Genomic DNA, 55,949 nt, shown 5'->3' on the forward strand with positions numbered 1-55,949 from the left:
CACCGTAGGTTCGCAGGTCGCCGCCCAGCCTTCCCGTCGCCAGGATATCGAGTTCATCTTCCTCGCTGCCACGCCGCAACAGGCCCAGCAGATCAAGCCGACCCTGAACTTCCAGTACGCCGGCGACGTTCCGGTCTACGCCACGTCGCACGTGTTCAGTGCCAGCGGTGATGCAAACCAGTACAACGACATGAACGGCATCCGCTTCTGCGAAACCCCATGGTTGCTGGACGTTAATGATCCGCTGCGCCAACAAGTCACGGCACAATGGCCGCAAGCCGCCGGTAGCCTGGGCCGCCTGTACGCAATGGGCGTCGACGCCTATCGCCTGGCGCCACGCCTGGGTCAACTCAAGGCGCTGCCGGATAGCCGCATCGAAGGCCAGTCGGGCAGCCTCGGCATGACCCAGAACCAGCGTGTCGTGCGGCAGTTGCCGTGGGCAGAGTTCGTCAACGGCCAGGTTCAACGCCTGCCGAACACCCAACGCTGATGCCTGAGAGGTCACGCCGGCAAAGCGGTCAGGATGCCGAGCGCCATGCGCTCGAGCATCTTCAACAACAAGGTCTGCGCCTGCTGGCGCAGAACTGGTTGTGCAAACGCGGCGAGCTTGATCTGGTCATGCTTGATGGCGATACAGTAGTATTCGTTGAAGTTCGCTACAGAAAAAACACTCAATGGGGTGGCGCGCTCGATAGCATTGATGAGCGCAAACGGCAGAAACTGATTTTTGCCGCGCAGTATTTTCTTCAGCGCGAGTCGCGCTGGGCCAATTCCCCTTGCCGTTTCGACGTGATTGCCATCGACAGCAATCTCGATCAGTTGAACTGGTTGCAGAATGCCTTCGACAGCTGATTGCCTGCACCACGAAGCGGATACAACCCAACATTTTTGCTCTTTGTTTTGCGGGCTGCACTTTCACGTGCCGGACAGCCGCGCTCATTAAGGTCACACAGATGGACATGCAATCCAGAATTCGCCAGCTTTTTCAGGCCAGTATCGACACCAAGCAACAGGCGATGGACGTACTTGCACCGCACATCGAGCAAGCCAGCCAGGTCATGGTCAACGCACTGCTCAACGAAGGCAAAATGCTCTCCTGCGGCAACGGCGGTTCCGCCGGTGATGCCCAGCACTTCTCGTCGGAGCTGCTCAATCGCTTCGAACGCGAACGCCCGAGCCTGCCGGCCATCGCGCTGACCACCGACAGCTCGACGATCACCTCGATCGCCAACGACTATAGCTACAACGAAATCTTCTCCAAGCAGATCCGCGCGCTGGGTCAACCCGGCGACGTATTGCTGGCGATTTCCACCAGCGGCAACTCGGCAAACATAATTCAAGCGATCCAGGCCGCACATGATCGCGAAATGATTGTCGTAGCATTGACCGGTCGCGATGGCGGCGGCATGGCGTCGTTGCTGTTGCCCGAGGACGTGGAGATTCGCGTACCCGCCAACGTCACTGCACGCATTCAAGAAGTCCACCTGCTGGCGATCCATTGCCTTTGCGACTTGATCGACAGCCAACTGTTCGGGAGTGAAGAATGACCCCTAATCGCCTCGGCCTACTGGCCCTGACCCTGTGCCTCGGCATCAGCGGCTGCACCTCGGTGGTTAATGCCAGCCGTGAAGCACCGATTGAAGACGACCGCGGCACCCGCACCTTCGGCAGCAAGATCGATGATTCGCTGATCGACACCAAGGTCGGCGTGAACATCGCCAAGGCTGACCCGGCGCTGGATAACGACTCGCACATCGTTGTGACCAGTTTCAACGGCGTGGTGCTGCTCGCCGGCCAAACCCCGCGAGCCGACCTCAAGGCCAAGGCCGAACAGGCCGCCGCTGCCGTTCAGCGCGTGAAGACCGTTCACAACGAACTGCAAATTCTCCCACCCTCCGGCTTCCTGGCCCGCCAGAACGACACCTGGCTGACCTCCAAGATCAAGACACAAATGCTCACCGACCCGAACATCCCCGGTTCGCGCATCAAGGTCGTCACCGAGAACGGTATCGTTTACCTGCTGGGCTTGCTGACCAAACAGGAAGCCGCCCAGGCAACCAATCTGGTTCAGGGTGTTTCCGGCGTTCAGAAGATTGTGAAGTTGTTCGAGTACATTGACTGATCCTCTCAGCGATGGCGATTTTGACAACGCCATCGCCCCGTAGGAGCCAGCAAGCTGTGCTCCTACAAGTAACAAAAAAGGCGATCCTTCCGGATCGCCTTTTTTGTTATTTCACTACCTTCAAGCTCGGCCGACCGCTGGGTCGCGGCGGCTCGCTGTCCGGTGGCGGAATATCATCATCCGGCTCGATCTCTTCATCCTCGCCCATAGGCGACTCGAGATCGAAGACCATGCCCTGACCATTCTCCCGGGCGTAGATGCCCAGGATCGATGCGATAGGCACGTACAACGTATGCGGCACCCCACCGAAGCGGCCTTCGAAGCTGACTGCTTCGTTGTCCATGTGCAGATGTCGCACGGCTTGTGGCGATACGTTCAGGACAATCTGCCCGTCACTGGCAAAACCTTGCGGCACTTGCACCGAGGGATACTCGGAATTCACCAGCATGTGCGGGGTGCAATCGTTATCAACAATCCACTCGTAGAGCGCGCGGACCAGATAAGGTCGACTGGAGTTCATAGCGGCTCCTTAAGCCTTAGCGCATATCGCGTTCGACGCCAGACAGACTCGCCTGGAAAGCCTCACGCGCAAACTGGCGCTCCATGTAATCAAGCAGCGGCTTGGCTGGCCGCGGCAGTTCTATACCCAGAATCGGCAATCGCCAGAGTATTGGTAATAGGCAGCAATCCACCAGACTTTGTTCCTCACTGAGGAAAAACGGCTTGTCGGCGAATAGCGGCGAAACGCCGGTCAGGCTCTCGCGCAGCTCTTTACGTGCCACGACACGGGCCGCTTCCTTGGTCCGCGAATCCAGAATCAGATCCACCAACCCACACCAGTCCCGCTGGATGCGATGCATCAGCAGGCGGCTGTTGGCGCGCGCCACCGGATAAACCGGCAGGAGCGGCGGATGCGGGTAACGCTCATCCAGATATTCCATTACCACCGTTGACTCCCACAACGCCAGATCACGATCGACCAGGGTGGGCAAGCTGCCATAAGGGTTCACTTCGATCAGTTTAGGCGGCTGACGGCCAGCTTCAACGTAAATGATCTCGGCGCTGACACCCTTCTCTGCCAGTACGATTCGCACTCGGTGGGAATAGTGGTCGGCGGGGTCGGAGTAACAGGCCAACCGATTGGTCACGCCCATGGCGATCCTCCTCGCTTGTAGAAATTATCGGAAGCGGAAAAACGAGCGCGCCCAGAGGGCGCCTCCCGTAACGCCTGGATCACCAGACTCGTTACATTTTCAGAGGCGCCCTTGGGCGCGCGCGATTAACAGCAATAGCTTGAAGCTTTATCAGTGCACATCTTTCCAGTATTCGCGCTTGAGCAAATAGGCGAATACGAAGAAGAACGCGAGGTACAGCAATACATACGTACCGATGCGCTGATGTTGCAGCTTAACCGGGTTAGCCGAGTAAGCCAGGAAGGTTACCAGATTCTTGACCTTCTCATCGAACTGCTCTTCGGTCAAAGCACCGCTTTTCGGCACGATGGTCAGCTGATCGCACGCTTCATGGGTCAGCGCAGTACCGGTCAGCGGATCAAATTGCTTCTTGCCGTCTTCGACGATCTGAACCTGTTTGCAACCGACGACCTGACGACCTTGCAGACCCACCAGAACGTTAGGCATACCGACGTTCGGGAAGACCTTGTTGTTCACACCCCAAGGACGCGACGGATCTTCATAGAACGACTTCAGGTAACCATAGAGCCAGTCGGTGCCGCGAACCCGGGCAACCAGGGTCAGGTCGGGCGGAGCCGCACCAAACCAGGCCTTGGCGTCAGCCGGCTGCATGCCGATGTTCATGTGATCGCCGATCTTGGCGCCGGTGAACACCAGATTCTCCAGCATCAGTTCGTGAGGAATGCCCAAGTCATCGGCAACACGCTCGTAACGCTGGAACTTGGCGCTGTGGCAGCCCATGCAATAGTTGGCGAAAGTGCGTGCGCCGTCCTGCATGGCTGCCTTGTCGGAAACGTCGATGTCGACTTTTTCCAGCTCCGGCCCAGCTTGTCCAGCAGCGAATGCGAACACCGGCAGCGCCGCAAGCATCAATACAGCAAATAGTTTTTTCATCAGCCAGTCACCCTTTCCGGAACCGGTTTGGTCTTCTCGAGCCTGGTGTAGAACGGCATCAGAATGAAGTAGGCGAAGTACAGGAAGGTGCAGACCTGCGACAGCAACGTACGACCTGGCGTCGGAGCCAGCACGCCCAGCACACCCAGGATCACGAACGAGATGCAGAACACGAAAAGCCAGATCTTGCTCAGCCAGCCCTTGTAGCGCATGGACTTGACCGGACTACGGTCGAGCCACGGCAGGACGAACAGCACAGCGATGGCCGCACCCATGGCGATTACACCCAGGAGCTTGTCCGGAACCGCACGCAAGATCGCGTAGAAAGGCGTGAAGTACCAGACCGGCGCAATATGCTCAGGCGTCTTGAACGGGTTGGCCTGTTCGAAGTTCGGCTTCTCGAGGAAATAACCACCCATTTCCGGGAAGAAGAACACGATCGAGCAGAAGATGAACAGGAACACCACCACGCCGACGATATCTTTCACGGTGTAGTACGGGTGGAAGGCGATGCCGTCCAGCGGTACACCGTTTTCGTCTTTGTGCTTCTTGATGTCCACGCCGTCCGGGTTGTTCGAACCCACTTCGTGCAACGCCAGGACGTGCAGCACCACCAAACCCAGAATCACGATCGGCAGGGCGACCACGTGCAAGGCGAAGAAGCGGTTCAGGGTAATGCCGGAAATCAGGTAGTCACCGCGGATCCACTGAGTCAGGTCGTCGCCGATGAGCGGGATCGCACCGAACAGCGAGATGATCACCTGGGCGCCCCAATAGGACATCTGACCCCATGGCAGCAGGTAGCCCATGAAGGCTTCAGCCATCAGCGCCAGGTAGATCAGCATGCCGAAGACCCACACCAGCTCGCGCGGCTTCTGGTAAGAACCGTAGAGCAAGCCACGGAACATATGCAGATAGACCACGATGAAGAACGCCGAAGCGCCAGTGGAGTGCAGCAAACGCAAAATCGAGCCGTACTCGACGTCGCGCATGATGTATTCGACAGAAGCAAATGCCTCTTCTGCCGACGGGGTGTAGCTCATGGTCAGCCAGACACCGGTGACGATCTGGTTGACCAGAACCAGCAGAGCCAGGGAGCCAAAGAAATAGAAGAAGTTGAAGTTCTTCGGGGCGTAGTACTTGCTGAGATGGTCTTCCCACATCTTGGTCGCGGGAAAGCGCGCATCAACCCAATCCATGAACTTGCTCATCACGCTTTCTCCGTATCGATGCCAATGACAATGATGTCATCGGTCTCATAGGAATGCGGGGGAACTGGCAGGTTCAAAGGCGCAGGTTGTGCCTTGTAGACGCGGCCAGCCAGGTCGTAGTGGGAGCCGTGGCAAGGGCAGAAATAGCCACCGACCCAGTCCTTGCCCAGGTCAGCAGGTGCCACTTCGGGACGGAATGTCGGCGAGCAACCCAGGTGGGTGCAGATACCGATCAACAACAGAACTTCAGGTTTGATCGACCGCGTTTCCGGGTCGACATAGGTCGGTTGTGTCGAGTTCTTGGAGGTCGGGTCAGACAACTGGCCCTCGATCTTCTTCAGATTCCCCAGGATTTCCTGTGTACGGCGGACGATGAATACCGGCTGACCGCGCCACTCAGCAATCATCTGCTGGCCTGGCTCGATTTTGCTGACATTCACTTTCACCGGTGCACCTGCGGCTTTCGCCTTGGCACTGGGAAACCATGACCCCACGAACGGGACCGCAGCCCCCACCGCTCCTGCAGCACCCACCACGGATGTGGCTGCTACCAAGAAGCGACGCCGGCCTGCATTCACGCCGTCATTGCTCATTCAGTCCTCTCCCATCAGCTTTGTGGCCTGTTAAATCAGGCATCTACTAAGTAAATCTGTGCACTTATAAAAATTTTGCCGAATGGTAATGAAAAGCCCCAATTCTGACAAGGTAATTACCCCGAGGCACCACTGCCAAGCCTTGTAGTATAGGGGGTCTGCGGATGTGGCAAGTTGTCACAGCGCAATTCTTTGATAAATCTCACGCATAAAAAAACGCCCGGTTCCGTGAGGAATCCGGGCGTTCTTTTTTGAACGTGGAAACGAATTAACGCTTCGAGTACTGCGGACGCTTACGCGCTTTACGCAGACCAACTTTCTTACGTTCAACTTCACGTGCATCGCGGGTTACGAAGCCGGCTTTACGCAGAGCGCTGCGCAGAGTTTCGTCGTAATCCATCAGAGCGCGAGTGATGCCGTGGCGGATTGCGCCAGCCTGACCACTTACACCACCACCGATCACGGTGACGTAGATGTCGAACTTCTCGACAGTCTCAGTCAATTCCAGCGGCTGACGAACTACCATGCGGGCAGTTTCGCGGCCGAAGAAATTATCCAGCGAACGATTGTTGATGGAGATGTTACCAGTACCCGGACGCAGGAAAACGCGTGCGGTTGCGGTCTTGCGACGGCCAGTGCCGTAATTTTGAGTCGCCGACATAATGAACTATTCCGTTAAATCTTCAGTTCTTGGGGCTGCTGAGCAGTATGAGGGTGTGCAGCGCCCGCATAGACTTTCAGCTTACGGTACATGTCGCGACCCAGCGGGTTCTTAGGCAGCATGCCTTTGACCGCGGTCTCGATCACGCGCTCAGGGGCCTTGGCGATCAGCTTTTCAAAGTTGATCGACTTGATGCCGCCCGGGAAACCGGAGTGGGAGTAGTACATTTTGTCAGTGGTTTTAGCACCGGTAACACGGATCTGCTCAGCGTTGATTACGACGATGTAGTCGCCGGTGTCAACGTGAGGAGTGTACTCAGGCTTGTGCTTGCCACGCAGACGGCTCGCGATTTCGGTGGCCAGACGACCCAGGGTCTGACCAGCAGCGTCGACGACAAACCAGTCGCGCTTTACTGTTTCCGGTTTAGCAGTAAAAGTTTTCATTCTTTATAGCCTCAGGGGCCGCCCTGTAAATTAGACGGCGGATCTTACTGAATAGTGCGTACTTTGACAAGTCAAAGGCAGCCGGATACAGACGCTTTCGGGGGCTCGGGTCGGCGCGTCCGTTCAACGGCAAGATTCTTCGGCGGCGGCGCATCACTTCCACTGCAGAAAGAGGTGCGCAATTATGCAGATTGCGAAAAATAATTCAACCTGCTTTTATGATTGTTTTGCCCAAGGAGCACCCGATGGACTATCGCCAGCTAGGCCGGACCAATCTGAATGTGAGTGCCCTCTGCCTCGGAACCATGACCTGGGGCGAGCAAAACAGCGAGGCAGACGCCTTCGCCCAGATCGAACGAGCCAAGGGCGCGGGGATCAACTTCATCGACACCGCCGAAATGTATCCGGTGCCGCCCAAGGCCGAAACCTACGCCACCACCGAACGTTACATCGGCAACTACTTCAAAAGCCGCGGTGATCGTGCCGACTGGATCCTCGCCAGCAAGATCGCCGGTCCCGGCAACACCATCGACTACATCCGCGACAAGAACCTTCGGCACAACCGGCAACACATCACCGAAGCCGTGGAGGCCAGCCTCAAGCGCTTGCAGACCGATTACATCGACCTGTACCAGCTGCATTGGCCGGAGCGCAGCACCAACTTCTTCGGCCAGTTGGGCTACAAACACCAGATCGAAGCCAACCTGACGCCGCTGGAGGACACCCTCGAAGCGCTGGACGAACAGGTCAAGGCCGGCAAGATCCGCCATATCGGCCTGTCCAACGAAACGCCATGGGGCACCATGCGTTTCCTCGCCCTGGCCGAAGCCCGTGGCTGGCCGCGAGCGGTGTCGATCCAGAACCCGTACAACCTGCTCAATCGCAGCTTCGAAATTGGCCTGGCAGAAATTGCCATCCGCGAACAATGCGGCCTGCTCGCCTATTCGCCGCTGGCGTTCGGCTTCCTGTCGGGCAAATACGAAGGTGGCGCGCGTCCGCCGAAAGGTCGCCTGAGCCTCTACAGCCGCTTCAGCCGCTACTTCAACCCGCAATCGGAAGCAGCCTGCAGCCGTTACGTGGCCCTGGCCCGCGAGCACGGTCTGGACCCGGCGCAAATGGCCCTGGCGTTCGTGACGCAGCAGCCATTCGTGACCAGCAACATCATCGGCGCGACCACACTGGAACAACTGGAGAGCAACATTGCCAGTTTTGATCTGAGATTGTCGGAGGAAGTGCTGGAAGGGATTGAAGCGATACACAAGGATCATCCGAATCCTGCGCCTTGATCGAATGATCGCTCCCCACGCTCTGCGTGGGAATGCAGCCCGGGACGCTCCGCATCCCTTTTTGAAGCTGGAACGCGGAGCGTCCCTTTAGGCGTTCCCACGCAGGCGTGGGAACGATCAACACGGCATTACAGTGACCGCGCAATAATCTCCTTCATGATCTCGTTCGTCCCGGCATAGATCCGCTGCACGCGCGCATCCGCCCATGCCCGCGCGATCGGGTACTCCCACATGAATCCGTAGCCGCCATGCAGCTGCACGCACTCGTCGAGTACTTTGCATTGCAGGTCAGTGCCCCAGTACTTGGCCATCGCCGCCGTCGGCACGTCGAGTTTGCCTTGCAGGTGCAGTTCCAGGCAGCGGTCGACGAAGACGCGGCCGATCTGGATTTCGGTTGCCATCTCCGCCAGTTTGAAACGGGTATTCTGGAAATCCGCAATCGATTTGCCGAACGCCTTGCGATCGCGGGTGTAATCCAGGGTCCATTGCAGGGCCGCTTCGGCTGATGCCAAGCCGCCAATGGCCACGGTGAGGCGCTCCTGCGGCAATTCCTGCATCAAGTACGCGAAGCCCATCCCGGCCTGCCCCAGCAGGTTTTCCTTCGGTACGCGAACATCCTGGAAGAACAGCTCCGATGTGTCCTGTGCCTTCATGCCAACCTTTTCCAGACGCTTGCCCTTTTCGAATCCCGGTGTATTGGCTTCGACCAGAAACAGGCTTGTACCTTTCGCCCCGGCCTTCGGATCGGTCTTGGCCACGACTATCACCAGGTCGGCGAGAAAACCGTTAGTGATAAATGTCTTGGAGCCGTTGATCACGTACTCGTCGCCATCGAGCACCGCAGTGGTCTTGACCCCTTGCAGGTCAGAACCCGCCCCAGGCTCCGTCATGGCAATCGCCGTGACCATTTCCCCAGAGACCAGTTTCGGCAGGTATTTGTGTTTCAGCGCTTCACTGCCGTAATGCAGGATGTACGGCGCAACGATGTCCGAATGCAGGGAGAACCCGATTCCGGTCAGCCCCAGTCGCCCCACCTCTTCGATGACTACCGCGCTGTAGAGAAAATCCGCCCCCAGCCCGCCGTATTCTTCCGGCAGATGCGAGCACAGCATCCCCGCCTCCCCTGCCTTGTTCCAGAGCTTGCGATCGATAAAGCCCTGTTTTTCCCATTGACCATGGAACGGCACAGCCTCTTTTTCCAGAAAGGTGCGCACGCTGTCGCGGAAAAGCTCGTGCTCGGAACTGAACAGGGTTCTGGGGATCATGCGGCACCTTTTGGTTATTTTTGGAAGGAGATGACCTTCAGAGACTATGCCTGGCATCCGATACAGGACACTGGACACATCCGACAAAAAATAAGACGATCCAGCCGTCTGGTGACCACTTCCCCCTATAAAAATAAAGTTGAATTATGTCTAACCAAGCCTCCACGCCATTGCGGCGCGTCAGCATCCTGGCGATTGACCGGGTTTTCGCTTCCACCCTCATGCAAGCCAAGGATTTCTTCCATCTCGCCAGCCTTCGCTACGGCAAACAATTGGGCCAAGGCCTGACACCGGCGTTCGAGACTCGCCTGGTCAGTCCCGACGGCAAACCGGTCAATACCTTCAGCGATGTGTTGATACCGGTGGATGGCGGACTGGAAAATGCCGACATCATCGTGCTTCCAGCGTTCTGGGACGATTTCGACAGCCTTTGCAAACGTTACCCGCAAGTCCTGCCCTGGTTGCGCCAGCAACATGCACGCGGCGCGGTCCTGTGCGGCGAGGCGACCGGTGTCTTCTGGCTGGCCGAAGCCGGGCTGCTCAATGGCAAGGAAGCGACCACCTACTGGCGCTTCTTCAATGCCTTTGCCGAACGCTTTCCGCGGGTGCAGCTCAATCAGGACAAACACCTGACCGACGCCGACAACCTGTTCTGCGCCGGCGGCACCACCTCGGCCTGCGACCTTTACATCTACCTGATCGAGCGCTTCTGCGGCGCCAACGTGTCCCAGGCCGTGGCGCGGGACATTCTCTATGAAGTGCAACGCAGCTATTCCCCGGGACGCATCGGGTTCGGCGGGCAAAAACTGCATCAGGACGTGATCATCCTGCAGATCCAGCATTGGCTCGAAGATCACTTCGCCGATAAATTCCGCTTCGAAGACGTGGCGCGCGAGCACGGCATGAGCATCCGCAACTTCATGCGCCGCTTCCAGACGGCCACCGGCGACAAGCCGTTGCATTACCTGCAACGCCTGCGCATCGAAACCGCCAAGGGCCTGCTGTCCGGTAGCCGCAAGAGCATCAAGACCATCAGCTACGAAGTCGGCTATGACGATGCGAGCTTCTTTGCGCGGCTGTTCCGCCAGCACACGGAACTCTCGCCGAACCAGTATCGGCAGCAATTTCAACAAGCGGCATAATCAGTCAAACAAGTACCGCCCTGAAGTCACAGGGCGGTACTTGCTTTAGCTTTAAACGGTACTTGGCTGCATCGTTTAAATTCAACAGACAAACGAATTACTTGCCCTACACAAAAAGCGGAATACAGAGTAGCGAGCAATCCCTTTGTATGCTTGCGTGTCGACGACTGTAAAACCCAACATATTCTTCCCCACCGGACAGTGCGCTCAGGGAAGAACCAGATGACAACAGAAACGAGTTCCCAGCCGACTTCAAACGATGCAACGACCAATACGCCAAGTTCATTGCTGACCCGTAAAAAATGGGCGGCCCGCTTTCCCAATCCGCCGGACCTTTGTTTTGACTATCGAGCGTTGGTTGAACAGGAACATGGCATAGCCCGAGCCACTGATCCTGATCACAAAATATGCGTCATTGGTGCCGGCGTTACCGGACTCACCGCCGCCAGAGAACTGTATCGCTGTGGATTTATCGACATAACACTGATCGAGCAATCGAAACGCATCGGTGGCAGGCATTTGACTGTCCATGGCAACCACCCGCTAGAGGAAAACCATACCCCTTTTGAGATGGGCGCAATGCGCATGCCGTTCTTCAACAGGGAAAACGAGCTGCCGAAAGCAGGTCGGTCACTGATGGCTTACTACGCCGATGAATTTGACCTGGCCATTTCGGACTTTCCCAATCCGGGCAGTCGATGGGTGAATTCGACAGGCATTTATCTGCAAGAAGGCAGCCTGGGCGGGCGCCCGTTACCGCACATGCTGATCTGGACCAATAAGGATGGTTTGACGCCACCACCCGACGAGGCGCTGCAAACCGTGTGCGCCAAGTGGAAAACCTTTGTCGACAGGATGACCCGGCAGATAATGCAGGTGTACGCCACACCCCAATGGGAATCTGTCTGGGCGGCCATCGTTGAGCGGTATGAGGGTGTCTCGTTTCGCGACCTGGTAGGCATGCCGCCTCTGGAAAACTGGAATACGGAACAACCAGGGGATTTTGGCGGGGTGGGAATGACGCCCCACGAATCTACTCTTTTCTATTCGATAGGTATCGGCGATGGAAGCTGGGGGGCTTTTTATGACGTGTGTGCGCTCTATCCACTGCGAACCGCGATTTTCGGCTTCAGCAGCCGATTGCAACTTGTGCATGGTCGAGTCGATGCATGCGGGGTGCCGCTGACGGCCCCTTATTTGCACTGCGAGGCTGTTATCGACACCCAGGGCCTGCGCTTCGACAGCCCACGCTACATCGGGCTTGTGGCACTCGATGAATGCCTGATGTTTTTGCCAACCGACAGCACAGACACATCGTTCTACGAGCATTGCCTTGAAAGCGCTGGCGGTTTTTTCAGTGATTCATCGGTCAGCAAACTGGAGAAACTGGACAATCAAAAAATCCGCGTCCATTACACCTGGCAATTCAGTCAACCACTTCTATCCCGGCAACAGTTCGATGATTTTGATTCAGTGATCATGACCCTGCCCTCATGGCTGATCGAAACTTGTATCAGGCTGGAAAACTTCAATCAGCAAATGTTGCCGTACGAGACGATCAATGCCTACAAAACTGCGCACTGGGAAACCAGTTGCAAAGTGTATGCCCCCTTAAGCAAATCGTTTCTTTCGGGGCCAAGTAAAATCCCCCAGGCCATTGTGACCGACAGTTTCATTCATGACGTATACAGTTATCGCTACAACGACAACTATCAATACGATTGCATATTGCTGAGTTACACCTGGGAGGACGACGCAACCAAACTGGCGCTGTTTACCGACCGTGAACTGGTATCAAAATGCGTGGAGGAACTTGATCGAATATTGATGAACTCTGCCAACATCCAGGAAAAGATCTCTCCGTACATTCTCACCGAGCAAGCCATGGTTCAACGCTGGATGACCGACAGGAATGCCCTGGGCTGTGCAAAGTTATACCGGCCTGGCACTTACTACGACGCAGTCAGCCTGATGAAGTACAACCGGGACTATTCACACCTATCCGGCCTGTATCTTTCCGGCGAATCGTTTTCAGTTGATGCCGGCTGGACAGAACCTTGCCTGCGCGGTGCCGTGGATGCGGTGATTCATATCTGCAACAAGACTCAGGCCGTGTTTAACGGCGATTTCTGCCTGAGCGACTATCCACATTATCGCACTCGGGGCTGAAGCCCGGAGCCATCCGCCAGAACCAACGCACCTCAACCGTTGGTTCTGCCTCGCCTTGACCGCTCTATATCAACACTCTTAGACCTGACAACGCGTTGCCAGCGCCCTGCCCTTCGCGATCTTCGGACATGGACTACAGGCATGCCGGAAGCCGCTGACTACCGCCTCCCTGCCGTTTGAACTCTCATAAACACGCCGTTAAACAAGGCGTGAATAACAATAAAAAGAGGTCATTCGTAATGAGCGAGCCAACAAGTCCTGTTCGTGTAGCAGTCGTGCAATTCGATCCACAAGTCGGCCTGGAGCATCGTGACAGCAACTTCAGCCGTAGCCTGGAGCTGGCGCAGGAAGCGGTCGATGGCGGAGCGAACCTGATCGTCCTGCCCGAGCTTTGCAGTACCGGGTATTTCTTCAGCAATCGACAGGATGCCTTCGACCATTCGGAGGCCGTTCCCGACGGACCCAGCGTCCAGCTGTGGATGGCGTTCGCCCGCAAACACAAGGTGTATCTCGTCGCCGGCCTGGCTGAACGCGACGGTATGCGACTGTTCAACACCGGCGTTCTGCTCGGGCCTGACGGCTTTATCGGCAAGTACCGCAAAGCTCATTTGTGGAACCTCGAGAAGCTCTGGTTCAGCCCTGGCGATCTTGGTTTTCCGGTGTTTGAAACGCCCATCGGCCGTATCGGCCTGTTGATCTGCTGGGACATCTGGTTTCCGGAGGTACCACGAATCCTCAGTCAGCAAGGCGCAGACATTATTTGCAGCCTGAACAACTGGGTGTGGACGCCACCGCCGCTGTTCGATGATGCCGGCAAGTGCATGGCGTCGTACCTGACGATGACAGCGGCCCATGTCAACAATGTGTTTATTGCAGCGGCAAGCCGAATCGGTGAGGAGCGCGGCGCTCGCTATCTCGGTTGCTCGCTGATTGCCGGGACCAACGGCTGGCCGATTGGCACAGTGGCATCGGCAGACCAGCAGGAAATCCTGTTTGCCGATATCGACCTGACCAGCTCCCGCAGCGCACCGATCTGGAACAGCCTGAACGACCTGCATCGCGACCGTCGAGCCGATCTCTACGATCAAATGCTCGGTTACAGCCAACACCCATGTCTCCCACGCTGATACAGGAGACAGACAATGGATATCACCCCGCAAAAAAACCGGCTTGCACACAGATCGCCGGTTGATACCGCGATCATTCTGTTGCTGATTGGCACAGCGTTACTGATTACCTGGCTTTCTTTCACCAACCGCACATTCTGGTCGGCCCACTGGCCAAGCTACAGCGACATGGTGTCTGCCCTTCCCGAGCCAAGCGCCTGGTTACGCTGGGTACTGGGGGACATCAGCGAAGTCGCCTTTTATAAACATGAGTTCGCCTCCATCGGCTTGTTGGCGGGTGCCTATCTCGCTTACTGGGCGAACCGGACGGGGAAAACCTGGCAAGGCTTTGCCATTTGCTATGGCACAGGTCTGTGGCCGTGGCTGGTGACCAGTTCGCTGCTTGGACTGCTGTTGAGTAACCTGCTGTGGGGCTGGACGGTGACCGCCTCGAGTTGGCAACCGACCTTTGCCGCGTTTGTTTCGCTGCCCGCGGCGATGGTGCTGATGTTTGGCGGTGGCTGGAAGGTCACGATCAATGGCGCAATCATGGGTGCGGTACTCGTCACCCCAATGTGCCTGCTGATCGTCAATCACCTGTGCAACCCGTTGGGCTTGCCAGCGGTAGTCGGCAATGTGTTGGGCATGGCGGTCGCCAGTGTGTTTGCCTTTCTGCTCTGTCGTTACCTGCCAAGCCTGGTGAACACTGCACCGCCTGATCTTGCCGAGAAACCCGCCGACGCAAGCCCCGCTAGCACCAGGACACCGGACTACGGTGTCATCTGGACCTTGCGCAGAGTCCTCGCCGACTTTTCCGAAGCGCCATTCTTTGGCAATGAACTGGCCAGCCTCGGATTGATCCTGGGTGCATTGCTGGCCTACACCCTGAATCCCTTGAGCCCGGTCTACGGCTCAGGCTTGTTGCCACAACTGCTGTGCGCCCAGGCGTTGACCTCGGCCATGGGCATCATGATCTGGCGTCGGCAATGGATGTTGCGTGGCTGGTATCCCACCTACATTCCGCTGGTGTCCGTTGTGCCAGCGGCGCTGTTGACCCATGGCGGCAGCTGGCAGGTCATCGCTTCAAGTGCGTTCCTGGGAGCATTGATCGCCCCTCCCCTGGCCTGTGCGATTGCCAAACGGTTGCCGACCGACATGCACGCCTACATCGCCAATGTCCTGTCCATGGCGATCAGCACGTTGCTGATCCTCCCTCTGGTGGGGTGGCTGATCACCCACTGACCGACTGCTCTCGGGCTGTATCGCCGCCTCAAAAGCCGATACAGCCCCGCTTACCACCATCATGTGAGGTATCAAATGGACCTGCCCAAACTGGCCATCGCTGCGCTCGGCGGCACGGTGAGCATGCAAGCCAGCCATTCCGGCGAAGGTGTTATACCGACCGTCAGCGGCGAATCCCTGCTGGCTTCAGTGCCCGAATTGGCGACACTGGCGCGGATCACCGTTGAAACGCTCGGCCTGTTGCCCAGCGCTTCATTGGATTTCGAGGTATTGCTCAGCGTGATGTCCTGGGCGAAATATCAAGTTGAGCAAGGCGCCCATGGCGTGGTTATTACCCAAGGCACCGACACGCTGGAAGAAACTTCAGCGTTTCTTGATTTTCTATGGGATTGTGATCAACCGCTGGTCCTGACCGGCGCCATGCGCTCGGCAAAACAGGCAGGCGCCGATGGCCCGGCCAATCTGCTGGATGCCTGCCGCGTTGCCCTGGCTGCCAGCAGTCGACAACGGGGAGTTCAGGTGGTGATGAACGGGCAGATCCATCAGGCCCACTGTGTTCGCAAAACCGAGTCGCTCGCCCTGCAGGCATTCTCTTCCCCGGTATTCGGAATCGCCGGCCTGGTTGTGGAAAACGCGGTTCGCTATTTCCATCATCCGTCCGAGCGCAAGTGTTTACCCTGGCCGCAACACACCACGCAAAAGGTGGCCCTGCTGGAGGCGTCGCTTGGCGCCGATACCCTGCTATTGGAAAACATCCTGCACCTGGGCTACGACGGGCTGGTGATCGCCGGTTTCGGCGCCGGGCACGTCTCGCAGAAATGGGCTGAGGTGATCGAACACATTGCCGAAAAAATACCGGTGATCATTGCGACCCGCACCGGTTCCGGCTCCACCGCGCAATCCACCTACGGTTTTATTGGCAGTGAAATGGACCTGGTTCGCAAGGGCGCATCCATGGCCGGGTTTCTCTGTCCGCGTAAAGCCAGAGTCCTGCTTTGGTTGCTACTTGGTTGTCAGCGACAGCATGAGTTATCGCGCTATCTCAACCGCAGCGCATAACCCACAAAAAAGGCCTGCAATCGCAGGCCTTTCTAGTTTTCCGACATCCTACGGCTTGTGTGCCCGGGACAGGAATTCGTGGGATTGCATTTCCAGCAGGCGACTGAGCGTGCGCTGGAACTCGAAGTTCAAACGACCGCCGGTGTACAGATCCTTGAGTTCAACTTCAGCAGAAATGATCAGCTTCACGTTGCGGTCGTAGAACTCGTCGACCATGTTGATGAAGCGTCGGGCGATGTCGTCGGTGGTGACGCTCATCTGCTCGACGCCGCTGAGCAGCACGGCGTGGAAGATCTTGCCCAGTTCGATGTAGTCGTTCTGGCTGCGCGGGCCGTCGCACAGTTCGCGGAACTCGAACCACGCCACGTCATCGCAGGTGCGCAAGGCACGGATCTCGCGGTTTTCGATCATCAGAACGTCGTTCTCGATCGCCGCAGTGCATTCCGGCGTCAACGCGCGGAAGCTTTTGCGCAGGCTTTCGTGGGACGCTTCGTCGAGCGGAAAGTGGAACAGCTCAGCTTGCTCGAGGTGACGCAGACGATAATCGACGCCGCTGTCGACGTTGACGATTTCGGTGTTCTGCTTGATCAGCGCGATGGCCGGCAGGAAACGCGCGCGTTGCAGGCCGTCCTTGTACAGTCCGTCCGGCACGATGTTCGAGGTTGCGACCAGGGTTACACCGTTCTTGAACAGTTCTTCCATCAGGGTGCCGAGGATCATGGCGTCGGTAATATCGGAAACGAAGAACTCATCGAAGCAGATGACCCGGGCTTCGGTGGCGAAGCGCTTGGCGATGATGGTCAGCGGGTTTTTCTCGCCGCCCAGGGTCTTCATCTCTTCGTGCACGCGCTTCATGAAGCGGTGGAAGTGGGTGCGGGACTTTTCCTTGAACGGCAGCGCTTCGAAGAAGGTGTCGACCAGGTAAGTCTTGCCGCGACCTACACCGCCCCAGAAGTACAGGCCCTTGACTGGGGTCTGATCTTTTTTGCCAAACAGTTTGCCCAGCAGGCCCGGTTTGTTTTGCTCGGCCGCGACCAGATCGTCGTACAGGCGCTGCAAATGACGCACGGCAGTTTCCTGGGCGGCGTCGTGGAAGAATTCCGGGCGTTTCAGATCAGCTTGATATCGTTCTAGGGGCGTCATAATTCGTTAGCAAGGCAACAAAAACGGGCCGTCACTGTAGCGATGGCCCGCAGGAATGGCAATCGGCCCTTGGTCGGACCGCGCCGCTGTTTATTCCTGAACCGGGGTCAGGGCAATCCGCAATGCTTCGATGGCTGCGTCGCGGGCAGAGCTGTCGGCGAAGGCCGGGCTGTCGCCAACGCACTGGCCTTCCAGCCAGACGCTGAAGCCCAGGTCTTGATTGCGCACATCCAGCGCCTGGCCCGATTGCAGCTGCTTGGTCACTTGCCCTGCGATTTTACCGTCGGCAAAGTTGCGCGAGAGCAACAGTTGTTCGCCATCGGCCGCCAGCAGCCGGAAGCGGAAACTGCCGTCGTCTTCGCGGAAGCTGACAAAACGCGCCGCTTTCGCGGCCTTTTTCTTGGTGGTCGCCGCCACTTGGGTCTGGGCAACGAAGGAGCGCAGGCCCACCGCTTCACGCAACTCGTTGAGGAACGGGGTCGCCACCGCTCGGGCTTTTTGTGCGCCGTGCTGCAGGATGTCTTCCAGATCCGCCGGACGTTCGATCAATTGGTGATAACGCTCGCGCGACTCGCCCAACTCGCTGTCCAGCAACTGGAAAAGACGGTTTTTCGCTTCGCCCCAGCCCAGGCCCTGCAACAGTTCGCTGCGGAACTCGTCGGCTTGCGCTGGCGTGGCGAATGCCTGGAACAGGGTGAACAGGTGCGAGTTGTCCGGATCTTTCGCTTCGCCCGGCGCTCGGGAGTCGGTGACGATCCGCGAAATCGCGTCTTTCATTTCCTTGGCGCTGCTGAACAACGGAATGGTGTTGTCGTAGCTTTTCGACATTTTGCGGCCGTCGAGACCCGGCAGTGTGGCGACGCTTTCTTCGATCAGCGCCTCAGGCATGGTGAAGAACTCCTTGCCTTTGCCGAACAGGTGGTTGAAGCGCTGGCCGATGTCCCGGGCCATTTCCACGTGTTGGATCTGATCGCGACCGACCGGGACCTTATGCGCGTTGAACATCAAAATGTCGGCGGCCATCAGTACCGGATAGCTGTACAGGCCCATGGTGATACCGGCATCCGGGTCTTCGCCGGTCTCGACGTTCTTGTCCACCGAAGCCTTGTAGGCGTGAGCGCGATTGAGCAGGCCCTTGGCGGCGACGCAGGTCAGCAGCCAGGTCAGCTCGGGGATTTCCGGAATGTCGGACTGGCGATAGAAGGTCACGCGGTCCACGTCCAGGCCACCGGCCAGCCAGGTCGCGGCGATTTCCAGACGCGAGCGCTGGATGCGCAGCGGGTCATCGCACTTGATCAGGGCGTGGTAGTCCGCCAAAAAGTAGAACGAGTCGGCATTGCTGTCACGGCTGGCAAGGATCGCCGGGCGGATGGCACCGGCGTAGTTGCCCAGGTGCGGCGTGCCGGTGGTGGTGATGCCGGTGAGGATACGGGTACGAGTCGTCATGGGTAATCGCTTGTCAGACTGCAATCAATTCGAGAGACGCGGCAGGATCAGATCCTTGAGATCGGTCAGCTTGCCATGAAAAAAGTGTCCGCATTCTGCCACTTTCAGCAGCTCATGGGGACGTTCGAGCTTGTCGGACCACTCGTAAACGACTTGAGGATCGATCACTTCGTCGGTTTCCGGCTGGATCAGGGTCAGCTCGCCGTGCCGTGGCAGTTGATCCTGGGCGCCCAGGCGCATGACGGCCGGCGCGACCATGAACAGGTGTTTGATCTGTTCGCCCTGCGCTTCCAGGCGTCCGCCGAGACTTGCGGCAACAAATCCGCCGAAGGAGAACCCGAACAGGGTCAGCGGCAGATCCGGGTGTTTGTTGCGCAACCATTGAGCCACTGCCTGGGCATCGTCGACTTCACCGGTGCCCATGTCGTGGCTGCCTTCGCTGGCGCCGACGCCACGGTAATTGAAGCGCAGGGTGATCAAACCGGCATCGCGTGCGGTGCGTTGCAGGGTCGAGACCACTTTGTTGAGCATGGTGCCGCCCTGCACCGGGTTTGGATGGCAGATCAGCGCCAGGCCGCGCGGCTGTTCGTTGTCCAGGTAAAGAGACTCGAGCTGGCCGACCGGGCCATCAATCACTACAGGGGTTTCACGCATCAGCAAGGAAAGAACTCCGTGACCTCGAAACGGGTCGACTCGTCTAGCAAATTGTCTGCAACTGTCTATTGCGAGCGAATCGCGGTATACAGCGCAGGTTCGAGCCGTTAACGTAAAGCAAAGCCGTTTATAGAGGAAGGACTCGTGGAACACTCGCTCTTAGTTTGGTTGTTGCCGACTCTTGCCCTGGTTGTGGGTGTCGCCATTGGTTTCCTGATCGCTCGCCTGGCGCCGAATGCCGCGCCCAGCAGCACACAACGTCAGCTGGACGATATTCAGGAACGTTTCGACAGTTATCAGAACGAGGTGGTGACCCACTTCAACAGCACTGCGACACTGGTCAAGAAACTGACTCAGAGCTATCAGGAAGTGCAGGATCATCTCGCCGAGGGTGCCAACCGTCTGGCCCTGGATGAACAAACCCGCCAACGCTTGCTGGCCTCGCTGCACGCCGACGCGGCGCAGACTCCGCGCGAGCGCCTGACGCCGCCGCGCAATCAGGAACCGCCACGCGACTACGCACCCAAAGCCCCGAACGCCCCGGGCATGCTCGATGAGCATTACGGCCTGAAGAAGTAATCAGGTTTCACGCGACAAAAAGCCCCCGGACAAGTGGTTGTCCGAGGGCTTTTTTATTTCTGATCCAGCATCTCGGCTGGATGTCCCGCCCTCATCGCGGACTTGCCCGCGAGGAGGCCAGTACAGACCACACAACAGGGTCAGATAATCAGCCCAACACCTCCCCCGCCACCTGATCGATCGCATCCTTGGTGATACCCACGATCAAGTCCGCCTCGGCCTCGGTCAGGACCAACGGCGGTGCAAAGCCGAGGATGTCACCATGGGGCATCGCCCGGGCAATCATCCCGCGCTCCAGGCAAGCCGCCGAGACTTTCGGACCGACCTTCAAGGCGGCGTCGAATGGCGTGCGCTGTTCACGATCCGCCATGAACTCGACCGCCGCGAGCATGCCGTCACCGCGCACTTCGCCCACCAGCGGATGGCCTTCGAGGGTTTCGCGCAGCCGCCGATTGAGATAACCGCCCACCTTATCGGCGTTGGCCGTAAGGTTTTCCCGCTCTAGGATATCGAGGTTGGCCAGCGCCGCGGCCGCACAAATGGGGTGCCCGGAATAGGTCCAGCCATGGCCCATGGCGCCTTGGGATTCGGAGGCTTTTTCGATCACGTCCCAAACCTTTTCGCCGACGATCACCGCCGACAATGGCGCATAAGCGCTGGTCAGGCCCTTGGCGGTAGTGATCAGGTCCGGGCGCATGCCGTAACGCTGGCTACCCATTTTCGACCCCAGCCGACCGAAGGCGCAGACCACTTCGTCGGCGATCAACAGCACATCGTATTTGTTCAGCACTGCCTGGATCGCTGCCCAATACCCGGCGGGTGGAACAATGATCCCGCCGGTCCCCATCAGCGGCTCGCCAATGAAGGCCGCCACGGTGTCCGGACCTTCGGCGAGGATCATTTTTTCCAGCTCGTCGGCGCAATAGCGCACGAAGGCCGTTTCATCCATGCCGGTCGGCGCCTTGCGATACCAGTGCGGGCACACGGTGTGCTTGATGCCTTCGGCCGGCAGATCGAAATGCTGATGAAAACTCGGCAGACCGGTCAGGCTGCCGGTCATGATGCCCGAACCGTGGTAGCCGCGATCGCGGGAGATGATTTTCTTCTTCTGCGGGCGACCCAGCACGTTGTTGTAGTAACGCACCAGTTTGATCTGGGTTTCGTTGGCGTCAGACCCGGAAAGGCCGTAATAGACCTTCTTCATGCCTTCAGGCGCCCAGTCGATGATACGGCTCGAAAGCTCGATGATCGCTTCGGTCGAATGCCCCATGTAGGTGTGGTAATAGGCCAGTTCCCTGGCTTGCTTGTAGATCGCCTCGGCAACTTCGGTGCGCCCGTAACCGATGTTCACGCAGTACAGGCCGGCGAAGGCGTCGATCAGCTCGCGGCCTTCGTGGTCGCGGATGCGGATACCCGACGCGCCTTTGATGATGCGCCCCTTGAGCGCGCCGCTGGCATGATCATGGGCGTGAGTCGAAGGGTGCATGAAGTGCGCACGGTCTTGCTCGAACAGCGAGTCAAATTCTTGGTTCATGGTGAATCTCCTCAGAACTGGCCTTGATGGTGCAGGCAGAAGTATTTGGTTTCGACAAAGGCTTCGAAGCCCTCGGTGCCGCCTTCCCGGCCCAGCCCCGAGGCTTTCATGCCACCGAACGGGATCGGATGGCCGGTAAACTTGACGCCATTGACCGCGACCATGGCGTGGTCGAGGCGGCGGATCAGCAGGTAAATCAGGTCCAGACGATTGGAACAAATGTAGGCGGCCAGACCGTATTCGGTGTCGTTGGCCATCTCGACCGCCTGATCGAGGGTGTCGAACGGCATCACCCCGGCAATCGGCGCGAAGTTTTCTTCGCGGTAGATGCGCATCTGTGGCGTGACATCGGCCAGCACCGTTGGCTGATAGAACAAACCGCCCAGTGCATGGGCCTCACCGCCCACCAGTCGTTGCGCGCCGTGTTGCAAGGCATCGGCGACCCGTTCGGTGGTGACATCGAAAGCGGCCTGATGCATCAATGGGCCGACATCGACCTGCTGCTCACGGTCGCCGAGCATCGCCGGGCCAACCCGCAACTCACGTACCGCCGCGGTAAACCCCTTGAGAAATTGCGCATAAACAGAGCGATCGACCATGATGCGGTTGGCCGCGCAGCAATCCTGGCCGGAGGTCTGGAATTTGGCGGCCACCGCGACTTTCACCGCCAGCTCAAGGTCGGCGTCGGCGCAGACAATGAACGGCGCGTTGCCGCCCAACTCCAGTGCCACCTTTTTTACGTCCTGGGCTGCGGCTTGCAGCACCAACTTACCGACGCGGGTCGAGCCGGTGAAACTCACCGAACGCACGCGACTGTCCTGCACCAGGGTCTGCATGGCCATCTGCGGTTCGCCCAACACCACATTGAATACGCCGGCAGGGAAACCTGCTTCCTCGGCCAGTTGCGCCAGGGCAAACGCCGAGTACGGTGTTTCATGGGCCGGTTTGATGACCACGGTGCAACCGGCGGCCAGCGCGGCAGCGGCTTTGCGAGTGATCATTGCCGAAGGGAAATTCCATGGCGTCAGCAATGCACAGACGCCGACCGGCTCCTTGACCGTGCCCAGGTGCGCCCCTGGAATGTGGCTGGGAATGTTTTGCCCATACAGGCGCCGCGCCTCTTCGGCAAACCAGGGAATGAAACTGGCGGCATAAGCGATTTCGCCACGGGACTCGGCCAGGGACTTGCCTTGCTCCAGACTGAGAATCCGCGCCAGGTCTTCCTGATGCTCAAGAATCAATGCCGCCCAGCGCCGCAGAATCGCCCCGCGCGCCTCCAGGCTTTGTTCGCGCCAGTCGGCGAACGCACGGTGCGCAGCATCGACGGCGGCGACGATTTGGGACTGGTCGAGCATCGGTACATGGCCGATCAGTTTTTGATCCGCCGGGTTGTGCACCGCGATACTGTGACCGCTGTCGCTGTGCACCCAATGGCCATCGACGTAGCAAAGGGCCTTGAACAACAGTGGATGTTTGTAAGTCATGGCGTTCACTCCAAATCCGTGTGCGTGGAACCATGCTAGGGCAGCCAAGCCTTGGGAATTTGGCGTTTGAACGGGGTTTGGCAGGTGGTTTTTTCTGATTGAGCGGGGCTGAACAGCGTTTTTTGCGGTGTGAACACGACACCTGAATCCACACAAATCGACTGTAGGAGCGAGCCTGCTCGCGATAGCGGTGTGTCAGTTGACATCACGGTTTCTGACTGGCCGCCATCACGAGCAGGCTCGGCTCCCACAGGTTTATTGAGTGTTCAGGATTCTTGCGACAATTCGGCCGGCAAGGCGCCGCCGGTCTTGATGGTTTTGGTGACGATGTAGGTGAAGTAGCGTTCGATTCCCAGATCATCGAGCAGCAACTGGTCGATGAAACGTTGGTAATGGTCAATGTCCGGTGCCTGGATCATTGCCATGTAATCGACACCGCCACCGGTGGCGTAACAGAACGCGACTTCGGGCGCTTCGCTCATGCGTTGCTCGAAACGCCGCATGTCCTGCGCGGTGTGCCGGGCCAGGGTGATTTCCACCAGCACCTGCTGACTTTTGAACACCGCGCCCCAGTCGATGTGTGCCCGGTAGCCCTTGATCAGGCCGAGGGCTTCGAGTTTGCGCACCCGCTCCCAGGCCGGAGTCACCGAGAGATTGATCGCCTCGGCCAGGCTCGACTTGGTGATACGCCCGTCGTCAGCGAGGATTCGCAGGATTTTCAGGTCATAGCGATCGAGCTTGTGCATGGGCATATCCCTCAGGTTAATAAAAAACCTGTGGGAGCTGGCTTGCCAGCGATGGCGGTAGCACATCCAGCATTGACGTGACTGACATACCGCTATCGCTGGCAAACCAGCTCCCACAGGGATGGTTGTCAGGTCACGATATCGGCGATCACTGCGATGGTATCGCCGCACCCCACCAGCCCCGGAAAGTGCCGCGCCGCCAGCAGACCGTTGCGCGCCGCGCGATATTCCACCGGGGCCACGCCGCTGCGGGTGGCGTCGTAGACGCGGGCGATCACTTCGCCCTTGCTTACGTGATCGCCCAGGTCACGGCACATTTCCAGCAGGCCGTCGTGCTCGCTGGCGATGAAGCAATCGCCATCGGGCATGTCGAGCATGATCGATGTCGAAGCCTGCACTTGGCCCTCAACAATCCCCGCATGCACCAGCAGATTGCGTACGCCGCGCTCGGCGATCGCCACACTGCGCGCCGTAGACGAACCGCCGCCGCCCAGCTCCGTGGTGACGAAAATCTTGCCCTGGGACTCGGCAGCGGTGTCGTACATCGCCCCGGCATCGAGTTCGAGCATGCGCATGCTGTACGGCGCATTGAACGCACGCATGCCGGCCTCGCATTGCGCCTGCTGCCGTTTGTCCGGCAACACATGACAGGCGGCGAACGGCAGGAAATCCAGGGTGCGACCGCCGGAGTGAATGTCCAGCACGATGTCGGCCAGGGGCAGCAACGTGCGGGTGAAATAGTCGGCGATCTTCTCGGTCACCGTACCGTCCGGCTTGCCGGGAAAACTGCGATTGAGGTTGCCCTTGTCGATCGGCGACGTACGCCGCCCGGCGTGGAACGCCGGGGTGTTCATGAACGGGACGATGATCACCCGTCCGCTGACGTCGGCGGCCGTCAGGCTTTGCGCCAGTTTGCTCAAAGCCACCGGGCCTTCGTACTCATCACCGTGGTTACCGCCGGTAAGCAGCGCGGTCGGTCCCTGGCCGCGCTGGATCACCGTAAGCGGAATCATCACCGCGCCCCAGGCAGAATCGTCCCGGGAATAGGGCAGCTTGAGAAAACCGTGCTGCACGCCTTCGCGGCTGAAATCCACCGTGGCACTGATCGGGTTGTCAGGCAGTTCACTCATGGCTCAATCCTTCACGAACAATTGGCGAGGCACATTGCACAGCGTCTCGACGCCGGTTTCGGTGATCAGAATGCTCTCGGTGATTTCCAGCCCCCAGTCATCCATCCACAGGCCCGGCATGAAGTGGAAGGTCATGCCCGGTTGCAACACGCTGGTGTCGCCGGGACGCAGGCTCATGGTGCGCTCGCCCCAATCCGGTGGATAGCTGATACCGATCGGGTAGCCGCAACGGCTGTCCTTGTGGATGCCGAACTTCTCCAGCACCTTGAAAAACGCCACGGCAATGTCGCCGGTGGTATTGCCCGGTTTGGCCGCTTCCAGCCCTGCCGCGATGCCTTCGACCACGGCTTTCTCGCCGTCGAGGAAATGTTGCGGCGGTTTGCCCAGATAGATCGTGCGCGACAACGGGCAGTGATAACGCTTGTAGCAGCCGGCGATTTCAAAAAAGGTGCCGGCGCCCTTTTCGAACGGTGAATCGTCCCAGGTCAGGTGCGGCGCACTGGCATCGGCGCCGGTCGGCAACAACGGCACGATGGCCGGATAATCGCCGCCATGACCGTCAGCCCCGAGGATGCCGCTGCTGTAGATTTCGGCCACCAGTTCGTTTTTGCGCATGCCCGGTTCGATGCGCTCCAGGATCCGCCCGTGCATTTTCTCGACAATGCGCGCGGCGATGCGCATGTAGGCGATTTCCTGCGGCGACTTGACCGCCCGCTGCCAGTTCACCAGCCCGACCGCGTCGATCAATCTGGCCTTCGGCAGATTTTTCTGCAGCGACAGATAAGCGGCAGCGCTGAAGTAATAGTTGTCCATTTCCACGCCGATGGTCAGTGCATCCCAACCTCGAGCGCTGATCACTTCGCGCGACAGGTAGTCCATGGGATGACGTTCCCGCGACTGCACGTAAATGTCCGGGTAGCCAACGATGTTCTCTTGCTGCATGAAGACGGTGCGCTTGGCGCCGTTGGCGTCCTGGCCGCGACCGAACCACAGCGGTTCGCCATCGAGCGCCAGCAGCACGCATTGATGAACGTAAAACGACCAACCGTCATAGCCGGTCAGCCAGGCCATGTTCGACGGATCGGTGACCAACAACAACTCGATGCCCTGCGCCTGCATGGCCACTCGCACCTTGGCCAGACGCTGGGCGTATTCCTCCCGTTGAAACGGGAGATTGACGACTATCTGAGACATGCACATGCCCTCTGATAAATGACGCACGGATGAAAAAAGCGCTTTAACTACCGAACTGAAAACCTTTGCCGGCCGCACGCGCACGTTCGAAGGCCAGGTTGGCCATGGCCGTGTCCTGGGCGCCGGTGCCCGTGAGGTCGCACAGGGTGATTTGCGTTGAATCGGTACGACCGGGCCGTTGGCCGGCCAACACCTGCCCCAGTTCTGCGAAGTTCGATTCGTCGCTGACCACACCCGCCGCAAGGGCGTGATGCAGCTCGCCGAGGATGCGCGTCTGGCTCAATCGATCCGCCACGTAGCGGTCGACCTGTGCCAGCGCACGGGGAGAAATTTCGTTCTTGTGTTCGGCATCCGAGCCCATGGCCGTGATGTGCAGGCCGGGATGCAAATGGCGCAAATCGATCAACGGCTCACGGCTTGGTGTGCAGGTGATCGCGATGTCGACCCCGGCCATGGCCTCGTCGATGCTGGCGCACGGCTTGACCGCCAGACCGCTGTCCCGGGCCAGTTCGACGCTGAAGGCTTGGGCCTTGGCGGCGTCCCGCGCCCAGACCCGCACGCTGTCGATCGGCCGCACCAGACGCAGCGCTTGCAACTGCAACGCGGCCTGCTCTCCGGCACCGATCAGCGCCACGCTACGGCTGTCTTGCCGCGACAGCGCCCGCGCCGCCACGGCTCCGGCCGCCGCTGTGCGCACGGCGGTCAGGTAACCGTTATCGAGCAGCAAGGCATCCAGCAAACCGGTGCGCGCAGACAACAACATCATCATGCCGTTGAGGCTGGGCAAGCCCAGTTTCGGGTTGTCGAAAAAACCCGGGCTGACCTTGATCGCAAAGCGTTCAAGCCCCGGCAGGTAAGCGGTTTTCACATCCACTTCGCCGTTTTGTTCGGGAATGTCCAGGCGCAGGATCGGCGGCATCGCCACGGCAGCGGTGGCCAGCAGTACGAAGGCCTGCTCAATGGCTTCGATACTTGGCAGGTCCAGCGACACGCAGGCGCGCAGGTCCGCTTCGTTCAGCAAGGTGATTTCACTCATCAACGCGGCACTCCATCGAGTCGTTATTGTTGGAATTCATGCATCGGCGCCGGCGAGCACACGCAGGTGTTGCTCGACATCGACGTTGCGTCCGCTGATTACCAGCACGATTGGCCCGAGCGGCTCGATCAAGCCCTCGAGCAACGCGGCAATCCCCACCGCCGCCGCGCCCTCCACCACCAGACGTTCTTCGCGATAGGCATGGCGGATGGCATTGGCGATGGCGGCTTCGCTGAGCAGATGCAAGTGATCGCAGGTGTCGCGGGTCATGGCGAAGGTGTAACGGTTGTCCAGGCCGATGCCGCCGCCGAGCGAGTCAGCCAGGGTCGGCAACTCTTCGACTTCCAGCGGATGCCCGGCCGCGAGGCTGGCGTGCATGGCCGCACCGCGTTGCATGCTGACACCGTGAGTGACGATCTGCGGGTTGGCCCTTTTCAGCGCCAGCGCGACGCCGGCGAACAGGCCGCCACCGGACAATGGAACCAGTACTTGGGCGACGTCAGGCTGCTGTTCGAGGATCTCCAGGCCCAGCGTGCCCTGCCCGGCAATGATCGCCGGGTGATCGAACGGTGGCAGCAGTGTTGCGCCATGTTCGTGGGCAATCCGCTCGGCTTCACGCTGGGCATCATCCTGGGACTGACCGACGATACGCACATCAGCGCCGAGATCGCGGATGGCCTGGACTTTGTTTCCCGGCACCAGGTGCGACAGGCAAATCGTCGCCTTCACGTTTTGCCGCGATGCGGCGTAAGCGAGTGCCCGCCCATGATTGCCGGTGGACGCGGCGACCACGCCACGCGTCTTTTGCTCGGCAGTGAGTTGTGCCACGGCATTGCTCGCGCCGCGCAACTTGAAGCTGCCAGTGATTTGCAGGGATTCGAGCTTGAGGTACACCGGCACGCCCGACTGTCGCGACAGGCTGGGGGAATGTTCCATCGGCGTGCGCCGTACCAGCGCTTCGATCCGCTGGCGGGCGAGGTAGATATCGTTGAGCTGTAACGCTGACATGACCGCATCCCGATGAGGTATTGGGCGCAGTCTAAGAGGGCTGGATTGTCGCGCTGAATGTACTAGGGCAATTTAGTCGACAAATTTTTCGAAGTCTTTTGCCGCTCAAAAATCGTGGATTTGCGGGTACTGACCAAAGATTTCGCGCATGCCCATCAGCGCATCGCGCATTTCCTCGTCACTGCATTCAGCGCCTACGCATACCCGTACCGCCCGTGGCCGGGGCGTACCGCGCACGGTAAATGGGTCGGGCGACGTGACTGCAATATGCTTGTGGCGCAACGCACGCACCAGGCTGTCGAGTTCCCAATGCGGCGGGATGCCGATCCAGGCGTTCAAGGCATAGGGATGTTGGCCGAGCAGGTACTCGCCGAGGTATTCGCTGACCATCGCCTGCCGCCCGCTCAACAGCTTGCGCTGCACGCCCACCAGCGTCTCGGCGCGGCCATCGCGAATCCAGCGCGTGGCGATTTCCGAAACCATGGGCGTCGCCATCCAGCTGTTGACCCGCAAAATGCTTTCGGTGCGCAGCGCCAGACGCTTGGGCATCACCAGATAACCAATGCGCAAACCGGTGAGCACCGATTTGGTCATGCTGGTGCAATAGAACGATAGCTCCGGCAGGTAATGGCTGATCGGCGGCGCACGGCGCTCGTCCAGAAGCGGACCGTAGACATCATCTTCGATGATGTGCACACCAAAACGCCGGGCAATCTCGGCAATTTCACGCCGCCGGTTGTCAGGCATCAGACTGGTGGTCGGGTTGTTCAGGTTCGGCGTACAGACCAGCGCGGTGATCCGCTCATTGCTGCACATGTCCTCGAAATGTTCCGGGTCAATGCCGTAGCGATCCATTTCCAGGCCCTTGAGGGTAAACCCCAGCACCTGGGAATTGCCGATCACGCCGTGGTCAGTGACACCTTCGCAAAGCACCACATCATCAGGCCCGGCGAGCGAAGCCAGGGCGAGGAAAATTCCGTGGGCCGCGCCGTTGGTGATCAGGATGTCATCGCGCTCGACGCGCAGGCCTTGGCGGGCGATCCAGTGCATCGCCGCTTCCCGGTGCGACTCGAACCCGGCAATCGGACGGAATGCGTGAATCCACGGCTGATCGTCTTCGGTACTGAGTTCGCGGCAGGTTTCGCGCCAGAACTGGTCATGTTCACGGGTGTGCATGATCCGCGTAATGGAAAAATCCACCAGCGCGCGTTCGGGACTGTCGAGAATATAGGTGGCGACCCGGTCGCTCATGCGCCGCGAGACGAAGCTGCCACGCCCCACTTCGCAACGCACCAGGCCCTGGCGTTCCAACTCCTTATAGGCGTTGGTGACCGTTTGCACGCTGATGCCCACCGCATCGGCAACCTGTCGTTGCGGCGGCAGGCGCTGATCGTTGACCAGCACGCCCTGCTCGATGTCGTCGGCAATCGCCTGCACCAGGATCTTGTATTTCGATTCGCCGCTGCGGGCGATTTGCAGTGCTGCCTTCCACTTGTCCATCGGCGCCGAACCCACGTGTTTGCCAGTGCCGACAGCATCCCGCGAGAAACCATGCAAAGCAATTGTCCTAGTGCAATGCAATGTGGCTCAGGGCTTTTGTATGCTCGGTCCAAGGTCGATGCACAGGCGGCCGAACCCGCCGCCAACAACAACCAATCGATCTGTACCGGAACTGTGGCCCAAAGCTTCGGCTCAACAGGAAAACGGCTCTCGTACGCTTTGCTCTTGTCACACTGCCTCCTACCACAGAGCCGTCTTCGACGGGTCCACAAGAAACAGGAGATTTTATCGATGAGCAATTCCATTCCCCGCAGTTCCCATGTCTTGCGTCACCTGTTCGTGGCTTGTGCGATGTTCGGTCTGGCCGCCAGCGCCCATGCCGCCACGACGCTGGAAACCATCACGAAAAACAGCAGCATTCGCATCGGCTACGCCAACGAAACGCCATTCGCCTTCACCGAAACCGATGGCCGGGTCACCGGTGAATCGCCGGAGATCGCCAAAGTCATCTTCGCCAAAATGGGCATCAAGCAAGTCGATGGCGTGCTGACCGAATGGGGCTCGCTGATTCCGGGCCTGCGCGCCGGGCGCTTCGACGTGATTGCCGCCGGCATGTACATCACGCCCGAACGCTGCAAGCAAGTCATCTTCACCGATCCGCAGTACCAGTTGCCCGATGCCCTCCTGACCGCCAAAGGCAACCCGAAAAACCTCCACAGCTATGAAGACATCGCCAAGAACCCGGATGTGAAACTGGCGATCATGGCCGGCACGGTCAATCTGAAATACGCACGGGACTCCGGGGTGAAGGACGCACAAATTCTCCAGGTGCCCGACACCACCGCCCAGCTGCAAGCCGTGCGCGCCGGTCGCGCCGATGCCGCCGTAGGCACCCAATTGACCATGAAAGGCTTGGCCGCCAAAGGCGGTGAGAAGGTCGAAGCGGTTACCGAGTTCAAGGATGACCCGTCGCATACCGGTTACGGCGCCCTCGCCTTCCGTCCGGAAGACAAGGACCTGCGGGATGCGGTCAATGCCGAACTGAAAAAGTGGCTGGGCTCTGAAGAGCACCTCAAGACGGTCGCCCCGTTCGGCTTCGACAAATCCAACGTGACCAGCAAAACGGCTGCCGAGCTCTGCGCTCAATAGTCGAGACAGGCATGGCGCTGTGGCGCGATGCCTATCCCTGCTGACTCCGGATGTTGAACCACGCAGGTGTGAACAATGGGTGAATTACTTCCGCTATTGATACAAGGCGCCTGGGTCACGCTCCAGGTAACCTTCTTCGGCTCGATCCTGGCAATTGTCGCGGCCATTCTGGCGGCGCTGGGGCGCATGTCGCCGTGGCGGCCGTTGAGCTGGTTCTCGGTCGCCTACATCGAAGTGTTTCGCGGTACGTCGTTGCTGGTGCAATTGTTCTGGCTGTTTTTCGTGTTGCCGCTGCCACCGTTCAATCTGGAACTGAGCCCCTACAGCGTGGCCATCGTCGGCCTGGGCCTGCACATCGGCGCCTATGGCGCCGAGGTGATGCGCGGTGCGATCAGCTCCGTGGCGAAAGGTCAGTACGAAGCGGCGACCGCGCTGAACTTCAGCGCTTACAAACGCTTTCGCCGAATCATTCTGCCTCAGGCTTTGCTCGCCGCGATTCCACCAGGCACCAACCTGCTGATCGAATTGCTGAAGAACACTTCGCTGGTGTCGCTGATCACCTTGTCCGACCTGAGTTTCCGCGCTCGACAATTGGATCAGGCTACCTTCCAGACCCTGGAAATCTTCAGCCTGGCGCTGGTGATGTATTTCATCCTGGCACAAGCGATCAACCTCGGCATGCGCAGCATCGAGCGGCGTCTGGCGCGTGGCCGGATGCGTGGAGGTTTGTCATGACCCTGTTCGACTGGACATACGCCTGGCAGATCCTTCCCGATTTGCTGCGCGCTTCGCTCAACACCGTGGGCATTACCCTGGTCGGTTTCCTGATCGCCATTGTGCTGGGGCTGTTCCTCGCCATCGGCCGGCGCAGCCGCTTGTACTGGTTGTCGTGGCCGATCGCCGGGGTCATCGAGTTCATCCGCAGCACGCCGCTGCTGATCCAGGTGTATTTCCTTTACTACGTACTGCCCAACTACGGCGTCAGCCTGTCGGCCATGCAAGTGGGGATCATCGGCATCGGCGTGCATTACGCCTGCTACATCGCCGAGGTTTATCGCGGCGGGCTCGATGCGGTGCCTCGTGCGCAATGGGAAGCGGTGACCGCGCTGAACATCGCGCCGTACAGCGCCTACCGCAACATCATCCTGCCCCAGGCCCTGCGGCCGATCCTGCCGCCGCTGGGCAATTACCTGGTGGCAATGCTCAAGGACACGCCCGTGCTGTCGGCCATCACCGTGGTGGAAATCATGCAGCAGGCCAAGAACATCGGTTCCGAAAACTTCCGCTACCTGGAACCGATCACCATGGTCGGTCTGTTCTTCCTCGCCCTGAGCATCGCCTTGGCTTATCTGGTACGGCGCCTCGAACTGCGCCTGGAGCTACGTTAATGACTTCTCCACTTTCGACTTCAAACGACCTTTCCCGGCGCGGCAATCTGACGCCGCTGCATCCGCAAGAGGCCACGGCCATGCATCAAACGAAAGCGGTCAAGCCGATAGTCAGCTTTCAGGATGTCACCAAAAGCTACGGCAGTTTCACCGTGCTCGATCATTTGAACCTGGACGTCACGCCCGGGGAAAAAGTCGCAATCATCGGCCCCAGCGGCTCAGGGAAATCCACGCTGTTGCGGGTCCTGATGACCCTCGAAGGCATCGATGACGGAGTGATCCGCGTTGAAGACGATCTGCTGACGCACATGCCCAATCGCAATGGCGTGCTGGTGCCGGCCAACGACCGACACATCCGCCGTGTACGCGGCAAGATCGGCATGGTGTTCCAGAGTTTCAACCTGTTCCCGCACATGACCGCATTGCAAAATGTCATCGAAGCGCCGGTGCAGGTTCTGGGCATGAAACCCGCCGAAGCACGGGAACGCGCGGCGGATCTGCTGGAGTTGGTGGGTCTGGGCAGCAAGCTGGGGCATTACCCTTCGCAGCTGTCCGGTGGGCAGCAGCAACGGGTAGCGATCGCCCGCGCCTTGGCCATGCGCCCCAAAGTCATGCTGTTTGACGAAGTGACCTCGGCGCTCGATCCGGAACTGTGCGGCGAAGTGCTCAATGTGATCCGCAAGCTCGGCGCCGAACATAATCTGACCATGTTGATGGTCACACACCAGATGGGCTTTGCCCGGGAGTTTGCCGATCGTGTGTGCTTCTTCTACAAGGGCCAGATCCACGAACAGGGCACCCCGGCGCAGATCTTCGAACATCCACAGCAGGAGCGTACCTGTGCGTTTCTCAGTGCGGTAAAAGAAGCCAACTGAAACGCCGCACATAAAAAAATGGGAGCGAGCCTGCTCGCGTTGGGGCAGTCAGATTCAACATTGATGTTGACTGACCGACCGCCATCGCGAGCAGGTTCGCTCCCACAGGTTTTATGTCGCGGGTGTTACGGGTACTGCTGAACGGTGCCCGGCTGTTGCTGAGCACCATACTGCTGACCCGGAATCGCCTTGAGGTTGACCTCGACACGACGGTTCTGCGCGCGGCCATTGACGTCAGCGTTGCTGGCAACCGGGTTATCCGGGCCGGCACCACGGGCGCTCAGGTTGGCACCGCTGACACCTTGCGAAGTCAGGTAGGTCGCCACACTCTGCGCACGACGCTGGGACAGGTCCATGTTGTGCTGGCGGCTGCCGGTGCTGTCGGTGTAACCGACGATTTCGATCTGGTTCTGGTTGAACTCTTTCAGCGAGCCGGCCAGGTTGTTCAACGGCTGGTAGAAACTCGAAGCGATGTTCGCCGAATCGGTGGCGAAAGTGATATTGCCTGGCATGATCAGTTTGATCTGATCGCCCTGACGCTGCACTTCGACACCGGTGTTGGCCATGCTGGCCCGCAGTTTTTTCTCTTGCTGGTCGGCGTAGTAACCGTAACCGGCGGCGGAAGCACCCACCACGGCGGCGCCAATCAACGCGCCCTTGCCACGGTTGTTGTGGTCAATGGCGGCACCGGCCAACGCGCCGGCCAGTGCACCGAGGCCACCGTACTTCGCGGTTTTGCTCATGCCGGTGGAGCCGCTATCGGCCTGTCCCTGGTTGTCGTAAGGGTTGGGCGATGCGCAACCGGACAACAGCGCCACGGCAGTAGCGACAATAATCAAACGACGGGTGGTGAACATGAAGAGCTCCTACTTTTTGCATTCTGTGGTGCATCAGACCAAGGCATCGGCCTTTGCGGGCGTTGGATCATTTCGATGCCTGAAAATTCCACCTGTTACAAATCAGGCTCGAACGAACGGGTTCTCACGCATTTCATCGCCAAGTCGGGTATCGGGACCATGCCCGGCCACCACGACGGCTTCTTCATCGAGGGTGTACAAACGCTGTTTGATCGAGCGCACGATAGTCGCCTGATCGCCACCCCATAAATCCGTACGCCCCACTCCACGCTTGAACAAGGTGTCGCCGGCAATCAGCAGCTTGGCATCGGCAAACCAGAAACTCATCGAACCCGGCGTGTGACCCGGCGTATGCAGCGCTACGCCACACCCACACGCCAATTCTTCATCGTCAGCCAGCCAGCGATCCGGCGATGGCACCGGCGTGTAGGGCACCCCGAACATCTGGCATTGCATCTCCAGATTGTCCCAGAGGAATTGGTCTTCCTTGTGCAAGTGCAAGGTGGCGCCGGTTTTTTCCTTCAACTGACCGGAGGCCAGGAAATGATCAAGGTGTGCGTGGGTGTGAATGATACTGACCACCTTCAGGCCCAACGCGTCCAGACGGGCGAGGATCAGCTCATGATTGCCACCCGGATCGACAACGATGGCCTTTTTCGTCACTGGATCGCCGATGATCGTGCAGTTGCACTGCAAAGGGCCGACGGGGAAGGTTTCGCGGATGAGGCCGGGGTGTTGGGACATCGGGGTCTGCTCGGTAAACGGGGACGGGTAATGTTCGCACACATCAGTATCCCGCCAGTGTCTGCGATGTGTAATGTGAAATATTCCTTACCCCAGAACCCCCAGTTCCTTGGCCCGGGCAACGGCCTGTGTACGGCGCTCGACCCCCAGTTTGCTGTTGATATGGCTGGCGTGGGTCTTGACTGTGTGCAGGGAAATAAACAACTGGTCACTGATTTCCTGATTCGAACAGCCTTGGGCAATCAGTCTAAGCACAGCCAATTCGCGGGTGCTCAGTTGTTCAGCGGCAGGAGCCGGGTCCAGCACCTGACGCGCGGGCGGAGCAGGCAGTTTCTCCGTCAGGCTCTGTATGACTTCAGTCGTCGCGCATAGCTGCAATTGGCCACGCAACCACTCCGGATACCCTGCCATCAAACCTTCGAACGATTGCAGTATGCCCCCGCCAGCGGCGTCCAATGCCTGGATCAGCGCCTTGCGGGCCTCGGGCTCGCGGCCGATGGTGAGCAACAGCGACACTTTTTGCGTCAGCGCCATCGCGCTGAGCATCTGCCGCCCGGTTTGCTGACCCTGCTCGAGCAAGACATTCAAACGCCCCTCGGCCAGCATCGGCTGACCCTGTATAACCTCAAGCAGGGCTTGTTGCAGTTCGATATGCAACGGCAATTGCGGATGGAATTCCGGTGGCGCTGCAGCATGCTCGCCATTGTAGGTTTGCCCCAGTCGCGCCAGCCAGGCTTCGGCAAGATCTGTGCGCCCCTGCGCCAGCCAGAGTTCGCATTTGACCAAGGTGATCATCGCCAGATAGTAGATCGGCGGCACGTCCCAGATGTGCATCAGGCGTTCGGCTTCAGCCAGTTCGGCAAAGGCCTTGGCAAACTCGCCGCTGCTGCCTTCGAGCCGGGCGATGACACAATGGCCGATCAACACGCTGATGTCGCGACAGGCGCGAGCCTCGTTCAAGCCCACCTGCAAACGCGCTCTCGCCGCGTGTGGTTGCAAACGCAGAGCCAGCAGAAACCCTTCGTACAAGGTCAGCCGGGCGCGGATGGCATAGAGACGTTGCGGTGACAAACCTTGCAAACGCTGCAGCCCTTGGCGAACTTCGGCAAGGGCGCGCAGGACTTCCCCGCGCGCCTGCAATACACGGGCACGGTCATAATGGGCCAGCGCTTCGAACAGTGGGTTGCCGACCCGTTGTGCCAACTCCAGAGAAGCGCGATTCAACCCGCGCGCACGCCACAGGTCGCCGTCGGCAATGGCCAGGTTGGACAATGTCGAAAGACACATCAGCCGCTGGCCGTAACGCTTGCAGGGAAGGCTTTCGAGTGCCTCGGTGCAATAGAGCAGCGTGAGCTCACGGTTGCCACGCCCGCGAGCGATGATCCCGCTCAGGGCCAGCCATTGCGCCAGCATCGACTTCTGCGCGGTAGCCGACGGGGCAGGCAGGAAACGGCTCAGATGACTGGCCAACTCCTCGGCAGCATCCAGTTGGCAGGCCAGTCCCAACGCCCAGCTGTAGAGCACGATCAGACGCGGCGTGCTGATCAGCAGGCTGTCGGGCAAGTCCATTTTCCAGCGCAGCAGCATGCCGACATTCTGTTCGGCGAGCAGCTGTTCCTCCGAAAGGTTTTGCACCAGGTTTGCCGCAACGTCCAGATGCCCGGCACGCAACGCCTGCTCCACCGCTTCATCCAGAAGCCCCTGGGCATTGAACCAGCGACAGGCACGCAAATGCAGCGTGCCGGCCGGCACCATCGTCTGCGCGGTGGGCCGGGTACGCAACAGATCCGAGAACAGGTGGTGATAACGGTACCAGTGGCCATGCTCGTCCAACGGCACCAGGAATACCTGGTGCGCCGCCAGAAAGCGCAGGATCTCGGCGCTGTCATGGGCGTCGCGAACGGCGTCGCACAACTCACTGCAAAAGCGTTCCTGAGGGGCGGTGTCGTAGAGAAAAGCCTGGACCTCGGCGGGCAGGCAATCGATGACTTCCTCAAGCAGATAATCGCGGATCAGACCTTCCCCGCCATTAAGCGCCTGGGGTAAAGCACCGTCGGTACCGGCCTCGGAGGCTGCCAGCAGCCAGAATCGCAAGCCGGCTACCCAGCCTTCACTGCGCTGGATGAGGTTTTCCATCGCCTCGCCACGCAGTGAACTGCTATGCCGGTCGAGCAGACTCAGGGCCTCATCGTGGGTCAACCGCAGGTCCTGTTCGTGCAACTCAAGCAGTTGCCGTGACAGGCGAAGCCGCGCCAGATGCCAATCCGGGCGCTGGCGACTGGTGACCATCACCAGCAAACCATCGGGAAGATGATTGAGGAAAAACTGCAGGCAGCGATCCAGAACCGGCCCCTGGGCCAGATGATAATCATCCAGCACCAGCAGCAATGGCGTGGCGGTGGACAAGTGCACGGCCAGTTCGTCGAGCAAGCCGTCCAGCCATTCTTCGAAGGCGAACGGTTGATGACGCTGGCGCATTTTCAGCAAACCGAGGGATTGCCTGCCCAGCTGCGGGAAATAGTCTTGAAGGCCTTCGAGCAGTCGCTCGAGGAATCGCCCCGGATCGCTGTCTCGCGGGCTCAGGCCCAACCACAGACTTTGCCAATGCGCCGGCAATGCCTGACAAAACTCTATCGCCAATGAACTCTTGCCGAACCCCGCCGGTGCACTGACCAACAGCAACCGGCCACCGAGCCCCGCACTCAGACGCTCGCACAGTCGAGGTCGCAGCACATGGCCGTCGGGCAATGGCGGTCGGAAAAAACGCCCGTCCAGCGCAGCGACAGCGACGCTTGCGGGAGCGGGTGGTGGGGACAGATCAGTCATGGCCGGCTCTTGTTTGAATTGCGGGTGGCGGCGTTGCAGATGTCCGCAGACTAGCTGTAAACGAAGAGGGAATGAAGGTTATTGCTACAAATGGCTACAAAAAGTCTACACACAAGAAAACGCCCCGAACCAGTCGGGGCGTTTGCAGAGGATGCGGCCTCGTTTCAGCGCTCGTTAGCGAACACCATCCTGACGCAATGCCGCCGGGGTGAAGTCGCTGGTGGTGGCAGTAAAGCCGAAGTCATACGCCGACTTCTCTTCGTTCTTCATGCCCAGCGCCAGGTAACGGCCAGATTGCAGGTCGTACAAGGCTTCCAGGGCGTACCACGGCACTTGCTTGTCGTAGTAGTTCTCGGCATGAGCCTCGGCGACGCGCCACAGTTGGCCGCGACCGTCGTAGTGATCGATCACCGCCGCTTGCCAGGTGTCTTCGTCGATGTAGAAGTCACGCTTGGCGTAGATGTGGCGCTGACCTTCCTTCAGCGTTGCAACGATATGCCACACACGACGCAGTTCGTACCGCGCAAGGTCCTGGTTGATGTGGCCGGCCTTGATGATGTCGGCGTACTTCAGTTTCGGATCGTCGAGCTTGTAGGCGTTGGAGGCGATGTACATCTCTTTCTTGCCTTCAAGCTTCCAGTCGTAGCGGTCCGGTGCACCGTTGTACATGTCCAGGTTGTCGGAGGTACGCAGGCCGTCGGCAGCAGTACCCGGGCCGTCATAGGACACTTGTGGCGCACGACGCACACGACGCTGGCCGGCGTTGTAGACCCACGCCGAACGCGGTTCTTTCACCTGGTCGAGGGTTTCGTGCACCAGCAGCACACCACCGGCCAGACGTGCCGGGGCAGTCACTTTCTGCTTGAAGTAGAACAGGATGTTGCCCGGGTTGGCCGGATCGTAGTCCTTCATCTTGTCACGGAACACGAACTGGTCCTGGAAGTACACCAGGCTGAACGAGCCGTTTGGCTGTGGCGTGGCCTGGGTGACCAGACGGGTCACGCTACCACCGCGATAACGGGTGATGTGGTTCCAGATCACTTCAACGCCGCTCTTCGGAATCGGGAACGGAATCGCCGTTTCGAAGTTTTCCAGGCCGTTGCCGCCGGAAACGAGCTTGGTGTTGGTGGCGTTCTTCTTGATGGCGGCGAACACTTCATCCGGCACGGTGGCACCGCGATGGGTCGGGTAGACCGGCATCTTGAAGGTTTCCGGGTAGCGCTTGAACATCGCGTACTGACCCGGCGCGAGCTTTGCCTTGTACTGGTCGACGTTCTGCGCGGTGATGGTGAACAGTGGCTTTTCACCTGGGTACGGATCGGACAGGAAGCCTTTGCTGTCGACACTGCCAGCATTCTTTGGCAGCGGCTTCCAGGCAGAAATCGAACCGTCGGCATTACCTGCCATTTCGGCGCCCATCGGGGTCAGGCTCTTGCCCAGCTTGTCCGCTTCGGCGGCCGGGACCGCCGCCATGACGCCGGTTGCCAACAGCGAAAGCCCCAGGACACCGATGTGAAACAGACTCTTGGTTATTTTCATTTTTGTGTTCGTCCTGAAAATACAGTGCTTAGAAGTTCACGCCGAAGCTGAGCGCAACGAAGTCGCGATCATCCACAGTGGTGTACTTGCCGTCGAAGAAGTTGGTGTACGCCAGGCTTGCGGTGTAGGTGTTCTGGTACTCGGCATCGACGCCCAGGCTGACCGCTTTGCGACCTTCCTCGAAGTTGCCGCCAGGACCAGGCGAGTAGCCGTCAACGTCGTGGGACCAGGCCACGTTAGGCTTGAGGTTCACACCAGCGAACACGTCGTTGTATTCCCAGATGGCACGACCGCGATAACCCCAGGAGGTGGCCGTGGTGAAGCCATCGTCGTTGCAGTTACGGGCGACGTTGTTGGTCGGGGTACCCGGGCCCGCACCGTTGATGGTGCTGGTGTTGAGGGCCACACAGGTGTTGGCACCGCCAGTGGCAGGCAGCTCGCCAGGACCGTAGACCGGATCACGGCCATAACGAACGTCGGAAGTGCTTTCCAGGCCGCCAACGTGGGTGACGCCCACTTCGCCCACCAGGGTCAGACGGCTGGCGCCCATGACCTGATCAAAGAAGTGCGTCAGGGTGGTCTGGAACTGGGTCACTTCCTTGCGGCGATAGCCGTGCAAGTCCTGGCCCGGTACACCGGTCAGCAGCGAAGCATTGGTCAGCGCGCCGCCCAACGGACGCACACCGGCGAACAGGATGTCGGTGGAGTTGAGCTGCACCGGTGCGTTCGGACGGTAGCTGACCTCACCGCTCCACGCCGTACCGGTAGGCAGGGTGGTGGAGAAGCTCAGGCCATAGAGGCGGATGTCTTCCGGATACTCGACGAAATAGCTCGAGTTACCCGCGACGATCAGTGGCGCCAGTGCACGGAAGGCTGCCGGCAGGGCCGCTGCGCCGGCATAGACCGATGCTGGGGCACCGGTGGCGCTGAAGATCGGCGCACGGCTGTGGTAGTTCATGAAATAGGCACCGAACTCGGTGTCCAGCGGCTCGAACATGTATTTGAGCGACGCGCCCCACTGGCCGCTGTCACGTGCATCGCGATCCGCACCACGGCGAACCAGCACACCTTCGTTGTCTACGTTGACGCCCAGACGGGTCAGCGTAGGCAGAGCCGCGGCCGGAATGGTCGAACGTTTGTTCAGCACGCGCAGGTTATTGTCGCAACCGTCGGCAATGATGTCCGGTTGGGAGAAGAAGGTGCCGCAGTTGTCGACGACAGTCTGGTCCCACTCGAGCTGGTAGAAGGCTTCCGCCGACAGGTTGTCGGTGAGGCTCTGGGACACATAGAACATGTTGACCGGGATCAGGCCTTCCTTGACCTCGGCGCCTGGTCGACGGAACGCGGACACGTCGATCGGGTTGATCGAGTTGATGCCGCTGCCGATGAAAGTACTTTCACCCCAGCTCACTACCTGCTTGCCCAGACGAACCGAGCCCGGCTGATCGGCAACCGAGTAGTTGTGGTAGACGAATGCATCGAGGATCTGACCGCCAGACGACTTGGCGCCTTCTTTGCGGTTGCTGTCGCTGATGTCCTTGAACGGACGGCTTTCGTCCTTGAGTTCAAAGTCGTACCAGTATTTGCCACGGACGAAAACGCCAGTGTCGCCGTACTTCAACTCAAGGTCATGGATACCCTTGAAGATCTTCGAGAAGGTCTCGCCGCTCTTGAAGTTCAGGTGCCCGTCATCGGAGGTCTGGGACAGGCCACGGCCGCCGTTGTTGACGCCGATGAGGTTCTTGTTGGCGCTTTCGGTAGACCAGCTCGCGCCGATCGACAGGGAAGAGTCGAACTGACCTTCGATTTCACCAACGTTGAAACTGACGCCGAATGCAGGCCCGGCGAGCGTAGAGGCAAGGCTGACGGCCAGAGGCAGTTTAGCCCGGCGCCAGAACTGGTTTACTGATGTCATCGACGCTACTCCATGTGCATTTTATTGTTATGGCAGTGAGCACTTTTAAAAACGCTTGGATAACAGGGAGCCACGGCATCCCAAAGTCACTCCAAAGTTGCATCGCCCCGGTTTGTGCGTTTGCCCCGTTCTTAAAAATCCTTGAGCGGACTATAGCCAGCAGGTAGTAGTGCTTGATCCCTCTAAAGTGTGATTTGCAGCTGCCAGCCACTCTGGAACAGTCCTTTGCCAAGCCGACACCTGTCGGCACGGCAAGAATGGCTGAAATTTCGGATTTGACAAGCCAAGCGCTTGCTTGGTGGGGCTGGCGTGCCTTTTCGGGCACGCCGCAAGAGACTTAAAGCGTCGAAAGGAAGGTGCTGTTGGTGGCCTGCCATTCGGTAATGTCGACGCGAATTTTCTTCTTGTCGAGTTTGCCGACACTGGTCTTGGGAATTTCAGTAACAAGGGCGATCTGACTCGGGATCGCCCACTTGCTCAAGTGCCCCAGTTCGACAAATGGCTTGAGGTGTTCCTTGAGTTCCCGCGCCCCGATCACATGGCCTTCGCGTACCACCAGCAAGGCAAACGGACGCTCGCCCCATTGCGGGTCGGCGATCCCCACCACTGCTACTTCGCGTACCGCTGCATGTCGGCTGATCAGGTCTTCCAGATCAAGCGAGGAGATCCACTCGCCGCCGGTCTTGATCACGTCTTTGATCCGGTCGCGGATATCGATCACGCCCATGCTGTCGAGCGTTGCCACGTCACCGGTATGCAACCAGCCCCCGGCCCACAGCTCGGCGCCCTTCTGCGGCTCGTTGAAATAGCCTTCGGTGAGCCACGGCGCGCGCAGCACCAGCTCCCCTTGAGTTTCGCCGTCGGCCGGCAGGAAGTTGCCTTCGGCATCGACAATCGCCGCTTCGACCAATGGCCCGGGCACACCGGCCTTGATCCGGTAGGTGGTGCGTTCATCCTCGGAGCCGGCCATCAATTCGTCGTTGAGGTGCGCACAGGACACCAGCGGTCCGGTTTCCGACATGCCATAGGCGGCAGTCAACTGGATGCCCTTGGCCTTCGCGGCTTCGTACAGCGTACGGTTCAGCGCGCTGCCGCCAATGACGATTTTCCAGCCGGCGAAGTCGGTGTTTTGTGCCGCCTTGGCATTGAGGACCATTTGCAGGATGGTGGGCACACAATGCGAGAAGGAGACCTTTTCCTTGCGCCACAGCTCCACCAGGAACTCCGGGTCATAGCGGCCCGGATAGACCTGTTTGAGCCCAAGCATGGTCGCCACGTAAGGCAGCCCCCACGCGTGGACGTGAAACATCGGGGTGATCGGCATGTACACGTCGTTGGTGCCCAGCAGGCGCACGCTGTCGATGGCGCCCATGATCGTCGACACGCCCATGGTGTGCAGCACCAGTTGTCGATGGCTGAAGTACACGCCCTTGGGATTGCCGGTGGTGCCGGTGGTGTAGAACGTGGTCGCCACCGAGTTCTCGTCGAAGTCCTGGAAGTCGTACTGCGGGCTCGCGGCGGCCAGCAATTGCTCGTACTCACCCACAAGATTGGGCAGGTCCGCGGTTTTTTCCGGCAGATCGGTCAGCAGCAAGGTTTTCTCGACCGTGGTCAGATGACCGGCAATCGCGTTGTACAACCCCACGAACTCGCTGTTGACCAGGACAAAGCGGTCCACGGCATGGTTCATGGTATAGAGGATCTGTTCCGGCGACAGACGCACGTTGATGGTGTGGATCACTGCACCGATCATCGGAATGGCGAACATGCATTCCAGATACCGATGGCTGTCCCAATCCATGACCGCCACGGTGTCCCCGGGCTTGACCCCGGCGGCCGTCAATACGTTGGCCAGCCGCGCGACCCGTTCGATCAGGGTCGGATAGCTGTAGCGCAACTGGTCGCGGTAAACGATCTCGCGGGTTTTCTCATAACGCGCGCCGGACATGAGCAGCCGTTTGATCAGCAGCGGATACTGGTAAGCGCCTTCGGCTGGGGGGATAACGCGTGTCTGCAACATAAGAATCCCTTTTCTGACTGCACGGTCGTGGCTGTTAAGTACGCACTGTAGTGCGCCTGAACGCCAGCCAAATCAGCCAAAGGAATGATTTGCAGGGCCGCGCAAATGCTAGCGTTGCGCCAGCATTTGCCGGTGTTTGAAGACCGTTACAATCAGTGCATCTCGGTAAATGCCAGCTTCACGCCGATGGCGATCAGTACCGCGCCCATGGTTCGGTCGAACCAGTGCCCCATGCGGGCGAACCCGGCACGCACACGTTGCTGGCTGAACAACATGGCCACTAGGCAGAACCAGATCGCCGTCGCCACTGCCAGGTACACCCCGTAACCGGCCTGTACCGCCAGCGGCGTGTGCGGGTTGATCACGACGGTGAACAACGACAGGAAAAACAGCGTGGCTTTCGGATTCAGGCCGTTGGTCACGAAGCCCGAGGTGAAGGCGCCGCGAGCGGTGCGCTCGCCCGCTTCCTTGTGCAAATCGTCAGTCACCGCTTTGGCAGGTTTTGCCCGCAATGCCTTGAAGCCGATGTACAAAAGGTAAGCGGCGGCGGCCCATTTCAGGGCGTTGAACAGCATGATCGATTGGGAAACGATCAAGCCGATACCCAGCAGGGAATACCCCACATGCAGGAAAATTGCCGTACCGACACCCAGCGCTGTCCAGGTGCCCGCGCGACGACCGTGAGTGACGCTTTCACGCACCACCACGGCAAAGTCCGGGCCAGGGCTGGCCACAGCCAGCAAGTGGATCAAGGCAACGGTCAAGAACTCGGTCCAGTACATGAGGGCTCCTTCAGGCCAAGCGTAACTATTTATTTCATCTGGTAGGCTCGGCAGATTACGCCTTCAGTTCATTGCACAAAAGGTACAGTTGATGACGAACACTCGCCGCGCCGTTTTCCTCGACCACCCATCCCTCGATCTGGGCGACCTTGATCTCAAGCCGCTACGGGACTGCTTCAGTGAGTTACAGCTGTACTCGCAGACTTTGCCGGATCAAGTGATCGACCACCTCAAGGGCGCTACCGTGGCGATCAGTAACAAAATCCTGATTGATGCCGCGGCCATGGCCGCCAGCCCCGAGCTGAAGCTGATCCTGATCACCGCCACCGGCACCAACAACGTCGATCTTGCGGCCGCCCGTGCCCACGGCATTACCGTGTGCAATTGTCAGGGTTACGGCACACCGTCCGTGGCGCAACACACGATCATGCTGCTGCTCAATTTGGCGACGCGTCTGGCCGACTATCAGAAAGCCGTGGGCGAAGGTCGCTGGCAGCAGGCCCGGCAGTTCTGCCTGCTGGACTACCCGATCGTCGAACTGGAAGGCAAAACCCTCGGCTTGCTCGGCCATGGCGAATTGGGCGGTGCCGTCGCTCGGCTGGCCGAAGCGTTCGGCATGCGTGTGTTGCTGGGCCAGATTCCGGGGCGCCCTGCCCGCCCGGATCGTTTGCCGCTGGACGAGCTGCTGCCGCAAGTCGACGCGTTGACCCTGCACTGCCCGCTCAACGAGCACACCCGCCATTTCATTGGAGCCCGTGAATTGGCCTCGATGAAGCCCGGCGCTTTTGTGGTCAACACCGCTCGCGGTGGCCTGATCGACGAACAGGCCCTGGCCGACGCGTTGCGCAAGGGTCACCTCGGCGGTGCCGCTACCGATGTGCTGAGTGTCGAACCGCCCGTCAACGGCAATCCGCTGCTGGCCAATGACATCCCGCGCCTGATTGTCACACCGCACAACGCCTGGGGCAGTCGCGAGGCACGCCAGCGCATCGTCGGCCAAGTCACTGAAAACGCCCTCGCCTACTTCAGCGGTAAGGCGCTGCGGGTCGTCAGTTGATAGACTGCGACACTTTTTTTCACAGGAGCAGTTATGGATCCGCGCAGTGAAGTACTGCTTCGTCAGGCTGAATTATTCCAGGGGCCCGTCTTGTTGGCCGGTCTTCCCGCCGACGATTTGCTGGGCCGCCTGCCCGACGCTCGCGGTTGGTGCTGGCATGCGGGTGATCAAGCCGCGCTGGACGCGCGTTTCGCCGAGCGCAGCGATTTTGGCGTACACGTGCCGGAACACCCGTTTGACGCCGCCGTGGTGTTTTTGCCCAAGTCCAAGGATTTGACCGACTACATCCTCAACGCCTTGGCCTCGCGGCTGGCGGGGCGCGAGCTGTACCTGGTGGGCGAGAAAAAAAGCGGCATCGAGGGCGCCGCCAAACAACTCAATCCGTTCGGCAAGCCACGCAAACTCGACAGCGCGCGACACTGCCAGCTGTGGCTGGTGACTGTGGCCAATGCGCCTGCAGCCAAACCGTTGGAAAGCCTCGCCCAGACCTACGAACTGCCATTGGCTGAAGGCCCTCTCAAAGTCATCAGCCTGCCGGGCGTGTTCAGCCATGGTCGATTGGATCGCGGCAGCGCACTGTTGCTGGAACATCTGGACAAACTGCCCAGTGGTCACCTGTTGGACTTCGGTTGCGGTGCAGGTGTTTTAGGCGCCGCGGTAAAACGGCGCTATCCGCACAATCAGGTGACAATGCTCGACGTCGACGCGTTTGCCGCCGCCAGCAGTCGCCTGACGTTAGCCGCCAACGGTCTGGAAGCCGAAGTGATTACCGGCGACGGCATCGACGCTGCACCGATGGGTTTGAGTGCGATCCTGAGCAACCCGCCCTTCCATGTCGGCGTGCACACCGATTACTTCGCGACCGAGAATTTGCTGCGAAAAGCAGCCAAACATCTGAAAAATGGTGGCGAACTTCGCTTGGTAGCCAATAGCTTCCTGAAGTATCAACCATTGATCGAAGAGCACCTTGGCGTGTGCGCCATCAAGGCCGAAGGTCAGGGTTTCAGGATCTACCGAGCCAAACGCGGGTAGAAATTTGTACTTGCCGAATGGATTTTGCCTAGGCAGAATCCGCTCCGTCCTAGGGGAGTAGTCTCCCACGAGCGCCATGCTCGTCCGGCATACGTCAACATACTTGGTCCTCAGACCATGGCGTATGCGACCCAAGCGTCCGCATCAGACGGATCGCAGGGTTTGACAAGACCTATGACACGCACACCTTACCCGGGGCGGGAAGGCTGTACGTGTCATAGCCGTGTCGACCCGCCCCTTAGGAAAACCCCTGATGCTGGATTCATTGCTCGTTCCCACCGCAATCGTTGCCTTGGCCGAAATCGGCGACAAAACGCAACTGCTCGCGCTCATTCTCGCTGCCCGTTTCCGCAAGCCTTGGCCGATCATCGCCGGCATCGTTGCCGCGACCCTTGCCAACCACGCGGCAGCCGGCGCGGTTGGCGCATGGGTGGGCAGTTTCTTCTCGGATACGTTGCTGCACTGGATCCTCGCAATCAGCTTCGCCGCCACCGCTTTGTGGACCCTGGTGCCAGACAAGATGGATGACGACGAAGCCAGCACCGCCCGCAAGTTCGGGCCGTTCCTGACGACGTTGATCGCGTTCTTTCTCGCGGAAATCGGTGACAAGACCCAGATCGCGACCGTGATGCTGGCTGCGCAATATCCGGAATTGTGGCTGGTGATCATTGGCACCACCCTGGGCATGTTGATTGCCAACGTGCCGGTGGTCTTGGCGGGTAACTTCGCTGCAGACAAACTGCCGTTGACCCTGATTCGCCGCTTGGCGGCGTCGGCGTTCTTCATTCTGGCGATTGTTGCGGTATACAAGGCGATGCAGGCTAGCGGATGGGTTTGACGCGGTAGGCAATCATTGTGGCGAGGGAGCTGGCTCCCGCTGGGCTGCCTGGCAGCCCCAAACCAGATGATCGCGTGTTGTCAGACTCGACGCGTCATCCGGATTTACGACTGCTGCGCAGCCGGGCGGGAGCCAGCTCCCTCGCCACAAGTGCCCTCGCGCGCAGGTCAGGACTTCTTGGCTTGTTCGTAAAGTGGCATGACTTTCGGAATCGCCGCCTTCAACGCTGCAGTCCGGGTGCTAGAGGACGGGTGCGTGCTGAGGAACTCCGGCGGAGCACCTTCGCTGGCCTTGCTCATCTTGTTCCACAGGGTAATGGCGGCATTCGGGTTGTAACCCGCGCGAGCAGCCAGTTCCAGGCCGATCAGATCGGCCTCGTTCTCATTGCCGCGACTGTTGGGCAAGGTCATGCCGTAGTTGGCCACGGTGTCGGCCAGCGCCAGGGTGTCCTGCCCCAACCCGAACAACGCACCAGCGCCCTGCTTCGCCATTTCCATGCCGTAGGCCTTGGACATCGCTTCACGACCGTGCTCACGCAAGGCATGGGCAATTTCATGGCCCATCACCGCGGCGATTTCATCGTCGGTCAATTGCAGACTGTCGATCAGTCCGGTGTAAAAAAAGATCTTGCCGCCCGGTCCGCAGTTGGCGTTGAGCTCGTCACTCTTGATCAGGTTGACTTCCCACTTCCACTGGGCCGCATCCGGGCGGAAGTTCGGCGTTTGGGCAATCAGCCGATCGGCGATCACCTGTACGCGCTTGGCATCGCTGCTGGTTTTGTCCAGCACGCCTTTACTGGACGCTTCGCCGACGGTCTTCTGATAAGACTGGGCATACATTTGGTCGACCTCTTGCGAGGACAACATGCTGAACATGTACTGCTTGCGCTCAACACCTACCGCGCCACCGCTGGTGGTGTTGACAGACTGGCAACCGGCGAGCAACAGACCTGCGCTCAGCGCACACGAAACCAATGTCTTGTTCATCAAAAAACTCCCTGAAAACATGACCGTATCCTAGGCGCGGAAATGTATCGACGCCAGATACAACGGCATATATGACGCGCATTTCAGACAAAGCTCTCGTCACTGCAGTAAAAAATTCACGAAACCGGGTAAGCCACCGTCCGTAAAGCGCGGGCAATGATTCATTTGCGACATCGAGCACCCCAAAACAGTCATTTCAGTGACGCCCGCTCATGCCCCTCCAACCCCCTGCCGATACACCTCCGCGGATGTCCTTTTGCGTGCGGAGCAACCATGAAATTCAAGTCGATCCAGTTTTCCGTGGCGGCCCTGGCCGGCGCCATCGTTCTGAGTGTGGTGGCGGCCCTGGTCGTTTACGCGCTGTTCTCCGGTGCCCGGACGCAAGACATGGTCCAGGAACGGACCCAGGCGCAATTCGAGCAAGTCATCGAACAGCGCCTGACCTCACTGGCGCAAACCCAGGTCAGTCAGATCCAGCGCGAGCTGGAAGCCCCCCTGTTGATTGCCGGCGGCCTGGTGCGGGTCAACGCGCTGATCGGCACGCCCGGCGCCGATGGCCAACCTGCCCTGAGCCTCAGCCGCGAGCAATTGATCGGCCTGATCAAGGAAAACGTAGCCAAGAACCCGAAGATCCTCGGCACCTACATCGGCTGGGAAAAAGACGCGCTGGATCACAACGATGCGGCGTACGTCGGCACCCAGGTCGCTGGCATCGACACCAGCAACGGGCGCTTCCTGCCCTGGTGGTTCCGCAATGAAGACGGCAGCCTTGGGCTGGACAAACTGGTGGACGTCGATGACCAGAAAACTCTGTCCACCGGGGTGCGCGCCAGCGAGTACTACCTGTGCTCGAAAGAAACCAAAAAATCCTGTGTGATCGACCCGGCGCCTTACAAGGTCGGCGACAAAATTGTCATGCTCGCCTCCTTTATTGAGCCGATCATGCTCAACGGCGCCTTCCAGGGCATCGTCGGTGCCGATCTGTCAGTGAACTTCATTCAGGAAATGCTCCTCGGCGCCAACCAGAAACTCTACAGCGGCGCTGGCGAAATGGCCCTGATCGGCGGCAATGGACGAATCGTTGCCTACACCAAGGATCCGAGCAAATTCGGCGAAAAAGTTAGCGACATTCTCGACAGCAAGCAGATTGCCAACATGGCCAATCTCAAGCGTGGCGAAGTCACCTATACCGTCGACAAGGCCCAGGGCCGGATCGAGTTGTATCTGCCCTTCGGCATCGGCCAGACCGACGCCCGCTGGACCCTGATGCTGCAACTCCCACTGAATGCGGTCATGGCCGATCTGCAGAAACTCCAGGCGGACCTCGACTCCCAGCGCAAGTCGGACACGTTCGGCATGGCCATGGTCGGCCTGTTGATTGCCGGTATCGGTTTGCTGGTGATCTGGCTGGTGGGCCACGGCATTGCCCGTCCGTTGAAGCAAATGGTCGCGATGCTCGACGATATCGCCCAGGGCGAAGGCGACCTGACCCGCCGCCTGAGCAGCGACCGCGCCGATGAATTGGGCTCGATCGCCAAAGGCTTCAACACCTTCCTGAGCAAGTTGCAGGCGATGATCACTCAGGTGGTGACGTCGGTGCAGAGCGTCAGCGACTCTTCGGAACACACCGCCGACATCGCCATCCGCACCAACACCGGCGTGCACAAGCAGATGGCCGAGATCGATCAGGTCGCCACGGCGGTGCACGAAATGACCGCCACCGCTCAGGACGTAGCCCGTAACGCGACGCAAGCGGCTCAAGCCGCCAGCCATGCAGATCAGGCTGCCAGCCAGGGGATGCAAATCGTCCGTGATACCTCGAATTCCATTGGTGCTCTGGCCCTGGAAATAGGACGCGCGGTCGGTGTGGTGCAAACCCTGGCCAAGGACAGTGAAAACATCAACGCGATCCTCACCGCCATCCGCGGCATCGCCGAGCAGACCAACCTGCTGGCCCTGAACGCCGCCATCGAAGCCGCCCGGGCCGGTGAACAGGGTCGCGGCTTCGCCGTTGTGGCCGATGAGGTGCGCAACCTGGCGCAGAAAACCCAGAAGGCCACCGAAGAAATTCAGACCATGATTCAACAGTTGCAACAGGGCACACGGGATGTGGTGCGGGTCATGGAAGACAGCCAGAACCGCACGGACGAAAGCGTCCAACACGCGGCGAAGGCGGCCCAAGCGCTGGAAACCATCACGCAAGCCGTGTCGGTGATCAACGACATGAACACCCAGATCGCCAGCGCCGCCGAAGAACAAAGCGCGGTGGCCGATGACATCAACCGCAACGTGATCAATATCGGGCAAGTGGCCAATGAAGTGGCCAGCGGTGCGGATGAATCGAGCGCGGCGAGTGCGGATTTGACCAAACTGGCCGAACAGCAGCGGCGGCTGATCAATCAGTTCAAGGTCTGATCCAAAGGCCCCATCGCGGGCAAGCCAGGCTCCCACAGGTTTTGCGTGCGCCGCAAAACACTGTGGAAGGATCTGATCCACAGGTTTCGTGAACACCGCAAAACCCTGTGGGAGCCTGGCTTGCCAGCGATTGGGTCAGCACAGACAACCCATCAACCCGGGGTCAAACACTCCGGCCCGTTGAGCTTCGGATCATTGACCATATTGGCCAACACGCGCTCGCGCAACGCGGCGGGCTCGCTTGCCAGCAGGGCTTGCAAGGTGTGCAGCGGCGTCTCGGGATCGAGCCATGCCGCCTGCCCCGCCTCATCCAGAATCAGCGGCCGACGCTGGCTCGCCGCCGGCTGCGTGATGACCGCTGTACTCAACCAGACTTGCTCCTGCACCGGATACGCTTCCCAGATCGCCGCGAAAAACAATGACGAACCCTCTCCCGGCGTCAACCAGTATGGGCGCTTGCGCGTGGTGCCGCGCCACTCGTAGAAACCGTTGGCAGGCAGCAGGCAGCGCCGCAGTCGCAATGCTTCGCGAAACATGGGTTGCTCGGCCACGGTTTCGGCGCGGGCATGGGCCGGGGTTCGGGACAGATCGGTCAGCCACGGCGGCGTCAGGCCCCAGCGCGCGCGCGCCAGTTCCCGCTGGCCGTGCGCACCGGCACGCAGCATCAACACCGAATCATTGGGGGAAATGTTCCACTGCGCCTGCTGATCGGCGGGAAAACCTGGCAGGGTCGCGAAGTCGCGGTTCCAGCGAAACAGGGCATAACGTCCACACATGGGGCAGCACGACTCTTGATCAAACGAACGCCAGCCTAACAGACCAGCGTGCCGGGGAAGCTTTCCGGTTCATCGCCGGACAGCGGCAGCGCGGCATTGTACGCGCTGATCAGCTCGCGGGCGTATTCGGCCTGATCGTTATCCACCGCCAACCCCAGCAGGCCGAAGATCGGCAATTCACCGGTGGCCCCGACCAGATCGCGGCCCACCAGATGCGCCTCGATGCCCTCGCTGGCGAGCATGCCTTGCAGCAGCTCGCCTTCCATCAGGTTTTCCGGTTCGTAGATGCGCTGCATATGCGCCCCTCATTCGTTTTCGCTGAAGACTTCCAGAAACCAATCCTCACCATGAACCTGCAATACAAACGTGATTGGCCGACAGCACACCTGACAGTCCTCAATGTAGGTCTGATCGCCGCCGGAGAGGTCCACCGTCGTCTCGACTTCTTCACCACAATACGGACATTCATACAGCGCGTTTTCCAGCATCGCGGTCTCCCGGGTGACTTGTGCGTATAATCGCCGGTCTATTTGCAGGGCTATTTTTGTCTGACTACTTTTTCAGACCGTACCCCGCCGGTTTTCGATCAGAACCTTTACTTACCCTAGCCGTTTCTAACAAGAGAGCATGATGGGCGAATTCGATGCCATCCGACCTTACGACGACAGCGAAGTCCCGGCAGTACTGGACCGGCTGCTCGGCGACAAGGCGTTTCTAGATATCCTCACCCACTTCCGTTTCCCGCGTTTTGCCGGTGCTTTAGGCTGGGCACTCAAACCCCTTATAGCTCATCGGCTGCGCCGTGAGTTCGCTGGCGTCAATTCGGTCGCCACTTTGCAGGACAAAGTCGAGGTTTACGTCGACCACACCATTGAACGCGCCACCGATGGGGTCACCTATTCCGGCGTCGAGCAGTTCAAGTCCGGCAGCGCCTATCTGTTCATTGCCAATCACCGCGACATCGTGATGGACCCGGCCTTCGTCAACTACGCCGTGTACCACGCCGGCCTGCCGACCCCGCGTATCGCAATTGGTGACAACCTGCTGCAAAAGCCCTTTGTCAGTGACCTGATGCGTCTGAACAAGAGCTTCATCGTGCACCGTTCGATTACGGGTCGCCGCGAGAAGATGGCGGCGTATCAACTGTTGTCAGCGTATATCAATCATTCGATCCGTAACGATTGCGCCTCGATCTGGATCGCCCAGGCCGAAGGCCGGGCCAAGGACGGCGATGACCGTACCGAGTCGGCGATCCTCAAGATGTTCCACATGAGCCGCAAGGACGAACCGTTCGGCGAAGTGATCCGTTCGCTGAACCTCACGCCTGTGTCGATCAGCTACGAATATGACCCTTGCGACCAGGCCAAGGCCCGCGAGCTCTACATCCGCGCCACCACCGGCACTTACACCAAGGCGCCGGGCGAAGATGACGTGAGCATCGCCAAGGGCATCACCGGCTACAAGGGCCGGGTGCACGTGAACTTTGCCGCGCCGATCACCGAGCTGTTCGAAGACACCAAGCAATTGGCCGTCGAAATGGACAAGCAAATTCTGGGCGGGTACCGCTTGTTCCCGGTGCACTACCTGGCTTATGCACAATGGACAGACGCCGACCCGCAATTGCAGGTACCGAGCGCTGCCGAGATGTTCGCGGCGGACGAATTGGCCAAGGCCCAGGAGCAATGGCAGCAACGCCTGGACGCTTGCCCTGAAGAGCATCGTCCGTACCTGGTGCTGCAATATGCGACACCGGTGCGCAATCAGTACCGGGTCAAGGCTGGACTGCCGTTGTAAGCGGTTTCGGCTGGATACGATAACGGCGCCTTCGGGCGCCGTTTTTGTTGAATCTAGACTTGCGTGCTGATCCACGACACCAGCAATGCCAGCCCCATGCAGGCGAAGCCGAAGCTGTAGAAAAACCGGTTCATGCGCAGGGTGGCCCAGTCCAGCGTCGGTTCTTCGCTGGGGCGACTCTCGCGTTGCGCTTGCAGATTGGCCATCGCGCGTTGTTCACGACGACGGGTGGCATGCAGCAACCAGCCGCCCGGAAAGGCGAAGAACAAGGCCAGCAGATTGATCAACTTGGCGGGATGGGCGGTAAACAGCGTCATCAAATGCAGCGACATCACAAACCTCAAGCAAAACCGGTGTGGCGAGCGCCAGACCGACGACCGCGGCGCGGATTCTACCGAAAGCCTCTGTACCTGCACTCCCCTTTACGACAAATAACGAAACAAATGACCAATGGCTGTCCTGCGTCACAGCTTCGTCATCTGCATCGGCGAACATGCGCGCCTCGAAACCGACACGGACTACGTCATGCTTCACGCCGAAAACCAGGATCGCCTCTATCTCATCGCCCACAACGACGAACAACAAACCCTCGTCGGCAGCCTCGCCTTCAATGTTCAGGACCGCCATTGGCTGGTGTATTGCGCACTCGGCGGCCACCAACATGCTGATTTGCCGGAAGCGGATTTGCTGACCGGAGTCAGTGTGCTGGACTTCTACTCGCAAGCCGCGTGATACCCCGCCCCCTGTGGGAGCGAGGCTTGCCCGCGATCGCGCACTGTCAGTCGACAACAATGTTGAATGTCATGCCGCCATCGCGAGCAAGCTCAGCTCCTACAGGGAAGGGTGTACATCAGACATGAAAAAGCCCGGGACCATTGCTGGCACCGGGCTTTCCTACATCTTGCGAACGCTTATTCGCCGAGTACCTGACCCACGGTCGGGTCCTTGAACAGACGGGTCAACGCATCGCTCAACACATCGCTGACCAGCTTGGTGTTGGTTTCCTGGTTCGGCGCCATGCCGAAACGCTGGTCCAGAGACGCACCGTAGCGACCGCTGTAGCGACGGTTGGCGTTCTGCACATCGGAGCGGAAAGTCGCGCCAATAGTGGCCTCGGTCACGTACATGCCCTCTTTAGGCGACTGATACTTCAGTTCAGCCAGGGTCACGGTGATTTGCGGCGCGTTCGGCGCGTTGGTGCTCGGGGTGAACCCCAGCAGCCGCACGGCCGCTTCGGCCTGGGCTTGCAGTTTCGGCAGGATCTGCGCGCCCTGCACGGTAATCGCGCTGGTTTCCGGATACAGACCGCCGCGGGTGCCCAGGGTCGGCGACGGACGACCGTCGACTACACGCACCACCACCGGCTGTCCGTGGCCGACCGGCGCCAGTTGGGCCGTCAACTTGGGTTCCGGGTTCAGTTGTTGCGGGCTGTGGGCGCAGCCGACCAGCGTCAAGCTGGTCACAGTGATCAAACCGAACAACAGGCGTTGCAACATGCTCTTCTCTCCAGAATCAGGCACAAACAGGCCGGCAGTATAGCGGTGGGCCACTGCGGCTAACTAGGGTCATGCAACGATTACTGAAATCTCTGACAAACCCGAGAGATCACGGTTCCTGTCACAGATTTTTCACCCAGCCTTCACTTGCACGTCACGAGTGGCTGCGAACGTAATGCTCAATCACCCAAGAGGTCTCTCGCCATGCGTTTTCTCGTTTCGCTGTTCGAAGCACGTCCGCATCACCGCAGCTTTGCGCTGCTCGACCGCAACGGCCATTGCCAGGCATTCAAACAATGCAGCCTGCAGCCCATGGGCGATGGCTGGGTCGAAATCGAAGAAATCCGCCTCAACTGGCTGCACAAGCCCTTGCCTGCCAGCGCCCGCGTGATTGCACGCCAGCCCCGCTCGCGGGCACAGCAACTGTTGACCACCTGACCGAACGCCTAATAAAAGTCATTAAACACGACCAATTCCCTACGTTTCTTCGCTACAATCTCCCCCCGATTATAAGGACGTCTCCTGATCGGGCCTCGCAGCATCGTCAATGCTTCGGTTTTGGCACCCCGCACCGCCCACAGAGAGCCGCCCACACAGATCGAGTGAAGCTGGCGCGCTTGCTGTTCATCAAGCAAAACCTCCACTTTTCGCGAATCTGCAGAGCTGTCATGACGCTCGGTCACTGAGCTGTTTGCCCGTTTTGCCTGCCATGAACTCCCTGGCGGCAAAGCATTCGGGCACGGTGCCAGGCAGAGGCAGCCCTTTTTTGAGGTTCACGTCTTCAAAAGAGCGTGAAAAAAACGGGTTTTCACAACTTCACAAGAGTGTGGCGAGCAAATGAATAGTTTTGCGTCTGAACATGCACCATTAGCGTCTAGAACAGCCCAACGACACAGGACCGAGTACGCCTCGAACACCGGAGCCTGAAGCCTGTCCGCTACGGATTTGGTTGCACAAACGGATGTCTCGACCATAAGTCGAATTGCCAGCCGCCCGTTGAAATGAGTTCATAGGACTCTGATTAGACCCGGCCGGTAGCGTCCGTCGAAGTTGCAAAAAATTGCGAAGATTCGGACATGGCGATCCTGCCATGAGTTCGAGGGGCATTACTGACTCGCCCCGGAACGCCTGGCAGCCATGCCGTCAATTTGGTGCTGCAGATTTTGGAGACGCGTTAAATGGCGCATAACGAAGCAGTCGACGTAGTACTGGTTGGGGCCGGCATCATGAGTGCCACCCTGGCAGTACTGCTCAAAGAGCTCGACCCCGCGATCAAGCTGGAAGTCGTCGAGCTGATGGATTCCGGTGCCGCGGAGAGTTCCAACCCGTGGAACAACGCCGGTACCGGTCATGCCGGCCTGTGCGAGTTGAACTACACGCCACAGGCTGCCGATGGCTCCGTCGACATCAAGAAAGCCGTGCACATCAACACCCAGTTCGAGGTGTCGAAGCAGTTCTGGTCGTACCTGACCAAAAAAGGCACGTTCGGCTCGTGCAAATCGTTTATCAGCCCGGTGCCACACCTGAGTTTCGTCCAGGGCGACAGCGGCGTGTCCTTCCTCAAGGAACGCTTCAAGGTGCTGAGCAAGCACCACGCCTTCGCCGACATGGAATACACCG

At 59.2% G+C, this 55,949-nt stretch carries 55 protein-coding genes, 1 pseudogene and 1 riboswitch (2 of these 57 cut by a window edge); of the genes and pseudogenes, 24 read left to right on the forward strand and 32 right to left on the reverse strand.

Annotated elements, in window-relative coordinates; all coding sequences use genetic code 11:
• The 4 genes from ASD60_RS06470 to ASD60_RS06485 all read left to right on the forward strand — a co-directional run.
• Nucleotides 1-490, forward strand: the 3' portion of a protein-coding gene (locus ASD60_RS06470) for a penicillin-binding protein activator (protein ID WP_056853206.1). Its footprint begins 1,322 nt before the window's first position; the window shows 490 of its 1,812 coding nt (coding positions 1,323-1,812); its start codon lies beyond the left edge, outside the window; its stop codon occupies nt 488-490.
• Entirely contained in the window at nt 490-852 is a 363-nt protein-coding gene (locus ASD60_RS06475) for a YraN family protein (RefSeq protein ID WP_056853207.1), read from the forward strand. Before ASD60_RS06470 ends, ASD60_RS06475 begins: the two co-directional genes overlap by 1 nt.
• Before the next feature lie 101 nt (nt 853-953).
• Nucleotides 954-1,547 (forward strand): phosphoheptose isomerase, encoded by a 594-nt coding sequence (locus ASD60_RS06480; RefSeq protein ID WP_007904374.1) that lies wholly within the window; start codon nt 954-956, stop codon nt 1,545-1,547.
• Nucleotides 1,544-2,122, forward strand: a complete 579-nt coding sequence (locus tag ASD60_RS06485; RefSeq protein ID WP_056853208.1) for a BON domain-containing protein — start codon at nt 1,544-1,546, stop codon at nt 2,120-2,122. The genes ASD60_RS06480 and ASD60_RS06485 overlap by 4 nt, the downstream gene beginning before the upstream one ends.
• A 106-nt stretch (nt 2,123-2,228) precedes the next feature.
• Here the strand turns inward: ASD60_RS06485 and ASD60_RS06490 are convergent, their stop codons facing one another.
• From ASD60_RS06490 to rplM, 7 genes are all read right to left on the reverse strand, one after another.
• Nucleotides 2,229-2,642, reverse strand: coding sequence for a ClpXP protease specificity-enhancing factor (locus tag ASD60_RS06490; RefSeq protein WP_056853209.1), 414 nt, complete (start codon nt 2,640-2,642; stop codon nt 2,229-2,231).
• A 16-nt stretch (nt 2,643-2,658) separates the two neighbouring features.
• Nucleotides 2,659-3,276 carry a glutathione S-transferase N-terminal domain-containing protein gene (locus tag ASD60_RS06495; protein ID WP_056853210.1) on the reverse strand — a complete coding sequence of 206 codons (618 nt, stop codon included), beginning with the start codon at nt 3,274-3,276 and terminating at the stop codon, nt 2,659-2,661.
• 150 nt (nt 3,277-3,426) lie between these two features.
• Nucleotides 3,427-4,209, reverse strand: a complete 783-nt coding sequence (locus ASD60_RS06500) for a cytochrome c1 (RefSeq protein ID WP_056853211.1) — start codon at nt 4,207-4,209, stop codon at nt 3,427-3,429.
• A complete protein-coding gene (locus tag ASD60_RS06505) occupies nt 4,209-5,420 on the reverse strand; it encodes a cytochrome b (RefSeq protein WP_056853212.1) in 1,212 nt (403 codons plus the stop codon). The genes ASD60_RS06500 and ASD60_RS06505 overlap by 1 nt, the downstream gene beginning before the upstream one ends.
• Nucleotides 5,420-6,013: a ubiquinol-cytochrome c reductase iron-sulfur subunit gene (gene petA, locus ASD60_RS06510; RefSeq protein WP_056853213.1), complete on the reverse strand. Its 594-nt coding sequence runs from the start codon at nt 6,011-6,013 to the stop codon at nt 5,420-5,422. The genes ASD60_RS06505 and petA overlap by 1 nt, the downstream gene beginning before the upstream one ends.
• 268 nt (nt 6,014-6,281) lie before the next feature.
• Nucleotides 6,282-6,674, reverse strand: coding sequence for a 30S ribosomal protein S9 (gene rpsI / locus ASD60_RS06515; RefSeq protein ID WP_003228056.1), 393 nt, complete (start codon nt 6,672-6,674; stop codon nt 6,282-6,284).
• A gap of 14 nt (nt 6,675-6,688) precedes the next feature.
• Nucleotides 6,689-7,117 (reverse strand): 50S ribosomal protein L13, encoded by a 429-nt coding sequence (rplM, locus tag ASD60_RS06520; RefSeq protein ID WP_003228062.1) that lies wholly within the window; start codon nt 7,115-7,117, stop codon nt 6,689-6,691.
• Nucleotides 7,118-7,362: 245 nt separating this feature from the next.
• Between rplM and ASD60_RS06525 the strand changes: the two genes are divergently transcribed.
• Nucleotides 7,363-8,403, forward strand: coding sequence for an NADP(H)-dependent aldo-keto reductase (locus ASD60_RS06525; protein ID WP_056853214.1), 1,041 nt, complete (start codon nt 7,363-7,365; stop codon nt 8,401-8,403).
• Nucleotides 8,404-8,531: 128 nt separating this feature from the next.
• On the opposite strand, the gene ASD60_RS06530 is transcribed toward ASD60_RS06525, so the two are convergent.
• Complete coding sequence (locus ASD60_RS06530; protein WP_056853215.1) at nt 8,532-9,668, reverse strand: acyl-CoA dehydrogenase family protein; 1,137 nt, start codon at nt 9,666-9,668, stop codon at nt 8,532-8,534.
• 221 nt (nt 9,669-9,889) lie between these two features.
• Between ASD60_RS06530 and ASD60_RS06535 the strand changes: the two genes are divergently transcribed.
• The 5 genes from ASD60_RS06535 to ASD60_RS06555 all read left to right on the forward strand — a co-directional run bounded on the left by ASD60_RS06535 (nt 9,890) and on the right by ASD60_RS06555 (nt 16,386).
• Nucleotides 9,890-10,810, forward strand: a complete 921-nt coding sequence (locus ASD60_RS06535) for a GlxA family transcriptional regulator (protein WP_177336558.1) — start codon at nt 9,890-9,892, stop codon at nt 10,808-10,810.
• 222 nt (nt 10,811-11,032) lie between these two features.
• The gene (locus tag ASD60_RS06540; RefSeq protein ID WP_056853217.1) at nt 11,033-12,979 is read left to right on the forward strand and encodes a flavin monoamine oxidase family protein; all 1,947 of its coding nucleotides are present in this window, start codon (nt 11,033-11,035) and stop codon (nt 12,977-12,979) included.
• A 239-nt stretch (nt 12,980-13,218) separates the two neighbouring features.
• Nucleotides 13,219-14,106: a nitrilase family protein gene (locus tag ASD60_RS06545; protein WP_056853218.1), complete on the forward strand. Its 888-nt coding sequence runs from the start codon at nt 13,219-13,221 to the stop codon at nt 14,104-14,106.
• Between the two features lie 15 nt (nt 14,107-14,121).
• Nucleotides 14,122-15,327, forward strand: a complete 1,206-nt coding sequence (locus ASD60_RS06550; protein ID WP_056853219.1) for a hypothetical protein — start codon at nt 14,122-14,124, stop codon at nt 15,325-15,327.
• 75 nt (nt 15,328-15,402) lie between these two features.
• Nucleotides 15,403-16,386 (forward strand): asparaginase, encoded by a 984-nt coding sequence (locus ASD60_RS06555; protein WP_056853220.1) that lies wholly within the window; start codon nt 15,403-15,405, stop codon nt 16,384-16,386.
• 48 nt (nt 16,387-16,434) lie between these two features.
• On the opposite strand, the gene zapE is transcribed toward ASD60_RS06555, so the two are convergent.
• From zapE to ASD60_RS06570, 3 genes are all read right to left on the reverse strand, one after another.
• A complete protein-coding gene (gene zapE, locus ASD60_RS06560; RefSeq protein WP_056853221.1) occupies nt 16,435-17,529 on the reverse strand; it encodes a cell division protein ZapE in 1,095 nt (364 codons plus the stop codon).
• Between the two features lie 90 nt (nt 17,530-17,619).
• On the reverse strand, nt 17,620-18,975 hold the full coding sequence (locus ASD60_RS06565) for a tryptophan--tRNA ligase (RefSeq protein WP_056853222.1): 1,356 nt from the start codon (nt 18,973-18,975) through the stop codon (nt 17,620-17,622).
• A gap of 24 nt (nt 18,976-18,999) precedes the next feature.
• A complete protein-coding gene (locus ASD60_RS06570; RefSeq protein WP_056853299.1) occupies nt 19,000-19,629 on the reverse strand; it encodes an alpha/beta hydrolase in 630 nt (209 codons plus the stop codon).
• 144 nt (nt 19,630-19,773) lie between these two features.
• On the opposite strand from ASD60_RS06570, the gene ASD60_RS06575 reads away from it, so the two are divergent.
• Nucleotides 19,774-20,208, forward strand: coding sequence for a YhcB family protein (locus ASD60_RS06575; RefSeq protein ID WP_056853223.1), 435 nt, complete (start codon nt 19,774-19,776; stop codon nt 20,206-20,208).
• Between the two features lie 148 nt (nt 20,209-20,356).
• On the opposite strand, the gene ASD60_RS06580 is transcribed toward ASD60_RS06575, so the two are convergent.
• From ASD60_RS06580 to ehuR, 8 genes are all read right to left on the reverse strand, one after another.
• Entirely contained in the window at nt 20,357-21,742 is a 1,386-nt protein-coding gene (locus ASD60_RS06580; RefSeq protein WP_056853224.1) for an aspartate aminotransferase family protein, read from the reverse strand.
• An 11-nt stretch (nt 21,743-21,753) separates the two neighbouring features.
• On the reverse strand, nt 21,754-23,226 hold the full coding sequence (locus ASD60_RS06585) for an NAD-dependent succinate-semialdehyde dehydrogenase (RefSeq protein WP_056853225.1): 1,473 nt from the start codon (nt 23,224-23,226) through the stop codon (nt 21,754-21,756).
• A gap of 266 nt (nt 23,227-23,492) precedes the next feature.
• Nucleotides 23,493-23,972, reverse strand: coding sequence for an Lrp/AsnC family transcriptional regulator (locus tag ASD60_RS06590; protein ID WP_056853226.1), 480 nt, complete (start codon nt 23,970-23,972; stop codon nt 23,493-23,495).
• A gap of 128 nt (nt 23,973-24,100) precedes the next feature.
• A complete protein-coding gene (doeB, locus tag ASD60_RS06595; protein ID WP_056853227.1) occupies nt 24,101-25,102 on the reverse strand; it encodes a N(2)-acetyl-L-2,4-diaminobutanoate deacetylase DoeB in 1,002 nt (333 codons plus the stop codon).
• Nucleotides 25,103-25,105: 3 nt separating this feature from the next.
• Nucleotides 25,106-26,296, reverse strand: coding sequence for an ectoine hydrolase DoeA (gene doeA / locus ASD60_RS06600; protein ID WP_056853228.1), 1,191 nt, complete (start codon nt 26,294-26,296; stop codon nt 25,106-25,108).
• A gap of 43 nt (nt 26,297-26,339) precedes the next feature.
• Complete coding sequence (gene eutC / locus ASD60_RS06605) at nt 26,340-27,332, reverse strand: ectoine utilization protein EutC (protein ID WP_056853229.1); 993 nt, start codon at nt 27,330-27,332, stop codon at nt 26,340-26,342.
• A gap of 36 nt (nt 27,333-27,368) precedes the next feature.
• A complete protein-coding gene (gene eutB, locus ASD60_RS06610) occupies nt 27,369-28,340 on the reverse strand; it encodes a hydroxyectoine utilization dehydratase EutB (RefSeq protein WP_056853230.1) in 972 nt (323 codons plus the stop codon).
• Nucleotides 28,341-28,445: 105 nt separating this feature from the next.
• Nucleotides 28,446-29,840 carry a MocR-like ectoine utilization transcription factor EhuR gene (gene ehuR / locus ASD60_RS06615; RefSeq protein WP_056853300.1) on the reverse strand — a complete coding sequence of 465 codons (1,395 nt, stop codon included), beginning with the start codon at nt 29,838-29,840 and terminating at the stop codon, nt 28,446-28,448.
• Between the two features lie 291 nt (nt 29,841-30,131).
• On the opposite strand from ehuR, the gene ehuB reads away from it, so the two are divergent.
• From ehuB to ehuA, 4 genes are all read left to right on the forward strand, one after another.
• Nucleotides 30,132-30,989, forward strand: a complete 858-nt coding sequence (gene ehuB, locus ASD60_RS06620) for an ectoine/hydroxyectoine ABC transporter substrate-binding protein EhuB (protein WP_056853231.1) — start codon at nt 30,132-30,134, stop codon at nt 30,987-30,989.
• 75 nt (nt 30,990-31,064) lie between these two features.
• Nucleotides 31,065-31,724 (forward strand): ectoine/hydroxyectoine ABC transporter permease subunit EhuC, encoded by a 660-nt coding sequence (ehuC, locus tag ASD60_RS06625; protein ID WP_056853232.1) that lies wholly within the window; start codon nt 31,065-31,067, stop codon nt 31,722-31,724.
• On the forward strand, nt 31,721-32,377 hold the full coding sequence (gene ehuD, locus ASD60_RS06630) for an ectoine/hydroxyectoine ABC transporter permease subunit EhuD (RefSeq protein ID WP_056853233.1): 657 nt from the start codon (nt 31,721-31,723) through the stop codon (nt 32,375-32,377). Before ehuC ends, ehuD begins: the two co-directional genes overlap by 4 nt.
• Nucleotides 32,377-33,252, forward strand: coding sequence for an ectoine/hydroxyectoine ABC transporter ATP-binding protein EhuA (ehuA, locus tag ASD60_RS06635; RefSeq protein ID WP_082557539.1), 876 nt, complete (start codon nt 32,377-32,379; stop codon nt 33,250-33,252). The genes ehuD and ehuA overlap by 1 nt, the downstream gene beginning before the upstream one ends.
• Before the next feature lie 125 nt (nt 33,253-33,377).
• On the opposite strand, the gene ASD60_RS06640 is transcribed toward ehuA, so the two are convergent.
• From ASD60_RS06640 to ASD60_RS06670, 7 genes are all read right to left on the reverse strand, one after another.
• Entirely contained in the window at nt 33,378-34,109 is a 732-nt protein-coding gene (locus ASD60_RS06640; RefSeq protein WP_056853234.1) for an OmpA family protein, read from the reverse strand.
• A 102-nt stretch (nt 34,110-34,211) separates the two neighbouring features.
• A complete protein-coding gene (locus ASD60_RS06645) occupies nt 34,212-34,853 on the reverse strand; it encodes an MBL fold metallo-hydrolase (protein ID WP_056853235.1) in 642 nt (213 codons plus the stop codon).
• An 87-nt stretch (nt 34,854-34,940) separates the two neighbouring features.
• Nucleotides 34,941-37,679 carry a LuxR C-terminal-related transcriptional regulator gene (locus tag ASD60_RS06650; protein WP_056853236.1) on the reverse strand — a complete coding sequence of 913 codons (2,739 nt, stop codon included), beginning with the start codon at nt 37,677-37,679 and terminating at the stop codon, nt 34,941-34,943.
• 174 nt (nt 37,680-37,853) lie between these two features.
• A complete protein-coding gene (locus ASD60_RS06655) occupies nt 37,854-39,218 on the reverse strand; it encodes a DUF1329 domain-containing protein (protein WP_056853237.1) in 1,365 nt (454 codons plus the stop codon).
• A gap of 28 nt (nt 39,219-39,246) precedes the next feature.
• Entirely contained in the window at nt 39,247-41,133 is a 1,887-nt protein-coding gene (locus ASD60_RS06660) for a DUF1302 domain-containing protein (protein ID WP_056853238.1), read from the reverse strand.
• A 337-nt stretch (nt 41,134-41,470) separates the two neighbouring features.
• Nucleotides 41,471-43,153 (reverse strand): fatty acid--CoA ligase, encoded by a 1,683-nt coding sequence (locus tag ASD60_RS06665; protein WP_056853239.1) that lies wholly within the window; start codon nt 43,151-43,153, stop codon nt 41,471-41,473.
• A gap of 152 nt (nt 43,154-43,305) precedes the next feature.
• Nucleotides 43,306-43,935: a LysE family translocator gene (locus ASD60_RS06670; protein ID WP_056853240.1), complete on the reverse strand. Its 630-nt coding sequence runs from the start codon at nt 43,933-43,935 to the stop codon at nt 43,306-43,308.
• Nucleotides 43,936-44,026: 91 nt separating this feature from the next.
• On the opposite strand from ASD60_RS06670, the gene ASD60_RS06675 reads away from it, so the two are divergent.
• The 3 genes from ASD60_RS06675 to ASD60_RS06685 all read left to right on the forward strand — a co-directional run bounded on the left by ASD60_RS06675 (nt 44,027) and on the right by ASD60_RS06685 (nt 46,862).
• The gene (locus tag ASD60_RS06675) at nt 44,027-44,992 is read left to right on the forward strand and encodes a 2-hydroxyacid dehydrogenase (RefSeq protein ID WP_056853241.1); all 966 of its coding nucleotides are present in this window, start codon (nt 44,027-44,029) and stop codon (nt 44,990-44,992) included.
• Between the two features lie 33 nt (nt 44,993-45,025).
• Nucleotides 45,026-46,024, forward strand: a complete 999-nt coding sequence (locus ASD60_RS06680; RefSeq protein ID WP_056853242.1) for a class I SAM-dependent methyltransferase — start codon at nt 45,026-45,028, stop codon at nt 46,022-46,024.
• Nucleotides 46,025-46,063: 39 nt separating this feature from the next.
• Nucleotides 46,064-46,188, forward strand: a riboswitch (yybP-ykoY riboswitch).
• A gap of 89 nt (nt 46,189-46,277) precedes the next feature.
• Entirely contained in the window at nt 46,278-46,862 is a 585-nt protein-coding gene (locus ASD60_RS06685) for a TMEM165/GDT1 family protein (protein WP_056853243.1), read from the forward strand.
• Nucleotides 46,863-47,029: 167 nt separating this feature from the next.
• Here ASD60_RS06685 and ASD60_RS06690 read toward each other — a convergent pair whose 3' ends face one another.
• A complete protein-coding gene (locus ASD60_RS06690; protein WP_056853244.1) occupies nt 47,030-47,848 on the reverse strand; it encodes a M48 family metallopeptidase in 819 nt (272 codons plus the stop codon).
• 1,362 nt (nt 47,849-49,210) lie between these two features.
• Between ASD60_RS06690 and ASD60_RS29795 the strand changes: the two are divergent.
• Nucleotides 49,211-49,408: pseudogene (locus ASD60_RS29795) on the forward strand (HAMP domain-containing protein); the annotation flags it as partial.
• A gap of 111 nt (nt 49,409-49,519) precedes the next feature.
• Nucleotides 49,520-50,263 (forward strand): methyl-accepting chemotaxis protein, encoded by a 744-nt coding sequence (locus ASD60_RS29800; protein WP_442965982.1) that lies wholly within the window; start codon nt 49,520-49,522, stop codon nt 50,261-50,263.
• 152 nt (nt 50,264-50,415) lie between these two features.
• Here ASD60_RS29800 and ASD60_RS06700 read toward each other — a convergent pair whose 3' ends face one another.
• The 3 genes from ASD60_RS06700 to ASD60_RS06710 are packed head-to-tail and all read right to left on the reverse strand — an operon-like array spanning nt 50,416 to nt 51,527.
• The gene (locus ASD60_RS06700; protein WP_056853246.1) at nt 50,416-51,039 is read right to left on the reverse strand and encodes an SOS response-associated peptidase; all 624 of its coding nucleotides are present in this window, start codon (nt 51,037-51,039) and stop codon (nt 50,416-50,418) included.
• Between the two features lie 35 nt (nt 51,040-51,074).
• Nucleotides 51,075-51,335 carry a putative signal transducing protein gene (locus ASD60_RS06705; protein WP_056853247.1) on the reverse strand — a complete coding sequence of 87 codons (261 nt, stop codon included), beginning with the start codon at nt 51,333-51,335 and terminating at the stop codon, nt 51,075-51,077.
• Between the two features lie 9 nt (nt 51,336-51,344).
• Nucleotides 51,345-51,527, reverse strand: coding sequence for a CPXCG motif-containing cysteine-rich protein (locus tag ASD60_RS06710; RefSeq protein WP_056853248.1), 183 nt, complete (start codon nt 51,525-51,527; stop codon nt 51,345-51,347).
• 139 nt (nt 51,528-51,666) lie between these two features.
• Between ASD60_RS06710 and ASD60_RS06715 the strand changes: the two genes are divergently transcribed.
• Complete coding sequence (locus ASD60_RS06715; RefSeq protein ID WP_056853249.1) at nt 51,667-52,833, forward strand: 1-acyl-sn-glycerol-3-phosphate acyltransferase; 1,167 nt, start codon at nt 51,667-51,669, stop codon at nt 52,831-52,833.
• Nucleotides 52,834-52,886: 53 nt separating this feature from the next.
• Here ASD60_RS06715 and ASD60_RS06720 read toward each other — a convergent pair whose 3' ends face one another.
• Nucleotides 52,887-53,165: a hypothetical protein gene (locus ASD60_RS06720; protein ID WP_056853250.1), complete on the reverse strand. Its 279-nt coding sequence runs from the start codon at nt 53,163-53,165 to the stop codon at nt 52,887-52,889.
• A gap of 193 nt (nt 53,166-53,358) precedes the next feature.
• Between ASD60_RS06720 and ASD60_RS06725 the strand changes: the two genes are divergently transcribed.
• Nucleotides 53,359-53,565: a hypothetical protein gene (locus tag ASD60_RS06725; protein ID WP_034149566.1), complete on the forward strand. Its 207-nt coding sequence runs from the start codon at nt 53,359-53,361 to the stop codon at nt 53,563-53,565.
• A 179-nt stretch (nt 53,566-53,744) separates the two neighbouring features.
• Here the strand turns inward: ASD60_RS06725 and ASD60_RS06730 are convergent, their stop codons facing one another.
• Nucleotides 53,745-54,329 carry a YajG family lipoprotein gene (locus tag ASD60_RS06730; protein WP_056853251.1) on the reverse strand — a complete coding sequence of 195 codons (585 nt, stop codon included), beginning with the start codon at nt 54,327-54,329 and terminating at the stop codon, nt 53,745-53,747.
• 204 nt (nt 54,330-54,533) lie between these two features.
• Here ASD60_RS06730 and ASD60_RS06735 point away from each other — a divergent pair, with 204 nt between their 5' ends.
• Complete coding sequence (locus ASD60_RS06735; RefSeq protein ID WP_056853252.1) at nt 54,534-54,767, forward strand: hypothetical protein; 234 nt, start codon at nt 54,534-54,536, stop codon at nt 54,765-54,767.
• 740 nt (nt 54,768-55,507) lie between these two features.
• Nucleotides 55,508-55,949: the 5' portion of a malate dehydrogenase (quinone) gene (mqo, locus tag ASD60_RS06740; protein WP_056853253.1), read on the forward strand. It continues 1,067 nt past the right edge of the window; 442 of the gene's 1,509 nt are visible here — the first part of the coding sequence; the start codon lies at nt 55,508-55,510; its stop codon lies off the right edge, out of view.

It is taken from the genome of Pseudomonas sp. Root562 (assembly GCF_001427125.1).
GTDB lineage: Bacteria > Pseudomonadota > Gammaproteobacteria > Pseudomonadales > Pseudomonadaceae > Aquipseudomonas.

Bases quoted from the DNA above. Each gene is read 5' to 3' on its own strand.
- ASD60_RS06555 (WP_056853220.1), top strand. From the start codon at position 15,403: ATGGACCTGCCCAAACTGGCCATCGCTGCGCTCGGCGGCACGGTGAGC.
- ASD60_RS06590 (WP_056853226.1), bottom strand. From the start codon at position 23,972: ATGCACAAGCTCGATCGCTATGACCTGAAAATCCTGCGAATCCTCGCT.
- rplM (WP_003228062.1), bottom strand. From the start codon at position 7,117: ATGAAAACTTTTACTGCTAAACCGGAAACAGTAAAGCGCGACTGGTTT.
- ASD60_RS06525 (WP_056853214.1), top strand. From the start codon at position 7,363: ATGGACTATCGCCAGCTAGGCCGGACCAATCTGAATGTGAGTGCCCTC.
- eutB (WP_056853230.1), bottom strand. From the start codon at position 28,340: ATGTCAGCGTTACAGCTCAACGATATCTACCTCGCCCGCCAGCGGATC.
- ehuB (WP_056853231.1), top strand. From the start codon at position 30,132: ATGAGCAATTCCATTCCCCGCAGTTCCCATGTCTTGCGTCACCTGTTC.
- petA (WP_056853213.1), bottom strand. From the start codon at position 6,013: ATGAGCAATGACGGCGTGAATGCAGGCCGGCGTCGCTTCTTGGTAGCA.
- ehuR (WP_056853300.1), bottom strand. From the start codon at position 29,840: ATGGACAAGTGGAAGGCAGCACTGCAAATCGCCCGCAGCGGCGAATCG.
- ASD60_RS06580 (WP_056853224.1), bottom strand. From the start codon at position 21,742: ATGAACCAAGAATTTGACTCGCTGTTCGAGCAAGACCGTGCGCACTTC.
- ASD60_RS06735 (WP_056853252.1), top strand. From the start codon at position 54,534: ATGCGTTTTCTCGTTTCGCTGTTCGAAGCACGTCCGCATCACCGCAGC.
- ASD60_RS06480 (WP_007904374.1), top strand. From the start codon at position 954: ATGGACATGCAATCCAGAATTCGCCAGCTTTTTCAGGCCAGTATCGAC.
- zapE (WP_056853221.1), bottom strand. From the start codon at position 17,529: ATGACGCCCCTAGAACGATATCAAGCTGATCTGAAACGCCCGGAATTC.
- ASD60_RS06490 (WP_056853209.1), bottom strand. From the start codon at position 2,642: ATGAACTCCAGTCGACCTTATCTGGTCCGCGCGCTCTACGAGTGGATT.
- rpsI (WP_003228056.1), bottom strand. From the start codon at position 6,674: ATGTCGGCGACTCAAAATTACGGCACTGGCCGTCGCAAGACCGCAACC.
- ASD60_RS06535 (WP_177336558.1), top strand. From the start codon at position 9,890: ATGCAAGCCAAGGATTTCTTCCATCTCGCCAGCCTTCGCTACGGCAAA.
- ASD60_RS06685 (WP_056853243.1), top strand. From the start codon at position 46,278: ATGCTGGATTCATTGCTCGTTCCCACCGCAATCGTTGCCTTGGCCGAA.
- ASD60_RS06710 (WP_056853248.1), bottom strand. From the start codon at position 51,527: ATGCTGGAAAACGCGCTGTATGAATGTCCGTATTGTGGTGAAGAAGTC.
- ASD60_RS06725 (WP_034149566.1), top strand. From the start codon at position 53,359: ATGCTTCACGCCGAAAACCAGGATCGCCTCTATCTCATCGCCCACAAC.
- doeB (WP_056853227.1), bottom strand. From the start codon at position 25,102: ATGAGTGAACTGCCTGACAACCCGATCAGTGCCACGGTGGATTTCAGC.
- ASD60_RS06655 (WP_056853237.1), bottom strand. From the start codon at position 39,218: ATGAAAATAACCAAGAGTCTGTTTCACATCGGTGTCCTGGGGCTTTCG.
- ASD60_RS06705 (WP_056853247.1), bottom strand. From the start codon at position 51,335: ATGCAGCGCATCTACGAACCGGAAAACCTGATGGAAGGCGAGCTGCTG.
- ehuA (WP_082557539.1), top strand. From the start codon at position 32,377: ATGACTTCTCCACTTTCGACTTCAAACGACCTTTCCCGGCGCGGCAAT.
- ASD60_RS06570 (WP_056853299.1), bottom strand. From the start codon at position 19,629: ATGCGTGAAACCCCTGTAGTGATTGATGGCCCGGTCGGCCAGCTCGAG.
- ASD60_RS06495 (WP_056853210.1), bottom strand. From the start codon at position 3,276: ATGGGCGTGACCAATCGGTTGGCCTGTTACTCCGACCCCGCCGACCAC.
- ASD60_RS06475 (WP_056853207.1), top strand. From the start codon at position 490: ATGCCTGAGAGGTCACGCCGGCAAAGCGGTCAGGATGCCGAGCGCCAT.
- ASD60_RS06665 (WP_056853239.1), bottom strand. From the start codon at position 43,153: ATGTTGCAGACACGCGTTATCCCCCCAGCCGAAGGCGCTTACCAGTAT.
- ASD60_RS06540 (WP_056853217.1), top strand. From the start codon at position 11,033: ATGACAACAGAAACGAGTTCCCAGCCGACTTCAAACGATGCAACGACC.
- ASD60_RS06640 (WP_056853234.1), bottom strand. From the start codon at position 34,109: ATGTTCACCACCCGTCGTTTGATTATTGTCGCTACTGCCGTGGCGCTG.
- ASD60_RS06485 (WP_056853208.1), top strand. From the start codon at position 1,544: ATGACCCCTAATCGCCTCGGCCTACTGGCCCTGACCCTGTGCCTCGGC.
- ASD60_RS06700 (WP_056853246.1), bottom strand. From the start codon at position 51,039: ATGTGTGGACGTTATGCCCTGTTTCGCTGGAACCGCGACTTCGCGACC.
- ASD60_RS06500 (WP_056853211.1), bottom strand. From the start codon at position 4,209: ATGAAAAAACTATTTGCTGTATTGATGCTTGCGGCGCTGCCGGTGTTC.
- ASD60_RS06645 (WP_056853235.1), bottom strand. From the start codon at position 34,853: ATGTCCCAACACCCCGGCCTCATCCGCGAAACCTTCCCCGTCGGCCCT.
- ASD60_RS06675 (WP_056853241.1), top strand. From the start codon at position 44,027: ATGACGAACACTCGCCGCGCCGTTTTCCTCGACCACCCATCCCTCGAT.
- ASD60_RS06680 (WP_056853242.1), top strand. From the start codon at position 45,026: ATGGATCCGCGCAGTGAAGTACTGCTTCGTCAGGCTGAATTATTCCAG.
- ASD60_RS06545 (WP_056853218.1), top strand. From the start codon at position 13,219: ATGAGCGAGCCAACAAGTCCTGTTCGTGTAGCAGTCGTGCAATTCGAT.
- ASD60_RS06720 (WP_056853250.1), bottom strand. From the start codon at position 53,165: ATGTCGCTGCATTTGATGACGCTGTTTACCGCCCATCCCGCCAAGTTG.
- ASD60_RS06505 (WP_056853212.1), bottom strand. From the start codon at position 5,420: ATGAGCAAGTTCATGGATTGGGTTGATGCGCGCTTTCCCGCGACCAAG.
- ASD60_RS29800 (WP_442965982.1), top strand. From the start codon at position 49,520: ATGGCCGAGATCGATCAGGTCGCCACGGCGGTGCACGAAATGACCGCC.
- ASD60_RS06670 (WP_056853240.1), bottom strand. From the start codon at position 43,935: ATGTACTGGACCGAGTTCTTGACCGTTGCCTTGATCCACTTGCTGGCT.
- ASD60_RS06565 (WP_056853222.1), bottom strand. From the start codon at position 18,975: ATGACGACTCGTACCCGTATCCTCACCGGCATCACCACCACCGGCACG.
- ehuD (WP_056853233.1), top strand. From the start codon at position 31,721: ATGACCCTGTTCGACTGGACATACGCCTGGCAGATCCTTCCCGATTTG.
- ASD60_RS06530 (WP_056853215.1), bottom strand. From the start codon at position 9,668: ATGATCCCCAGAACCCTGTTCAGTTCCGAGCACGAGCTTTTCCGCGAC.
- ehuC (WP_056853232.1), top strand. From the start codon at position 31,065: ATGGGTGAATTACTTCCGCTATTGATACAAGGCGCCTGGGTCACGCTC.
- ASD60_RS06585 (WP_056853225.1), bottom strand. From the start codon at position 23,226: ATGACTTACAAACATCCACTGTTGTTCAAGGCCCTTTGCTACGTCGAT.
- ASD60_RS06660 (WP_056853238.1), bottom strand. From the start codon at position 41,133: ATGACATCAGTAAACCAGTTCTGGCGCCGGGCTAAACTGCCTCTGGCC.
- ASD60_RS06730 (WP_056853251.1), bottom strand. From the start codon at position 54,329: ATGTTGCAACGCCTGTTGTTCGGTTTGATCACTGTGACCAGCTTGACG.
- ASD60_RS06650 (WP_056853236.1), bottom strand. From the start codon at position 37,679: ATGACTGATCTGTCCCCACCACCCGCTCCCGCAAGCGTCGCTGTCGCT.
- ASD60_RS06690 (WP_056853244.1), bottom strand. From the start codon at position 47,848: ATGAACAAGACATTGGTTTCGTGTGCGCTGAGCGCAGGTCTGTTGCTC.
- ASD60_RS06550 (WP_056853219.1), top strand. From the start codon at position 14,122: ATGGATATCACCCCGCAAAAAAACCGGCTTGCACACAGATCGCCGGTT.
- doeA (WP_056853228.1), bottom strand. From the start codon at position 26,296: ATGTCTCAGATAGTCGTCAATCTCCCGTTTCAACGGGAGGAATACGCC.
- ASD60_RS06715 (WP_056853249.1), top strand. From the start codon at position 51,667: ATGATGGGCGAATTCGATGCCATCCGACCTTACGACGACAGCGAAGTC.
- eutC (WP_056853229.1), bottom strand. From the start codon at position 27,332: ATGAGTGAAATCACCTTGCTGAACGAAGCGGACCTGCGCGCCTGCGTG.